The 57,671-nt window shown below is 43.7% G+C and carries 48 protein-coding genes and 1 riboswitch; of the genes, 8 read left to right on the top strand and 40 right to left on the bottom strand.

Annotation, left to right across the window (positions count from 1 at the left end; translation table 11 throughout):
• Positions 1–231: 231 nt before the first annotated feature.
• From K8L98_RS01985 to K8L98_RS01970, 4 genes are all read left to right on the top strand, one after another.
• Positions 232–1,029, top strand: a complete 798-nt coding sequence (locus K8L98_RS01985) for a cupin domain-containing protein (RefSeq protein WP_223439115.1) — start codon at positions 232–234, stop codon at positions 1,027–1,029.
• 354 nt (positions 1,030–1,383) lie between these two features.
• Positions 1,384–1,737 (top strand): hypothetical protein, encoded by a 354-nt coding sequence (locus tag K8L98_RS01980; RefSeq protein ID WP_223439112.1) that lies wholly within the window; start codon positions 1,384–1,386, stop codon positions 1,735–1,737.
• A gap of 287 nt (positions 1,738–2,024) precedes the next feature.
• Positions 2,025–2,234: a YuzF family protein gene (locus K8L98_RS01975; RefSeq protein WP_144927813.1), complete on the top strand. Its 210-nt coding sequence runs from the start codon at positions 2,025–2,027 to the stop codon at positions 2,232–2,234.
• Between the two features lie 24 nt (positions 2,235–2,258).
• Positions 2,259–3,149 (top strand): manganese catalase family protein, encoded by an 891-nt coding sequence (locus K8L98_RS01970; protein WP_223439110.1) that lies wholly within the window; start codon positions 2,259–2,261, stop codon positions 3,147–3,149.
• Positions 3,150–3,888: 739 nt separating this feature from the next.
• Here the strand turns inward: K8L98_RS01970 and rlmD are convergent.
• From rlmD to K8L98_RS01880, 18 genes are all read right to left on the bottom strand, one after another.
• Positions 3,889–5,274: a 23S rRNA (uracil(1939)-C(5))-methyltransferase RlmD gene (rlmD, locus tag K8L98_RS01965; protein ID WP_223439109.1), complete on the bottom strand. Its 1,386-nt coding sequence runs from the start codon at positions 5,272–5,274 to the stop codon at positions 3,889–3,891.
• Positions 5,275–5,356: 82 nt separating this feature from the next.
• The gene (locus tag K8L98_RS01960) at positions 5,357–6,268 is read right to left on the bottom strand and encodes a diacylglycerol kinase (protein WP_223439106.1); all 912 of its coding nucleotides are present in this window, start codon (positions 6,266–6,268) and stop codon (positions 5,357–5,359) included.
• 172 nt (positions 6,269–6,440) lie between these two features.
• Positions 6,441–7,871: an Asp-tRNA(Asn)/Glu-tRNA(Gln) amidotransferase subunit GatB gene (gatB, locus tag K8L98_RS01955; protein WP_223439104.1), complete on the bottom strand. Its 1,431-nt coding sequence runs from the start codon at positions 7,869–7,871 to the stop codon at positions 6,441–6,443.
• Positions 7,872–7,882: 11 nt separating this feature from the next.
• A complete protein-coding gene (gatA, locus tag K8L98_RS01950) occupies positions 7,883–9,340 on the bottom strand; it encodes an Asp-tRNA(Asn)/Glu-tRNA(Gln) amidotransferase subunit GatA (protein WP_223439102.1) in 1,458 nt (485 codons plus the stop codon).
• Between the two features lie 16 nt (positions 9,341–9,356).
• Positions 9,357–9,647: an Asp-tRNA(Asn)/Glu-tRNA(Gln) amidotransferase subunit GatC gene (gatC, locus tag K8L98_RS01945; protein ID WP_223439100.1), complete on the bottom strand. Its 291-nt coding sequence runs from the start codon at positions 9,645–9,647 to the stop codon at positions 9,357–9,359.
• Between the two features lie 83 nt (positions 9,648–9,730).
• On the bottom strand, positions 9,731–10,666 hold the full coding sequence (locus K8L98_RS01940) for a glycerophosphodiester phosphodiesterase family protein (RefSeq protein WP_223439098.1): 936 nt from the start codon (positions 10,664–10,666) through the stop codon (positions 9,731–9,733).
• A 304-nt stretch (positions 10,667–10,970) separates the two neighbouring features.
• Positions 10,971–11,963: a LacI family DNA-binding transcriptional regulator gene (locus K8L98_RS01935; RefSeq protein WP_223439096.1), complete on the bottom strand. Its 993-nt coding sequence runs from the start codon at positions 11,961–11,963 to the stop codon at positions 10,971–10,973.
• Positions 11,964–12,080: 117 nt separating this feature from the next.
• Positions 12,081–13,124, bottom strand: coding sequence for an aldose epimerase family protein (locus tag K8L98_RS01930; RefSeq protein WP_223439094.1), 1,044 nt, complete (start codon positions 13,122–13,124; stop codon positions 12,081–12,083).
• Complete coding sequence (gene galT, locus K8L98_RS01925) at positions 13,069–14,622, bottom strand: UDP-glucose--hexose-1-phosphate uridylyltransferase (RefSeq protein ID WP_223439093.1); 1,554 nt, start codon at positions 14,620–14,622, stop codon at positions 13,069–13,071. The genes K8L98_RS01930 and galT overlap by 56 nt, the downstream gene beginning before the upstream one ends.
• Complete coding sequence (gene galE, locus K8L98_RS01920) at positions 14,619–15,617, bottom strand: UDP-glucose 4-epimerase GalE (RefSeq protein WP_223439092.1); 999 nt, start codon at positions 15,615–15,617, stop codon at positions 14,619–14,621. The genes galT and galE overlap by 4 nt, the downstream gene beginning before the upstream one ends.
• Positions 15,614–16,795 (bottom strand): galactokinase, encoded by a 1,182-nt coding sequence (locus K8L98_RS01915; RefSeq protein WP_223439091.1) that lies wholly within the window; start codon positions 16,793–16,795, stop codon positions 15,614–15,616. Before K8L98_RS01915 ends, galE begins: the two co-directional genes overlap by 4 nt.
• Positions 16,792–18,738, bottom strand: a complete 1,947-nt coding sequence (locus tag K8L98_RS01910) for a beta-galactosidase (RefSeq protein WP_223439090.1) — start codon at positions 18,736–18,738, stop codon at positions 16,792–16,794. Before K8L98_RS01910 ends, K8L98_RS01915 begins: the two co-directional genes overlap by 4 nt.
• A gap of 3 nt (positions 18,739–18,741) precedes the next feature.
• Positions 18,742–20,973 (bottom strand): alpha-galactosidase, encoded by a 2,232-nt coding sequence (locus K8L98_RS01905; protein ID WP_223439089.1) that lies wholly within the window; start codon positions 20,971–20,973, stop codon positions 18,742–18,744.
• Positions 20,974–20,987: 14 nt separating this feature from the next.
• Complete coding sequence (locus K8L98_RS01900; RefSeq protein WP_223439088.1) at positions 20,988–22,709, bottom strand: glycoside hydrolase family 35 protein; 1,722 nt, start codon at positions 22,707–22,709, stop codon at positions 20,988–20,990.
• Positions 22,710–22,720: 11 nt separating this feature from the next.
• Positions 22,721–23,512, bottom strand: a complete 792-nt coding sequence (locus tag K8L98_RS01895; RefSeq protein ID WP_223443076.1) for a carbohydrate ABC transporter permease — start codon at positions 23,510–23,512, stop codon at positions 22,721–22,723.
• Positions 23,513–23,601: 89 nt separating this feature from the next.
• Positions 23,602–24,453, bottom strand: coding sequence for a carbohydrate ABC transporter permease (locus K8L98_RS01890; RefSeq protein ID WP_223439087.1), 852 nt, complete (start codon positions 24,451–24,453; stop codon positions 23,602–23,604).
• Between the two features lie 67 nt (positions 24,454–24,520).
• The gene (locus K8L98_RS01885) at positions 24,521–25,792 is read right to left on the bottom strand and encodes an ABC transporter substrate-binding protein (protein ID WP_223439086.1); all 1,272 of its coding nucleotides are present in this window, start codon (positions 25,790–25,792) and stop codon (positions 24,521–24,523) included.
• Positions 25,793–26,084: 292 nt separating this feature from the next.
• Positions 26,085–26,468, bottom strand: a complete 384-nt coding sequence (locus tag K8L98_RS01880; protein WP_223439085.1) for an Hsp20/alpha crystallin family protein — start codon at positions 26,466–26,468, stop codon at positions 26,085–26,087.
• Positions 26,469–26,820: 352 nt separating this feature from the next.
• Between K8L98_RS01880 and putP the strand changes: the two genes are divergently transcribed.
• On the top strand, positions 26,821–28,302 hold the full coding sequence (putP, locus tag K8L98_RS01875; RefSeq protein WP_223439084.1) for a sodium/proline symporter PutP: 1,482 nt from the start codon (positions 26,821–26,823) through the stop codon (positions 28,300–28,302).
• A 254-nt stretch (positions 28,303–28,556) separates the two neighbouring features.
• On the opposite strand, the gene pruA is transcribed toward putP, so the two are convergent.
• The 5 genes from pruA to pcrB all read right to left on the bottom strand — a co-directional run bounded on the left by pruA (position 28,557) and on the right by pcrB (position 37,975).
• Positions 28,557–30,104: an L-glutamate gamma-semialdehyde dehydrogenase gene (gene pruA, locus K8L98_RS01870; protein WP_223443073.1), complete on the bottom strand. Its 1,548-nt coding sequence runs from the start codon at positions 30,102–30,104 to the stop codon at positions 28,557–28,559.
• 1,516 nt (positions 30,105–31,620) lie between these two features.
• Complete coding sequence (locus K8L98_RS01865; protein ID WP_420828815.1) at positions 31,621–32,811, bottom strand: CamS family sex pheromone protein; 1,191 nt, start codon at positions 32,809–32,811, stop codon at positions 31,621–31,623.
• A gap of 15 nt (positions 32,812–32,826) precedes the next feature.
• The gene (gene ligA, locus K8L98_RS01860; protein ID WP_223439083.1) at positions 32,827–34,836 is read right to left on the bottom strand and encodes an NAD-dependent DNA ligase LigA; all 2,010 of its coding nucleotides are present in this window, start codon (positions 34,834–34,836) and stop codon (positions 32,827–32,829) included.
• A gap of 27 nt (positions 34,837–34,863) precedes the next feature.
• Positions 34,864–37,032, bottom strand: coding sequence for a DNA helicase PcrA (gene pcrA / locus K8L98_RS01855; protein ID WP_420828851.1), 2,169 nt, complete (start codon positions 37,030–37,032; stop codon positions 34,864–34,866).
• Between the two features lie 256 nt (positions 37,033–37,288).
• Positions 37,289–37,975 (bottom strand): heptaprenylglyceryl phosphate synthase, encoded by a 687-nt coding sequence (gene pcrB, locus K8L98_RS01850; RefSeq protein ID WP_223439081.1) that lies wholly within the window; start codon positions 37,973–37,975, stop codon positions 37,289–37,291.
• A gap of 182 nt (positions 37,976–38,157) precedes the next feature.
• Between pcrB and K8L98_RS01845 the strand changes: the two genes are divergently transcribed.
• Positions 38,158–39,147, top strand: coding sequence for a DUF3231 family protein (locus K8L98_RS01845; RefSeq protein ID WP_223439080.1), 990 nt, complete (start codon positions 38,158–38,160; stop codon positions 39,145–39,147).
• A gap of 371 nt (positions 39,148–39,518) precedes the next feature.
• On the opposite strand, the gene K8L98_RS01840 is transcribed toward K8L98_RS01845, so the two are convergent.
• The 3 genes from K8L98_RS01840 to K8L98_RS01830 are packed head-to-tail and all read right to left on the bottom strand — an operon-like array spanning position 39,519 to position 42,654.
• Complete coding sequence (locus tag K8L98_RS01840; RefSeq protein ID WP_070879478.1) at positions 39,519–39,827, bottom strand: YerC/YecD family TrpR-related protein; 309 nt, start codon at positions 39,825–39,827, stop codon at positions 39,519–39,521.
• Positions 39,828–39,850: 23 nt separating this feature from the next.
• The gene (locus K8L98_RS01835; protein WP_223439079.1) at positions 39,851–40,885 is read right to left on the bottom strand and encodes a DUF3048 domain-containing protein; all 1,035 of its coding nucleotides are present in this window, start codon (positions 40,883–40,885) and stop codon (positions 39,851–39,853) included.
• Between the two features lie 29 nt (positions 40,886–40,914).
• On the bottom strand, positions 40,915–42,654 hold the full coding sequence (locus K8L98_RS01830) for an adenine deaminase C-terminal domain-containing protein (RefSeq protein WP_223439078.1): 1,740 nt from the start codon (positions 42,652–42,654) through the stop codon (positions 40,915–40,917).
• Positions 42,655–42,755: 101 nt separating this feature from the next.
• Between K8L98_RS01830 and K8L98_RS01825 the strand changes: the two genes are divergently transcribed.
• Together K8L98_RS01825 and K8L98_RS26665 are read left to right on the top strand one after the other, a co-directional pair.
• The gene (locus tag K8L98_RS01825; RefSeq protein ID WP_223439077.1) at positions 42,756–42,998 is read left to right on the top strand and encodes a YgaP family membrane protein; all 243 of its coding nucleotides are present in this window, start codon (positions 42,756–42,758) and stop codon (positions 42,996–42,998) included.
• Between the two features lie 415 nt (positions 42,999–43,413).
• A complete protein-coding gene (locus K8L98_RS26665; protein WP_338037007.1) occupies positions 43,414–43,515 on the top strand; it encodes an EYxxD motif small membrane protein in 102 nt (33 codons plus the stop codon).
• Here K8L98_RS26665 and purD read toward each other — a convergent pair.
• From purD to K8L98_RS01755, 14 genes are all read right to left on the bottom strand, one after another.
• Positions 43,496–44,764: a phosphoribosylamine--glycine ligase gene (gene purD, locus K8L98_RS01820; protein ID WP_223439076.1), complete on the bottom strand. Its 1,269-nt coding sequence runs from the start codon at positions 44,762–44,764 to the stop codon at positions 43,496–43,498. The genes K8L98_RS26665 and purD overlap by 20 nt on opposite strands.
• Before the next feature lie 21 nt (positions 44,765–44,785).
• Positions 44,786–46,324, bottom strand: coding sequence for a bifunctional phosphoribosylaminoimidazolecarboxamide formyltransferase/IMP cyclohydrolase (gene purH, locus K8L98_RS01815; RefSeq protein WP_223439075.1), 1,539 nt, complete (start codon positions 46,322–46,324; stop codon positions 44,786–44,788).
• Positions 46,325–46,327: 3 nt separating this feature from the next.
• Positions 46,328–46,909 (bottom strand): phosphoribosylglycinamide formyltransferase, encoded by a 582-nt coding sequence (gene purN / locus K8L98_RS01810; RefSeq protein WP_223439074.1) that lies wholly within the window; start codon positions 46,907–46,909, stop codon positions 46,328–46,330.
• A complete protein-coding gene (purM, locus tag K8L98_RS01805; protein WP_223439073.1) occupies positions 46,906–47,946 on the bottom strand; it encodes a phosphoribosylformylglycinamidine cyclo-ligase in 1,041 nt (346 codons plus the stop codon). The genes purN and purM overlap by 4 nt, the downstream gene beginning before the upstream one ends.
• A gap of 18 nt (positions 47,947–47,964) precedes the next feature.
• On the bottom strand, positions 47,965–49,392 hold the full coding sequence (gene purF, locus K8L98_RS01800; protein ID WP_223439072.1) for an amidophosphoribosyltransferase: 1,428 nt from the start codon (positions 49,390–49,392) through the stop codon (positions 47,965–47,967).
• Positions 49,368–51,596, bottom strand: a complete 2,229-nt coding sequence (gene purL / locus K8L98_RS01795) for a phosphoribosylformylglycinamidine synthase subunit PurL (RefSeq protein WP_223439071.1) — start codon at positions 51,594–51,596, stop codon at positions 49,368–49,370. The genes purF and purL overlap by 25 nt, the downstream gene beginning before the upstream one ends.
• Positions 51,580–52,263 carry a phosphoribosylformylglycinamidine synthase subunit PurQ gene (gene purQ / locus K8L98_RS01790; protein ID WP_223439070.1) on the bottom strand — a complete coding sequence of 228 codons (684 nt, stop codon included), beginning with the start codon at positions 52,261–52,263 and terminating at the stop codon, positions 51,580–51,582. The genes purL and purQ overlap by 17 nt, the downstream gene beginning before the upstream one ends.
• Positions 52,260–52,514, bottom strand: coding sequence for a phosphoribosylformylglycinamidine synthase subunit PurS (purS, locus tag K8L98_RS01785; protein ID WP_223439069.1), 255 nt, complete (start codon positions 52,512–52,514; stop codon positions 52,260–52,262). Before purS ends, purQ begins: the two co-directional genes overlap by 4 nt.
• Positions 52,502–53,227 carry a phosphoribosylaminoimidazolesuccinocarboxamide synthase gene (purC, locus tag K8L98_RS01780; RefSeq protein ID WP_223443066.1) on the bottom strand — a complete coding sequence of 242 codons (726 nt, stop codon included), beginning with the start codon at positions 53,225–53,227 and terminating at the stop codon, positions 52,502–52,504. Before purC ends, purS begins: the two co-directional genes overlap by 13 nt.
• A 244-nt stretch (positions 53,228–53,471) precedes the next feature.
• Positions 53,472–54,764: an adenylosuccinate lyase gene (gene purB / locus K8L98_RS01775; RefSeq protein ID WP_223439068.1), complete on the bottom strand. Its 1,293-nt coding sequence runs from the start codon at positions 54,762–54,764 to the stop codon at positions 53,472–53,474.
• A gap of 16 nt (positions 54,765–54,780) precedes the next feature.
• On the bottom strand, positions 54,781–55,911 hold the full coding sequence (purK, locus tag K8L98_RS01770) for a 5-(carboxyamino)imidazole ribonucleotide synthase (RefSeq protein WP_240549808.1): 1,131 nt from the start codon (positions 55,909–55,911) through the stop codon (positions 54,781–54,783).
• Entirely contained in the window at positions 55,898–56,386 is a 489-nt protein-coding gene (gene purE, locus K8L98_RS01765; RefSeq protein ID WP_223439067.1) for a 5-(carboxyamino)imidazole ribonucleotide mutase, read from the bottom strand. Before purE ends, purK begins: the two co-directional genes overlap by 14 nt.
• Before the next feature lie 117 nt (positions 56,387–56,503).
• Positions 56,504–56,605: riboswitch (purine riboswitch) on the bottom strand.
• An 87-nt stretch (positions 56,606–56,692) separates the two neighbouring features.
• The gene (locus K8L98_RS01760) at positions 56,693–56,896 is read right to left on the bottom strand and encodes an NETI motif-containing protein (protein ID WP_223439066.1); all 204 of its coding nucleotides are present in this window, start codon (positions 56,894–56,896) and stop codon (positions 56,693–56,695) included.
• Positions 56,893–57,435, bottom strand: a complete 543-nt coding sequence (locus K8L98_RS01755; protein WP_240549807.1) for a DUF2179 domain-containing protein — start codon at positions 57,433–57,435, stop codon at positions 56,893–56,895. The genes K8L98_RS01760 and K8L98_RS01755 overlap by 4 nt, the downstream gene beginning before the upstream one ends.
• Positions 57,436–57,671 lie beyond the last annotated feature (236 nt).

Below are 57,671 nucleotides of genomic sequence, written 5' to 3'. Positions count from 1 at the left end.
AAATTATTCTCTTAATAGTGTATAAAAAAGGAATCAAAATGTACCTTGGATACACAAAGATGTCATTCAGAAGTAAAAACACAATGGATGTAAGAACTTTAAAATAGGTTAAAATCGATAAAGAAGATGTTTCTTTAATTTAAAGATACATTCGGTCAAGTACACTCCTCTCCTACAGTACATAGGATAATTTGTAAATAATAATTAATTAATGTGAAGGGATTGAGGAAAATGTACTGTGCAGCCTATATGTATCCATATCCTTATTATGTGAATGTACCAATGCATACTTACAGGAACCCTACAGATTATTGGGCTGATCCTAATAAGACATTTGGTTCGTATCGGTCATCTTATGGTCATAATAGGATTATGGTAAAAGATTATGGAGCAAACCCATTTGTTATAAATATCAATGAAGCCACCAAGCAAAACAATACGTATCGTACAGCAATATGGACCGGTAATCATTTGCAAGTTACACTAATGAGTCTCAATATTGGTGAAGATATTGGTTTGGAAATGCATCCTAACGTTGATCAATTCTTAAGAGTTGAACAAGGTCAGGGAATTGTACAAATGGGCAAAGGTAGAGATAATTTAAGTTTTCAAAGGAGAATTTTTGATGACTCTGCCATTATTATCCCGGCTGGAATGTGGCACAATGTCACAAATACAGGAAATGTCCCTTTAAAACTATACTCGATATATGCCCCACCAAACCATCCATTTGGTACTGTTCATAGGACTAAAGCAGATGCAATGGCTGCAGAAGAAGGCTATAGTAAAGGAAATACAGTAGTTTTTGGAAGGACTCCAGATGAATGGATAAGATATACGGAATTTTTGGTAAAAGAAGGCTTGGAAGACGTTAAAAGAGGAATTAATATGACACACATTCTTCAAGAATTTATTCTAATGGGAGTTCTTGTTGGAAAAGGATATTTTCCTGAAAAAGCATATGAAACAGTAGAAGAATGGGAACGTACAGGAGAATCCAAACTTCTACAGCAAAGCAAAAAAATGTAGAGCATTCAGATTTCACCAATCGGTTGCTATTCTTTTATAATAATTTTTTGTAACTGGAGCAACACATTTAAGGGATGTATTCAACAATCGTGGGCTTTTGTTGAAGAGTTAAATAACAATAAGCCAATCAAATCAAATTCAAAAAACTCGTCAAATTTGACGAGTTTTTCTGTGTTGTAATGCTAAATAGACTCCTGTTTTAAGTTTTGCACTCCAAAACGGAATCTGTTATTTGAGGCTGTTGTATTAATCGGACAGACACCTCCACCAGCTGCTTACTTCGGTTTTCGGAGCTACCTTGGGTTTGTTGAAAATAAAGCTGGAAAGGACTGTAACGGCAGGAGATGCCGAAAAATGTTTTATCACGCTATTTTTGCAAGCCTCGGTGATCAATTAAATAATTTCAATATCTGGACTGAAAATACTCAAGGAGGAACAGCCGGCAATCCTTTTAACAGTTCTATAATTATTATCAGCACGGCTGACCAGAGTGTAAATAAACAAATGCGCGATGCGTTGGCGGGAGCAGGCTTTGATCCGGATATCATGAATGATGACAATATTCCTATAGGTTTGGTTAACATGGGGCTTGAAAAGGGAAAGGATACCTTTTCCTTTATCATGAGAGCTGCAATATGGGCAGAAAAATTTATTGGTGATCAATTTCTTAAACATTCATGCTCAAAGCCAGGCTCATCTTGCAAATAATAAAAATCAACCAGAAGACCGATTGAGTTTGCACTGGGGGGATTGTCCAATCCCATATCGAGCGTAAATTCGTACATAAAAGGATTAGATTAGTCATGCCTAGGTCCATTTTTTAAAATTGGGTATTGCTAGGTCTAGTTTCGTATGCCAAAAATGTGCTATTGCCGTTTATTATTTTCAGGATAGTATTTAACAAAAAGAGTCAAATTGAACTGTTATTTTTCAGTCTTTTTTCATATCGAGAAACATATACTCAGTAAGAATGACTTTAGAATAGGAGGATCTAAATGACAAACAACAACCTGTTAAGCTTTTATGATCCCTATGTTTATCAGACATTAACAACCATTGTTGGTAAAATGGTTACTGTTCAAACCATAAGAGGTAGCGTTCGTGGCTCCTTGAAAAATGTATTGCCAGATCACATTGTTGTCGAATCTAACGGAACTCCCTTTTTTATTCGTACCCAGCAAATTATTTGGGTTTTTCCTGGTTAACAAAAAGGAAGTGGAGGGGAAATAATGTTTAAAAGAATAAATAAATTGGCAATTGAACTTCCTATACCCGCACACGGCGATATGAATGCTGCAGCAGCAGTACAAGAGCTCTTGGGTGGCAAGTTTGGGGAGATGTCTACCTTAAATAACTATATGTTTCAGTCTTTTAACTTCAGAAATAAAAAAAAGCTAAAACCATTCTATGAGTTAGTGGCAAGCATTACGGCAGAAGAATTTGGTCATGTAGAACTTGTTTCTAATACGATTAATTTGTTATCGGTAGGTAATACTTTTCCAGGGAATCCGGATATCACTCCACTTCAAAATGGGAAGGATGCGAGAAACACCCACCATTTTATTTCTACAGCTCAAACGGCTATACCAGGTGATTCAATGGGAAGACCTTGGACTGGTGATAATGTTTTTAATAGCGGAAATCTGGTTTTAGATTTAACACATAACTTTTTTCTAGAGATTGGTGCACGTACACATAAAATGAGAGTTTATGAGATGACTGATAACCCAGTTGCTAGAACCATGATTGGGTATTTACTTGTTCGTGGAGGAACACATATTCTCGCCTATGCGAAAGCAATCGAAATTGCTACAGGGGTAGACTTGACGAAAATGCTTCCAGTTCCAAATCTTGATAACTCAAAATTTGATTATGCCAGACCGTTCATAGAAAAAGGCTTAAGCAATGTGCTATTCACATGGAGCGAAACAGAATACAGGGATATCGGAATGATTTGGAAAGGAACAAATCCGGAAAATGGGCAACCGCTTGAAGTGAAAATTGGTACTCCTGAAGGCGGACCAATTCCAGACTTAGAGGAATTACCTGAAGAATTTGCTCCTGGTATTACTAGGGATGATTATGAATTAATCAAAAAACGTCTAATGGATAATTTATAATGGTTTTTTTTAGGAAAAATATTAATAAAATTTTGATTTGTTCAGCGAACGGCAACAGCCACTGTTCGGTATTTTCATTCATACTTCAACAATCCAAGTTGACACTTAAATAGAATCAGTTTGAAGTCGTCGAAAATTTTCCTTGTTTTTTTATTGTTCTTAGAAACTTAAGGAATTTCTCTTGTACATGCGGATGATTAATTAACCTCTTAACAACTTAAACTCCTAATTTGTGTTTGTTAATTAATGATTAAACTCTTATTTTAACTTTTGCTGAAACTCCCTTGTGATTTAAGTCACTAAAATATCGAGAGTTTGTGAACATTTTTGTGAAATAGTAAGCAAATGAATTCAGCACATGAAGCACAGGTGAAGCACGTGCATCTCATGGCCCTATCTCAACAAAAACAGAAAAAAGCAAGAGAACCGTTATCTTGCCTCTTTCGGTTTTTATGATAGACACTCATGCCGCGTTGCGGCATTGGAGAAGATCGCTTTTCCGGTTTGTTGCAGCTGATCATACTCTGGCTTCCCTAAGTTTTTTATTATTCGTAATCTCAAATCTTATATACCCCTTAAAACCTAGATATAAAGCCATTTTAGGACACACTAGAAAACTATAGAAAATTTCACTTTCCACGCTGGCAGCGAAGAGGTCAGTTATATTAGTCTCCGTAGTTCATGACAATAAATAGGAGCCTCCCCACTCAGGAAAGGCCCCCTACTCACTGTTACATCTTTATTTTTCTTTACTTACAAGTAGTGAACAGCACTCCACATGAGTAGTATGGGGAAACATATCAACAGGCTGAACTTCCACCGTAGCGTATCCGCCATCCTCCAACACACGCAAATCTCTTGCTAGCGTCGCTGGATTACAGCTCACATATACAACTTTCTTTGGCTTCATATCCAAAATCGTCTGCAGCAAGGCTTCGTCGCATCCTTTTCGAGGCGGATCGACTACAATAACATCTGCTGTATTCCCTTCTTCATACCACTTTGGAATGACTACTTCAGCTTCACCTACTGCAAACTCAGCATTTTCAATTCCGTTCAATGCTGCATTGCGTTTGGCATCTTCAATTGCCTCAGGAACAATTTCCACACCGAAAACTTTCTTAGCCTTCTGTGCTAAGAACAATGAAATCGTTCCGATACCACAATATGCATCGATAACTGATTCCTCACCACTTAAATCTGCATACTCCAGCGCTTTATCATAAAGAACCCTAGTCTGCTCAGGATTCACCTGATAGAAAGATCTTGCCGATATCGCAAACTTGATGTCCCCGATGTAATCGTAAATATATTCTTCGCCCCAGAGCACGGTTGTTTGATCGCCGAAGATGACGTTGGTGCGTTTTGGGTTGATGTTTTGGACAATGGACTTGACGGCCGGGAATTGGGATGTGATGTCGTCGATGATGGCTTTTTTGTTTGGGAAATCGGGTGTTCTTGTAATGAATACGACCATCATTTCTTTTGTAACGATGCCGTAGCGGACCATGATGTGGCGGAGCCAGCCTTTGTTTTTCTTTTCGTCGTAGGCGCGGATGCCGTGACGGGTGGCGATGGCTTTGATGGCTGCGACGACTTCATCGTTTTCGCTTTGCTGGATGAGGCATTGCTCCATGTCGATGATTTCGTGAGAGCGCTGCTGGTAGAAGCCGGCTATTAGTCCGCCTTCGCGTTCTCCGACTGGAACTTGGGCCTTATTACGGTAGTTCCACGGATTTTCCATGCCTAATGTCGGGTGAACGGTAACGTTGTCCAGGTTGAGCTTGCCGATTCTTGTGAGCACTTCTTTAACTTGCTTTTGTTTGAAGTCAAGCTGGCCCTGGTAGCTTAGGTGCTGAAGCTGGCAGCCGCCGCATTGTTTATAGATCGGGCACGGGGCATCGGTGCGTTCTGAGCTTTCATTGTGCAGCTCGACAAGGCGTCCGAAGGCATAGCCTTTATTTATTTTCGTGACTTTGATTTGGCCTTTTTCGTTTGGAAGGGCGTTAGGAACGAAAATTGGGTAGCCTTCGATCTTGGCAACGCCTGATCCGTCGTGTGTCAGGTCTTCAAAGGTCACGTCGTAATATTCATTTTTTTGTACAGGCGCTATTGCCTTTGTCATGATTATCTTCCTTTTCAGTTTGCTGATTGTCTCATTTTATCACAGTCCAGACATAAGAAAAACTTGGCGCAGGGCCAAGTTTTTATTCGTCCATAGACTGGGCTTTTGAAAGCGGCATGAGGACGTCAATGTGACGGTACAGGTTGACGAATTCTCCCGGGAGGTCTCCGCCGTATTCACCGTCTAGGTTTAATTGCATTTTTTGAGCGGATGTTACTTTCACTCGGTTTGCGGTTGTATAGATGATGTTGCCATCACTTATATGCTCACCGCGCAGGGCGAGACTTGCGACTCTGATGAACTCGGCAAGGTTTGTTTTTTTCAAGATAAGAAGGTCGAACATGCCGTCATTCAGTTTGGAGTCTGGCGCAAGTTTTTCAAAGCCGCCGACAGAGTTTGTGAGCGATACGAGGAAGAGCATGATTTCGCCTTTGAACAGCTTTCCATCGTATTCGATTTCTACTTCAGCCGGACGGATGGAAGGCAGCATTTCCATGCCTTTTAAATAATAAGCGAGCTGACCCAATACCGTTTTCAGCTTGCTTGGCACTTCATATGTGAGTTCAGTCAGACGTCCGCCGCCTGCGATGTTGACGAAGTAGTGGCCGTTGACCCGTCCGATGTCGATCGCTCTTGCTTCGCCTGCAAGCAGGGCGTCTACCGCTGTTAAGATATTATCCCGCGGGATGCTGATGGCGCGGGCAAAGTCGTTTGTCGTCCCGACAGGTATCACGCCAAGCTGCGGTCTAACATCCAGCTCTGCAAGTCCATTTACTACTTCGTTTACGGTGCCGTCTCCGCCTGCTGCAATGACAAGGTCAAAGCCGCGTTCGCCTGCGACTCTTGCTGCCTGGATGGCATCGCCTTCGCAGGTTGTCGCGTGGCATGATGTTTCATAACCGGCTATTTCAAATTTCTGAAGAACTTCAGGTAATTGTTTTTTAAAGGCTTCGCGCCCTGATGTTGGATTATAGATTATTCTTGCTCTTTTCATTTTCCCCATCATCCTAAGTTAGAATGTATTTCCATGATTTGTTGTATCTAACAAGCCATCAATTATACTACACCTTTTTTGTTAGATACGCAATCCATAGAACTAGTATAGCCAAAGCCGGATAAAAACAACGGCGCCCTCCATGATGTTCACGCGGCGCCGTCTCTTTGTTTTATCGTTTCTGAATTTCTTCAAGCAAAAGCTTGTTGACCATTGGCGGGTTTGCCTGGCCTTTTGTTGCTTTCATAATTTGACCGACCAGGAAGCCGATCGCTTTTTGTTTACCGCTTTTGAAGTCCTCGATGGATTGCGGATTCGCTTCAAGTGATTCGTTTACGATTTTGCGGAGCGTGCCTTCGTCAGAGATTTGGACAAGTCCCTGATCCTTAACGATTTGCTCGGCATCGCCGCCTTTTTCGATCAGCTCTTTGAACACTTTTTTCGCGATTTTCGTTGAAATCGTGCCGTTTTCAATCAGCTTGATCATGCCCGCAAGTCCTTCTGGCGTAAGGGCTACATCCTGAAGTTCTTTGCCTTCAGCGTTTAAATATCCGCTCACTTCACCCATCAGCCAGTTAGATGCTTGCTTAGCGTCTGCTTCTTTTGCAACCGTTGCTTCAAAGAAATCAGACATTTCTTTTGTCAGAGTAAGGACCTGTGCATCATAAGATGGAAGGCCAAGTTCTTCCACATAGCGCTTTTGACGCTGATCAGGAAGCTCAGGAATCGTTGAACGAATGCATTCCTTCCACTCGTCATCAATGTAGAGGGACACAAGGTCCGGCTCCGGGAAGTAGCGGTAGTCGTCAGATCCTTCTTTCACGCGCATCAGGATTGTTTTTCCCGTTGCTTCGTCAAAGCGGCGTGTTTCCTGCTCGATGATGCCGCCTGATAAAAGAACTTCTTCCTGGCGCTTCACCTCATGCTCAAGTCCTCTGCGGACAAAGTTGAAGGAGTTCAGGTTTTTCAGCTCTGCTTTTGTACCGAATTTCTCTTGGCCTACTGGACGAAGGGAAATGTTGGCGTCACAGCGGAGTGAGCCTTCTTCCATCTTGCAGTCCGATACACCTGTGTATTGAATGATCGCTTTCAGCTTTTCAAGATAAGCGTAAGCTTCTTCAGGTGTGCGGATGTCCGGCTCTGAGACGATTTCGATCAGCGGTGTGCCCTGGCGGTTGTAATCACAAAGAGAATAACCGTCGCCTGTATGTGTCAGCTTGCCTGCATCTTCTTCTAAATGAAGACGGGTAATGCCGATTCGTTTCTTGTAGCCGCTCACTTCAATATCAATCCAGCCGTGCTCGCCGATTGGCTTGTCAAATTGTGAAATCTGGTAAGCTTTCGGGTTATCCGGGTAAAAATAGTTTTTGCGGTCGAACTTTGTATCTGTCGCAACTTCACAGTTCAGCGCCATTGCAGCTTTCATGGCGAAATCAACGGCTTCTTTGTTTAATACCGGGAGAACCCCTGGATAGCCAAGTTCGATCACGCTTGTGTTTGTATTTGGATCAGCACCGAAATGGTTCGGTGCGCTTGAGAAAATTTTCGAATTTGTTTTTAATTCAACGTGGACTTCAAGTCCAATGACCGTTTCAAAGTTCATGATTTCACCCCTTACAATTCAGGTTTTGCTTTATGATGGTCGGTTGCCTGCTCAAATGCATGTGCAACGCGGTATACTGTGCTTTCGTCGAAATGCTTGCCGATGATTTGAAGACCGAGCGGCAATCCGTTTGAGAATCCGCAAGGCACAGAGATGCCAGGTACGCCTGCAAGGTTCACTGGGATTGTCAAAATATCGTTCGCATACATGGTCATCGGGTCATCTGTTTTTTCGCCTACTTTAAAGGCTGGAGTCGGAGTTGTCGGGCCAACGATGACGTCGTATTTTTCAAACACATCTTCAAAGTCTTTTTTGATGAGTGTGCGGACTTGCTGTGCTTTTTTGTAGTAAGCATCATAGTACCCTGAGCTGAGTGCAAATGTTCCAAGCATGATGCGGCGTTTTACTTCATCACCGAAGCCCTCTGAACGGGACTGCTTGTACAATTCAATCAGGTTCTTCGCATTGTCTGAACGGTAGCCGTAGCGGACGCCGTCAAAGCGTGCAAGGTTTGCTGATGCTTCTGATGAAGACAGCAGGTAGTACGTAGCAAGCGCGTATTTTGAATGAGGCAGAGATACCTCTTCCCATGTTGCACCTTGTGCTTCTAATACTTTTAAAGCATCAAGAACAGACTGCTTCACTTCTTCGCTGACGCCTTCGCCTAAGTATTCTTTTGGTACGGCGATTTTAAGGCCTTTTACATCTCCTGTCAGTGCAGAAAGAAAATCTGGAACGTCAACGTTTGCTGATGTTGAGTCCATTTTATCTACTCCTGAAATCGCTTGGAGCAAAAAGGCATTGTCTTCAACATTTGTCGTTAACGGTCCGATTTGATCAAGAGATGATGCAAATGCAATCAGTCCGAAACGTGATACACGTCCATATGTAGGTTTTAACCCAACGACACCTGTGAAAGCTGCCGGCTGGCGAATCGATCCGCCTGTATCTGATCCAAGGGCAAATGGTACCTCGCCCGCTGCAACTGCTGCAGCTGAACCGCCGCTTGATCCGCCTGGTACGGTTTCAAGATTCCATGGATTTTTCGTTACTTTGTAGCCAGAGTTCTCTGTTGAAGATCCCATTGCGAATTCATCCATGTTTAGTTTTCCGATTGTAACAGCTTCCGCTTTTTTCAAATGCTGAACAACCGTTGCGTCATAAATCGGGTCGAAGTTTTCAAGGATTTTACTTGCCGCTGTAGTACGCAGGTTTTTCGTAACGATGTTGTCCTTTACTCCAATCGGCATTCCAAACAATAGGCCTAATTCATCACGCGTTCCGATCGCTTCGTCCAGTTCTTTTGCATAGGAACGTGCTTTTTCTTCATCTAATGTAAGGAAGGCATTCACTTGATCGTCGACGGCATGAATTCGTTTGTACGATTCGTCAACAAGGTCTGTTACGGTGATTTCTTTTTTATGTAAAAGTGTTTTTAGTTCTGACAGTTTGTGGTCAAATAATGACATGCTGGCTGCTCCCTCCTTATTCTAAAATGGACGGCACGCGAATGTATCCGTCTTTATGGTCAGGAGCGTTTTTCACGACATCCTCTACTGGCAATCCTTTTTCTGCTTTGTCTTCGCGCAGAATGTTTTTCATCTCTAATACATGTGTTGTCAGCTCAACGCCTGTTGTATCAAGCTCATTCAATTGCTCTGCGAATGTGATGATCGCGTCCAATTGAGTTGTGAACATTTCCGTTTCTTCTTCCGTGATCGCTAAACGCGCTAAATTCGCAACGTGCTTCACTTCTTCTTTTGAAATGCGTGACATGTGCTCCACCTCCATTAAATCTCGTGTAAACAATACTCTGATGATAACAAAAGTCAGTGCATTAAAGCAACAAAAGCTCGTGATTATTGCGCCTTACCGTATTCCTGATCGAGTACTTTTTTCACAATGTTCGGGTGATCCGTCATGATGCCATCCGCACCGATTTCAACGAGCTTCCGGACACTGTCTTCATCGTTGATCGTCCAGTATTGCACAGCGATGTTTCGTTTATGCAGGGATTTGATGATTCGCTCGGTTGTCAGATTAAGACCACTTGCGCTCATTGGGATTTGAACCGCTGTGTATTTGTTCATTGGAATCAGCCGGTCCAGGAACAGCTTGTGGGCAAGGACGAAGTTGCGTGTTGCTTCGGATGGTGAGCTGACAGGAACTTTGCCGCCGGTTGCTTCGATGAAGTCATTCAGCGATTCGTCGTAGAATGAGGTGATGATGACGTTGTCGGTCATGTTGTGTTTTTGGATCAAGTCGGCCATTTTGTCTGTCAGTAAGGGGTCTTCGGTTTTCAGCTCAATAGTCATTGGATAGCCTGGGAAAGCGGTGAAGATTTCCTCCATGGTTGGGATGGTGACGCCTTTGTTCCGGTAAGGATGGGTTCCGTCCGGACCGACGAAGTGATAGCCTGCGTCCAGCTGTTTCAGTTGTTGGAGTGTCATATCTTTTACAGCACCTGTTCCATTTGTTGTGCGGTCTACAGTAGCGTCATGTATCACGACGACTTCTTTGTCTTTTGAGAGGTGAACGTCCATTTCGAGCATGTCGACTTCGAGTTTTTCAGAAAGGGAGAAGGCTGCCAGTGTGTTGCCGGGCGCCATTCCGTCTCCGCCTTGGTGGGCAATTATGAGCGGTCGCTTGCCTTTTTTGAGGAAAGCTTGATTTTCTAGGGGTTGAACAGGGATGTATTGAATGATGGCGATGAACAGGATCAGCGCGATGAGAATCGCAGAGGTGATTTTTATCTTGGTCCTCTTCTTTCTGACGGGCTGCGGCACGATTTCCATGGTTTGGTCCCCTTTTTTGGTTGGTAGTTTCTTTATATCATGGATCGTGTAATGGTGATGCAGGAATTTTGTCAAATTTCTTCAACGAGTTTAATAATAAACTACCCTCCCTTTCTAGCAAAACCCTCACTTACTTTCCAATCTCAGCAAAATACTTTCCATTCCGCCCCAAATACTATCCGGAATCCCTCCTTTACTTGCCAAACTCCAACAAATACTTTCTTTTTCCCAACTGTCTCCTAAAAAACAAAAAACACCAGCATCCATGCGGTGTTCTTCATTTAAACAAACGTTTGATTAAGCTCTATTTGCTGCTCTGGCGCAGTTTCAGCTTGGTTGCGATCACTACTTGCTTCGCAATTTTGCGTTCGGTGATGCGTTCAATCAGGAGATCAACAGCCGTCTCACCCATGACCTCTGTGTAGACCTTCACCGTGCTGAGCGCCGGGAAAATGTACTTTGAGACGCTGATGTCATTTACCCCGATGATGCTGACCTGCTCCGGGACACGGATGCCGTGCTCGTGCAGGGCCTGGAGGCTGCCGATGGCGATGGAGTCGTTGCCTGCAAAGAAGGCGCTTGGCAGGGAATCACCGAGCTCTGCAATGGCTTGGGACATCAAGCGATGGCCGTCCTTTACGGTGAATGATCCGATGAACATGGCGTCCTCGCGCAGCATGCCTCTTCCAGACAAGTACTTGATGAATGTCTGCTCGCGCTGATCGTCAAGTGTTGTGCTGTGCTCGCGGTAGGCTTCACGTCCGCCGATGTAGCCGATTTGCGTGTGCCCTTTTGCGATGAAATGGTCGAGGACGCGCTCTGTTGCCCGTTCGAAGTCGACGATGACGGAATCGAATTTTTCCGGATCCGGACTTGAGTCGACGAAGACGACGTTTCGCGCTGCTTTTTTGAATTCCTCTGCCTGCTGGTTGCTGAATTTGCCCACTGCGACGATGCCCTGAAGCTGATCCTGGTTGATCGCTTCAAAATCGTCGTAAAAATAGGTCGCAAGCTGAAGGTTGTGACTCTTCGCCCGCTCCTCGATGCCGAGCCTGATCGACATGTAGTAAAGATCGTTCAGCTCCTCCTGCTCTGTGTACCAGTGCACGATAGCGATCTTTGGAACGAGGTTTTTCTTTGTTTTTCTTTTTTGATAAGACAGCTCCTCAGCCACTTCGAAAATTCGCTTTTTCGTTTCGTCTCCAACGGATAGCGTTTCGTCAAAGTTCAGGACCCTCGAAACCGTCGCAATGGATACACCCGCTTTTTCAGCTATATCTTTTATCGTAGCCGCCATATACCGTAACCCCTTTGTTAAAATCAGAAAGTTTTCATATCCTTGTCCAGCTCCACCGCCTAACTCCTCGGTCAGTACGGATCTGCCTGTCGGAGCTAACCAGGCGGTTCCGCTTTTCTATATTAGTCCGAATGTAAATGATGTTCTGGATCTGTATGCCTCATGTGCCGCAAGCTTATGTGTCGGCAGGCCTGGGATCAGCAGCGATTCCGGAATGCGCTGTGTCTCAATGCAGATTGCCGCATATGGCCCGGTTGCCTGACCCGGTTTTAATGGATGATCGGTATCCATTTTATTCGCCATGTAGATGACAGCTGCTGGATCTGTTGTCTGCACTACCATCTTCCGTCCGCTTTCCTGCTCCTCTACTGACACTTGGTTGAGCTCACTTTGTTCAAATAGAAAAAGGTGGTCAAAACCGTTTCCGACCTTGTTGATCTGCTCGTGGTCAGACTCTGCTGCTTCTCTTAATAGTTTACCAGTTTTCAGGTCAAACGGGGTTTCTTTTGCAGGAATCCATCTGCCTGTTGGAATCGAATCGTCATCGAATTCAGCAATGGCATCACTTTTCATTGTAAGAGAGTGATTCAGTACGTCCCTTCCGCTGTCTGCTGATAAATTAAAATAAGCGTGGTTTGTCAGGTTGAGCCATGTATTTTTGTCCGAACGTGCTTCGTAATCAATGGTAAAGGTATTGTCACAGTCCAGACGGTATGTTACCTGTGCCTCAAGATTTCCAGGATAGCCGCCTTCCCCATCCCTGCTGAAATGCGTGAGGATCACTTCTGCTGAATCCTCATGTTCAACGGTTTTTACGTTCCAGAAAACCTGATGAAAGCCATGAGGACCACCGTGCAAATGGTGCTCTCCTTCGTTTGCCTCTAGTCTGTACGGACCAAGCTCTGCATTTGGAACCCGTCCTGCAACGCGGCCGATCAGTGCTCCTAAATAATATGGATTTTCGATATACTGCTCAGCATTTTCATAAGCTAAAACAACATTTTCAAAGTTTCCGTTTTTATCAGGCGCCATGATCGACGTGATTGTTCCGCCAAGGTTTAAGAAGCTGACCGAAAAGCCCTGATCGTTTTCAAGCGTATATTTTTCAATGTTTTGCTGCGGGTGTGTGAGAATCGTTTCGTGAAGGATTTTCATTTTCATCGTTCCTCTCTCTTTTTAAACTCTGGATAAAATGATTAAAATGATTATTCCCTTCATTCGTTCTTTTAAAAACTCCCGCATCCTCTAATACTCTGCTGAACTTTAATCCCACTTCTTTTTTCAGGATTCCATCAGCCGTTTCTTTTTCAAACGATTGATATTTCGAGATTAAGTGCTGAACCCATTCCTCATGATGCTTCGGGACTTCAGCCTCCTCACCGAGAAGGAAGGCTTCTATTTGCTGAAGCTCATGTTTAAGACGCTCTGGAAGGACCGCCAAGCCCATGACTTCAATCAGGCCGATGTTTTCTTTTTTAATATGATGCAAATCTGCATGGGGATGGAAAATTCCCATCGGATGCTCTTCGCTCGTTCGGTTGTTGCGAAGGACAAGGTCAAGCTCAAAGCGGCCGTCTCTCATTCTTGCAATCGGCGTCACCGTTTGATGAGATTCGTCTCCTGTAAAAGCAATAATCTCTGCTTCTTCATTTGAATAGGTTTTCCATGTATTCAGCACGTGTTCTGCCGCTGTAACGAGCGCCGCTTTATCTGATGATCGCAGTCTCAGCACCGACATTGGCCATTTCACCTTTGAGAAGGCTACCTCAGGAAAGCTCTCAATCTCAAACTTCTCTTCATCAGGAGCTTCCGCCATCGCAAACGTATACTTGCCTGCCTGATAGTGATCATGGGAGAGAATCGATCCGCCGACAATTGGAAGGTCAGCATTTGAGCCGATAAAATAGTGCGGAAACTGCTCAACGAAAGCAAGCAGTCTTCGGAAGGCGCTCCCATTGATTTTCATGTCTCTGTGCTCTCCGGATAACACAATGGAATGCTCATTGTAATAAATGTAAGGCGAATATTGAAAATACCACTGTTCATTCTCAAGGTTCAGCTCAATCACACGGTGATTGGATCGCGCAGGGTGTCCGATGCGGCCTGTGTAGCCTTCGTTTTCCGCGCAAAGCAGGCAATTCGGATACTTGCTTGCCGGTTTGACTGCCCGCTCCCGTGCGATATCCCGGGGGTCTTTTTCAGGCTTTGAGAGATTAATTGTAATATCAATCTCCCCGTATTCAGTCGGCGTTTTATAATGAATGTTTTTCGCGATTCGTTTTGTCTGAATGTAATTGCTGTTCTGACTCAGCTTGTAAAAGTAATCTGTCGCGATTTCAGGTGACAGGCTGTAATACTCTTCAAACGTTTGCTGAATCGCGGACGGCTTATCAAGAAACACATTCATCAGATTGGCAGACAGCTTTTCTTTTTCATCAAAGGTTCCTTCAATGATGCCGCGTTCTGCTGTCTGCTCGACTATCATATCAAGCAGATCCGGTATGGAAAGCAGCATGTTCGGCAGATCGCATTCTTCATAGGCATCAATCCCAAGCAGACCGAGAATCTGATTTCGGGCATACATCCGGTCTCTGTCAGTGATGAATTTTTTCTGGATGGCTTGCTCAACTAATTGATTGACGAATGAAGAATTGTTCATCTGGAATCCTCTCCATATCCGTTTGGTTTTGTTTGGTGCCAGTTCCATGCATCCTGCAGGATCGTTTTGATATTCGTACGGGATGGCTCCCAGCCGAGAATCACTCTTGCTTTTTCGGATGAAGCGACAAGTGTGCTCGGGTCACCTGGACGTCTAGGTGCAGCTTTTGCAGGAATCGGGTGTCCCGTCACTTCTCTTGCTTCCTTAATCATTTCATTCACCGAGAAGCCCTGGCTGCTGCCGAGGTTCAAAATGATGCTTTCGCCTTGTCTGCTTAAATAGTTCAGGGCAAGGAGATGGGCGTCAATTAAATCTTCCACGTGAACGTAATCACGGATGCATGTGCCATCAGGCGTTGCATAATCATCACCAAAAACAGAGATGTGCTCTCTTTGTCCTAATGCAACCTGGAGAATGATCGGCACTAAATGGGTTTCAGGTGTATGATCCTCTCCGATTTCAGTCGTGGCTCTTGCACCGGCAACATTGAAATAGCGCAGGGATACATAGCGGATGCCGTATGCTTGCTCGCACCAGCGCATCATTTTTTCCATCATCAGCTTTGATTCGCCGTATGGATTAGTAGGATTGGTGTGTTCGCTTTCTGTAATCGGAATGTTCTTCGGCTCACCGTATACAGCGGCTGTCGATGAAAAGACGATTTCTTTCACACCGTGCTTCTGCATCACTTCAAGCAGAACCTGTAATCCGTAGACATTATTGTGAAAATACTTGAGCGGCTGCAGGACGGATTCTCCTACTAAGGAGTTGGCTGCGAAGTGCAGCACCTGGGTGATTTCTTCTTTTTCAAACACGCTGTTTAAAAATGCCTGATCTCTCAGGTCGCCTTCGTAAAAACTTGCTCCCGGATGGATCGCTTCTTTGTGGCCGGTCTGGAGGTTATCGACCACGACAACGTCCAATCCCTGATCTGCTAATTGATAGACTGCATGGGAGCCGATGTAGCCGGCTCCGCCAAGAACTAAAACGCTCATATATGAACCCCCAATTCAATTTCGCATGCTCCGTCCCCGATGTCTGCGATGTAGAAGGATGCCTCGTAGCCGACTGCCTTTAAATAAGATTGGCCGACTTCTTCAAGAAAATCACCTACACTTCCGCGTTCAACAATCGCGATTGCGCATCCCCCAAAGCCAGCACCTGTCATACGCGCACCGATAACGCCGTTTTGCTTCCAAGCAGCCTCGACAAGTGCATCGAGCTCTGTACCTGTTACTTCATAATCGTCCCGCAGTGAGCGGTGGGAAGCATTCATTAATTCGCCGAATGTAGATAAGTCGTTCTTTTCAAGGGCTTCAAGTGCATGAATGGTCCGTTCATTTTCACTGACAGCGTGACGCGCGCGCTTTCTCACCGTTTCATCCGCAATGGAATCTGCGTATTTTTCGAATGTTTCCAGCGAGAGTTCGCCCAACGACTGCACGGGTGCCTTTTCCTGCAGGATCTTCAAGGCATCTTCACATTCCTGACGGCGTTCGTTATATTTTGAAGCGGCAAGCTCTCTGCGTTTGTTTGTGTTCATGATCACGATGACATGATGCTCTAAATGGATCGGTGCGTAGCGGTATTGGAGCGTATTGCAATCCAGCAGCATGCCGCACGCTTTTTTCCCCATGCCAATGGCGAACTGATCCATGATCCCGCTGTTGACGCCGATGTATTGATTTTCAACGATCTGACCAAGCTTGACGAGCTCAATCCGGTCTATTTTCAGATCAAAGAGAGATTCAAGCATCACGCCAGTAACCAATTCAATGGAGGCAGACGATGATAAGCCTGCGCCATTCGGAATGTTTCCATAGATTAAGAGATCAAACCCCTCTTCAATCTCATATCCGTGCTGCTTTAAAGCTGCGCTCATCCCTTTTGGATAATTCGCCCAGTCGTGTTCAGTTTGATAGTCCAAGTCATCAAGGGAGCACTCAATAATCCCCTTATCAGGAAAATTCACCGAGTACATGCGCAGCATCCGGTCTGAACGCTTTGCAGCAAGCGCGTAGGTTCCGTACGTAATCGCACATGGAAAAACGTGCCCGCCGTTGTAATCTGTGTGTTCCCCGATCAGGTTAATGCGCCCCGGCGCAAAGAAGCTGCGATAGTCCCCTTTGCCGAACTTTTCTCTGAATAAGCCTTCTAATTCCCCCGCATTCATGATGAGTGTCCCCCTCGCTCCATGATTTTCGTTTCAAACGGCTGCAGCACTTCCCCTTCGAAAGCTGCTTCCCCGTGGTTGTGGTTCATGACAATCACATGCCCCGCGCGTTCGACTACTTCAACACCAGGCTCGCTCTTGATGAACGAGATGCCTGTTTCATTTAAGACGGTTAATGTTAAATCAGAAAGAACGCCTGCTTCAGCACCTGTTCCGACGTAATATGCTTTTCCGTTTCCATACTCATTGACTGTTAAGGCTGCATAGTTTTTATAAAAACGGTCGCTGTAGGAATAGAGAACATCTGCGGTTGTTGTGCGGATGAGATCTCTCCACACCTGTCCCTGCGCCTCTTTCTGGCCGTCTTTTGAAAGGATTGAAACATGCTGGCCCTCATGAAGCGATTCGGCTTCATCGATTTCAATGCCGAGCAGTTCTTTTAATAAATAAGGCGATTTGTCGCCGAATGGAATATTGTTGTCTTTGTTTTTCATGCCGGCACGGAATGAGAAGATCACGGTGCCGCCCTTTTCTGTGAAGGCTTTTAATCTTGCAGCAAGCTCTTCATCTACGAGTGTCAGCACAGGCACAATAACAACTTTATAAACCGAGAAATCATGGTCGTATTTGAGCACGTCCACGGGTACATTCACATCATGGAACGGCTGGTACAGGCGCATTAATTCGTTTGTAAATTCAAGCTGTGAGCTTTGCTGCTGAATGCGCATCGACCAGATGTTATTAAAATCATACAGCACGGCTACATCTGACTTGAATGGTGCCTTGAACACTTCTTCATACTTGCGGACTTCTTTAAACACTTCCTGAACTTCGTAAAATTTTCTTGAACGTGTATTATCAGCATCGATAATGCCAAGGCAATACTGCTCTGCCCCTCTGTTCATGCCTCTGAAGCGGAAGTACAGCATGTTGCTGCATCCGTGCGCAAATGCGTGGTACGACCATAATTGCGCCTGACCAGGTCTTGGAAGATAGCCGATAATGTCATGACCCTGTGCCCCCATCAACTGTTCAACAATCCAGAAGTTCTCGCGTTTGATGCCGCGGATAAATCCGAGCGTGAATGATAGAAAGGCTGGTGTGACTGGCTCTGTCAGTCCGCCCCAAACCGGGTAATTGTCGTAGGACACGTAATCCAGGTCTCTTGAAAACTCGTTATGGTCGAACCATTTTCCGAAGAAGCCGCCCGGTAGATTTGTTGTAACCTCCTGATGAGCTCCCTTCAGCTTTTTTACTAGATTCAGATGCGTCTTCGCGAACTCGCTTAGAGACTTGCTTCTGAATCTTGCCCAGTCGAGCATCATCGCCGGGTTATGAACCGTGATTGTCGGCTTTGGAACAGGAACTTCATGGAAAGAGTTATACGTTTGTCCCCAGAAAATCGTTCCCCAGCGCTTGTTCAGTTCATCAACCGATTCATATTTTTTTGCAAGGAATGTGTGAAAAGCTTCTCTGCATTGACCGCAGTAGCACATATCGCTGCCTTCATGGCCAAGCTCGTTGTCGATCTGCCATGAGACGATGCCGCTCTCGTTTTGATAGTGAGTGACCAGCTTTTCAACGATTGCTAAAGAATAAGTTTGATAGTTTTTAGAGTTATAGCAGTACTGTCTCCTGCCGCCGAACGATTTGGGATGGCCGTTTTCGTCTTCGAGCAGAATATCCGGATGTTTTTTTACGAGCCAGGCAGGAAACGTTGCGGTCGGTGTTCCGAACATGACCGCAATGCCTTCTTTCTTAAACCGGTTTATGACTTCGTCAAAAAAAGAGAAATCATACTGCCCTTCTGAAGGCTCCATTAAGTGCCAGGCAAATTCGCCGATGCGCACCATGTTGACGCCCATTTCCTTCATCTTTTCAATATCTTCGCCGAACAGGGATGGATCCCAATGCTCTGGATAGTAATCAACGCCTAAATACATGTCTCATCCCCCATTTTTCGTTAAGTGGAATACGCTTGATTGAAAATCTCCGCCGCGTTCTGCATGATTCTTGTTCACACCGTTGTATTCAACCGGAAGCTGCAGTCCTCTTTGCATTAGTTCATCTCCTCCATACGCCTGATCTGACCCGTTCACATGGTAGGTGCTGTTTGCATCAAGCCCCGCTAGCTTCAGCGTCTGGATTTTCTTTGGATTTGGCGTAGCCAGTACTTGATACCATCCGATGAATGCTTCGGTCTGATCTTTAGAGACGATCATCCACGCTGTTTCGTTCGATTCAAATGGGCTGATCAATCTGTAAAAATCGCCGTTTCTAATTAGTGTGCGATGTGATTTATATGTTTCGATCTGACTTTTTACCTCTGCTTTTTCTCCATCGGTCATTTTGTTCGGATCCAGCTCATAGCCAAACGTTCCGAAGTATGCGGCATCACCGCGCGCCTTTAAGGACGTTCTGCGCAGCGTCTGATGATTTGGAATATCGGAAACATGAGAGCCGATGCTGTAGATCGGATAGATAAAGGAAGATCCATATTGAATTTTCAATCGCTCCACCGCATCCGTATCGTCACTGGCCCAAGCCTGAGGAGCATAAAAGAGCATTCCGGCATCAAAGCGGCCTCCGCCTCCTGCACATGATTCAAACAGCACGTCAGGGAATTTAAAAGTCAGTCTTTCATACAGGCTGTAAACCCCAAGAATGTATCGGTGGAAAAATTCTCCCTGGCGATCCTGTCCGAGTGCTGCGGAATACGCTTCCGTGATGTTGCGGTTCATATCCCATTTGATATAGCTGAGTTTTGCTGATTGGATAATAGAGGAGATTCTCTCAAACAGATAATCCACCACTTCTTCTCTTGTATAGTCGAGCACCCACTGATTGCGTCCATATGAAACCGGCCGCTCAGGATCATGAATGACCCAGTCCGGATGCTTTGAATAAAGATCACTTTCCTCTGAAATCATTTCAGGCTCAAACCATAGGCCGAACTTCAGCCCTTCGTTTCGGACCGACTGTGACAAAGCGTCGATTCCCTCCGGCAATTTGTTTTTGTCCACAAACCAGTCGCCGAGTGACGTCGTATCATCGTTCCGCTTTCCAAACCAGCCATCATCCAAAACGAATAATTCAACACCGAGCTCTTTGGCCTGCTTTGCAATCGCAACGATTTTTTCTGCATTGAAGTCAAAATAAGTGGCTTCCCAGTTGTTGATGAGCACAGGACGCTCTCTTTTTTGCCAGACAGGTGCAATGAGATGCTCTCTGAAAAGGTTATGAGCAGACTGTGTAAGACCATTCAGGCCCTTATCAGAGTAGGTCATGACTACCTCTGGCGTATGGAACGCTTCCCCAGGATTCAGGCGCCAGTTAAACTGAAATGGATGTATACCCATTTGAATTCTCGTTGTATCATAATGATCAACCTCAGCCTGAGCTAAAAAATTGCCGCTGTACACGAAGTGAAAGCTGTAAGCCTCTCCGCTTGTTTCTGTAGCATTTGAACGTTTCAGCGCCATAAACGGATTATGATGATGCGAGCTTGCTCCGCGAATGCTTGAGATCGATTGAATGCCGGTTTGAAGCTTTCGTTCTTTTACATGTCTCTCTCTTGACCATGTTCCGGCAAGATGAACCATTGTAAAATCATGATCGCAGAGATCGAGTGACATGCTCATCATTCTTTCGATGTCGATCGGCTGCTCTCCCTCGTTTTCCAGGCTTGCATGACGTGTAATTGAAGAGGTGTTTTCAAAAATTGTATAGGAGAGTTTGAGCTTTAAATCTCTCACTTTATCAAGTAAGGTAATGACGAGAGTGCATGCTGCTCCAGCATTGGCAAACGTAGCCGGCATGCCGGGGATGCGCTCTTTCCCATCTATCACTTCATAGGATGAATACTCAAATTTGCTGACAGAGCTTCCATTTGGATGCCGCAGGGAAATTGCCGGCTCTCTGAAATCGCTCGTTCCGTATAGCGGATATTCCTGACAAACCGTTTCAAGTGAAAAGGCAGGATCATTCTTTTCAGGATGACAGCTTGCCGCAGTCGGAATATGATAAGCTGCAAAATGAGAGAAATCAGGCTGATGGTTCAGTTTTTTTCCGTAATACAGCTGGCCAAGCTCCCCGTTTTTCATGACATGAAAAAGATAGCTGACCGTTTTGTTCGTAAGATGGAATTGATTGCGTTCTTCATTTATGAATATAGGCATCGTAGCAAGCTCCTTTACCCAAGATTTGGTTTATCCACAAGATTGATGGAATGGGCATCTGTTCCTTCAAGCTCGATAAGTAAAATCTTATTCTTTCCTTTTTTCAAAAGAGGACCCGGCAAGTAAAGACGTTTTTGAGGTCCTTCTGTTACCCAGTAGCGGCCAAGGTTAAAGCCGTTCACCCACACATTTCCTTTCATCCATCCTTCAAGATCAATAAATGTATCGGCAGGAGCTTCAATCGAAAGTTCACCTTTGTAAAAGCGCGGGAAGCGTTCATCATTTCCTTTAATGAATGAAACAGCTTCTTCATCTGGATTTAGCGAATATACGTCCCAATGAAACCAGTACTGATTGCCGATCCAGAGGTTATCAATGATGCCCTTTTTATCCTTTAAATGCTTGCCGTAATTGACGCGGCCCATATTTTCAACAAAGATCTCAAGGATGTTTTTCTTCTCGCTGAATGGCAGTGTAATTGTTTTTTCCGCATCATTGCGGTAAACTGTGCGTTCCAACCTGCCGTTAATGTAAATAAACGCTCTGTCGCGGATTGGCGTGATATCCATTTCAAGCTCGCCTTGCTTTGTGATCGTTGTTTTGTAAAGGACATAGCCGTAGTTCTGATCCAGCTCTTCCATTGATTTTGGAGCAATAAGCGTTTTCGGTGTTTTTTGTTTCAGAAAATCGAACACACTCATCTGTTCTGTAAGCTCCACAGTTCCATAGTGTTTCTTTTCAGATGGGACCGGGTTTTCTTTTGGAACATCCGTATATTTAGACAGCACCTGCTTAACAGCATGGTATTTTTCCGTCGGGTCACCCCATTCTGTCAAAAGCGCGTCGTAATCATAGCTTGTAATCGTCGGAGTGTAGAACTCGTAATGATTTGCCCCGTTCATATACCCAAAATTCGTTCCCCCGTGGAACATATAAAAGTTAACGGAAGCCCCCCGTGCCACCATTTTTTCATACTCTGCCGCAACATCGGCAGCCTCGCGGGTATGATGCTTTCCTCCCCAATGATCGAACCAGCCGATCCAGAATTCTGCACACATCTTTGGAGAATTCGGTCGAAACGTTTCGAGTGAAGCAAAGGCTTCCTCCGAGCGGGAGCCGAAGTTCAAGGTTGTCACTGCATCTTGCATGGAGCCATGCTGAATGAACTCTGGTCCGTCTGAGGTGAATAGCAGGACGTTTATTCCTGCCTGTTTAAAAAGCTCTGCAGAATCATTCAAATACTTTAGGTCATTGCCGTAAGCGCCATATTCATTCTCCACCTGAACGGCGATAACAGGCCCGCCGTTTGATGTTAAATGCGGCACGATTTTTGGAAGCAGGACGTTAAAATAAGAGCGCAGGTGCTCAAAAAAGACAGGATCCGAACTGCGGAGCGCCATTCCCGGCTCCTTCAGCAGCCACCCTGGAAATCCGCCGAACTCCCACTCTGCACAGATGTAGGGAGCCGGTCTCAGAATGACATACAGCTTCAATTCTTCTGCTTTTTTAATAAAGCTTTCCAGATCTGCCAAACCTTCAAAGTGAAATTCTCCCTTTTTCGGTTCATGGACATTCCACGGAATATACGTTTCTACCGTATTCATCCCGAGCTGCTTCAATTTGAGCAGCCGGTCTTCCCAGAACTCCGGTACAACCCTGAAGTAATGAATGCTGCCTGATAAAATTTGAAACGGCTCATTATTTAAATAAAACTGGTTTCCCTTTGTTGTCAGCATCTTTTTTCCCCCTATTTCACGGCACTTCCGAGCATGCCTGAGATAAATTGCTTCTGCAGTACTAAGAAGAAGATTATGATTGGAATGGTTGCGATGGAAACACCCATCATGACTTGACCGTAATCAATGTATGAAAGACCCATTAAGCTTGAAAGAGCAACTGGGAACGTGTACATACTTGCATCGTTCAACACTACAAGCGGCCACATAAAGCTGTTCCACTGTGTCATGAACAGGAAAATCGATGCTGCGGCGAGTGCAGGCCGCATAGATGGCGCTACTACTTTAAAGAAGATTTTCAGTTCCCCTGCTCCGTCAAGTCGTGCTGCTTCAATCAGCTCTGTCGGGAATGCCAGGAAGTTCTGTCTTAACAAGAAAATGGCAAATGGATAGCATAGCTGCGGAGCAATAACCGCAAAGTACGTATTCAGCAAATTCAGCTCAGACATCATGCGGAAAAGCGGAATCAGTGTTGCCTGATATGGAATCATCATGGACAGCAAAAACGCCGTAAAGATAAAGTTTCTTCCTTTGAATTCAAATTTTGCAAGAGCATATGCAGCTAGCGAACATACTGCGAGCGCTGCGACTACATATAGAAGGGATACAAACAGCGAGTTAAACATAACCTGCGGGATATTAATCGATGCATTCAGGTTTTGGAAATTCGTCATCAGCTGATCGCCAGGCGTCAGTGTCGGCGGATTTGTAAACATCTTTCCAGAATCATTTGTAGCGCCGATGAACATCCAGTAAAACGGGAAAATCGAGATGATCAGGAAAAGCATTAATAAACTGTACATGCCAAGCTTCTGCGGTATTTTTTTGCTTCGCTTCTTCTTTGTTTCGGTTAGGAAGTTCGATTGAATTCGGTTGCTCGTTTCTGCATTCATTATCTATCACCTGCCACTTTGAATTGAATGAACGTTAGGATGCCTACTAATACCACAACAATGTATGCAATGGCTGATGCGTAGCCGAACTGGAAGAATTCGAATCCGTTTTGGTAGATGTACAAGCCAAGTGTCATCGTGGAATCAGCCGGTCCGCCTTTTGTTAAGTTGAATGGCTCATCGAATAGTTGCAGCGTACCGATAGTTGATAATGTTCCAGCAAACAGAATAACCGGCTTCAGCTGCGGAATGGTAATGTAGAAAAACTGTCTGATCTTTCCTGCACCGTCTAAAGAAGCAGCCTCGTACATATCGTTTGGAATGTTTTGAAGAGCCGCAAGAAAGATAACCATGTTATATCCCGTCCATCTCCATGTCATCGCAAGGATGATGGATGCTTTTGCCCAGAAGCTGTCTGACAGCCACGGGATCGCTTCCATACCTAAAAATTCAATAACTGTATTAATAATTCCTTCCTCCTGAAGCATGATCGAGAAAAGGATAGAGTATGCCACAAGTGATGTGACTGCAGGAAGGAAAAATGAAACTCTGAAAAATCCTTTTAAGCGCAGCAGTCCGCTGTTCAGCACACTTGAAAGCACAAGAGCCAGAGTCAGCATGATCGGAACCTGAACGATAAAGATAATAAACGTGTTCATAAGGGCTTTATGGAAAATTTCATCCTGGAATAACGTGACGTAATTATCCAATCCAGTAAAGATGTATTCCCCTGCCTCAAAGGTTTGAAAGCTTAATAAAAGAGAAGAAAAAATCGGATAGACAGTAAAAACTATAAAGAGTATAACTGCAGGGGCGATAAACATATAAGGAAATAAACGTGTTTGACTCATGCAAGATCCCACCTTAAATTAGGAAAGGGCTGAATTAAATTCGGCCCTTTCTGTTCATTTTTCAATGTTATTTAATTCTGTTCTCTAATCGTTTTTGCGCGGCTTCGTATGCTTCTTCCATCGATACTTTGCCGCTGACTGATTCAGACTGGGCTTTGATTGATTCATCCATTGCCAGTGAATAGTTGCCTGTATAGTTAACAGATGGAATGCTCTCCATTTGCTCTGTGAACGTGCTCCAGATCGGCTGTCCAGAGAAGAACTCCTGCTCTTCAGTGAAGATCGGCTCATCATAAATCGTGTTAAGTGTCGGGAATAAGCCGCCTTTCATTGCTTCAAGCTGTGTTTCTTCATCTGTTGAGAAGTATTCCATGAAGTCATATGCCTCTTGTTTTTTGTCCGTAGATTCCATGATGACGTAGTTGCTTCCTCCAAGGTTAGAAGCACGGTTGCCGCCTTCTTCAAATGCCGGAAGAGCAATAACGCCCCACTTGCCTGATGTATCTTTACCTTGTCCTGTGATTGATCCTGAGAGCCATGCGCCGGATGGTGCTGCTGCAACCTCGCCGCTTACCATGGCACTGATCCATGCATCCCAGCCGACTGTATTTTTCACTAAGCCTTCATCTTTAAGCTTCTTGATCACTTTTGCAGCATTCATTGATTCTTCTGACGTTAAAGCAAGCTTTCCTTTATCATCAAAATAAAGGGAACCCTGCTGATTCATCATCATGCGGTAGAGTCCGTCGTCACCATTTAAATCAAGGCCAAGCATTGGTTTGCCTGTTTTTTCTTTAATGACTTTTCCCGCTTCAACAAATTGCTCCCATGTTTGAATGTCTTCTGCTTTTACGCCAGCTTCTTCAAAAATATCTGTGCGGTAAAAGACGCCTGTCGGTCCGCCGTCAAACGGGAAGCCTACCACTTTGTCATTCACAGTTAAAAGGGCTGTTTTACTTGATGGAAATTTATCTTTATGCTCCTCAAAACCGTACTTAGATAGATCTAAGAATGCTTTAGGATAAGATTCTGCATATCCCTGAATGCGGTCATCTTCAACAAGGACGATGTCAGGAAGACCTTGTCCGCCCGCCTGCAAGCCTGTTGTTAATTTCGAATAAACATCTTCTCTCCCGATTTCTACAATTTCAAGCTCAAAATCAGGATTATCTTTCTTATAGCGCTCGGCCGCTGCCTCAAGTACAGGAACGTTGATGTTCCAAGCCCAGGCCGTCAATTTTTTGTCTTCTTTACTTGTCTTTTCAGAAGATCCTCCCGAACAAGCAGAGAGCATGCCGATGATTAGAACCAGACTAATCAAACCCATTACCTTTTTCATGTTTTACCCCCTATAATCTTAATCAAAAGATACTGACCGTAAAAAAATTGAAATCGTTTACATAAACAATAATAGAATAATAGTCAGAAAACTTCAAGTAAAATTTAACTAAAAGTTTTTTATTTTTTACCTTTAATTTTACTTAAATAGTTCCCATACAAAGAAAAAAGCGCCGAGTTTGCATCCGCGCCTTTCTATTATCGTATTCTTCTAATTTATTATTTTAAAAGCTGAACTATTTTACTATATTCTTTTTACTTAAATTCTGGTTATGAGAGATAGGTGTTTTACTTCAATCAATCTCGATTTTAGTTGAAGGCTTCTTTGGAATTGTGACCTTCAACACACCGTTTCTGTAATTTGCTTTTAAATTTCTTTTTACAGCTGACGGGGGAATCAGTATTGATTGTTTGCCGTTTTTCTTCTCATTCTCTGATTTTACTGTAATAATCAGTTCTTCTCCCAGAATCTCAAGCTTTATATTCTCTTTTTCGATTCCCGGCAGTTCCGCTTTCACAATAAATGCTGCGTCTGATTCTTCGGTCACAACAGGAAATCCCCTTGGAGCAAATGAATGTTTAAAATAGTCATCGATGCTTCCGAGCAGGGTATGCTTTGGGCGCGAGACAAAAAAATCATTTATCATTTTCATTGGATCTTTTCGATTTGAATCCATGTTCAATCCTCCTGACATACGTGCATTTTTATCTCATTATCATATGTAGCATCATGACAGTTTGCCTATCCGCTGAATAAAGTTGTTTTTGTATTAAATCCGACCGGGCATAATACGCGTTAATGATAGAAAAGGTAACATCGGAAAATTCTAAATAGTTTTACTTTAATTCTTTTCAGAAAGCGCTTACTTATACATGCCCCATAGATCACAAGCGCTCAAAACCCCGCCATGCCTGTTTCATTTCCTTGAAACACGGTGAATAGTTTGTTAGGTTAGTAAACCATAGGGCTGAACGGATTGCGATATTTGGTTCTTATCACACTATCACTTATGTCAAAGGAGAGATTTGGTGGAAATCGGAACAATTTTATCACTTGGAATTTATTTTGTCGGCATGCTTCTGATTGGTTTCTATGCCTTCAAAAAATCAACAAATGATGTATCTGGCTACATGCTGGGAGGACGCGGGCTTGGACCTGCAGTTACTGCTTTGTCAGCAGGTGCATCTGATATGAGCGGCTGGATGCTGATGGGGCTTCCTGGGGCGATGTATACAACCGGATTATCAAGTATGTGGATTGCAGTAGGTTTATCCATCGGGGCTTATTTTAATTATATTCTTGTAGCTCCTCGACTGCGTACCTATACAGAGGTAGCAAACGACTCCATTACGATCCCGGATTACTTCGAAAACCGCTTTAAAGACACGTCACGCATGCTACGTTTTGTTTCTGCAATCGTTATTGTTATATTCTTCACACTTTATACTTCTGCAGGATTAGTATCAGGAGGACTTTTGTTTGAGTCAGCCTTTAAAACGGATTACCTGTTTGGTATGCTTCTTACAGCCGGTGTTGTAATGGTATACACTCTTTTTGGCGGATTTCTTGCCGTCAGCTTAACCGATTTTGTACAGGGCATCATCATGTTCCTTGCGCTGGTCCTTGTACCGATTGTCGCATTTATGGAACTTGGAGGAGTGGGGCCTGCATTTGACGTTGTCCGTGAAATAGATCCGACGTACATGAATATTTTTAAAGGAACGTCTGTTATTGGCATCCTTGGGTTTTTAGCTTGGGGACTTGGATATTTTGGACAGCCTCACATTATCGTTCGTTTTATGGCGATTTCATCAATTAAGGAACTAAAGCCTGCACGAAGAATTGGCATGGGCTGGATGATTATCTCGATTATCGGTGCGATGCTGACAGGATTTGTCGGTATTGCCTATATTAATCAAACAGGGGCTTCACTTGCAGACCCTGAAACGATCTTCATCAAATTTTCCCAAGTACTTTTCCATCCGTTCATTACAGGATTTCTGCTTGCAGCAATCCTTGCAGCGATCATGAGTACCATTTCGTCACAGCTGCTTGTTACTGCGAGTGCTCTGACAGAGGACTTTTATAAAACGTTCTTTAAGCGAAATGCTTCGGATAAAGAGCTTGTTCTCATTGGAAGACTCTCCGTCCTGCTTGTTGCAATCGTAGGTGTGCTGCTATCCTTGGAACCAAGCGACACTATCCTTTCTCTAGTCGGATATGCGTGGGCCGGATTCGGTTCTGCATTTGGACCAGCAGTCCTTTTAAGCTTATACTGGAAACGAATGACTAAGTGGGGCGCGCTTGCCGGTATGGTAGTCGGTGCTGTTACCGTACTTATTTGGGTAAACGTCCCTGCATTGAAAGAATTTATGTACGAAATGATTCCTGGATTCTTCTTAAGTTTACTTGCGGTTTACGTTGTCAGCTTAATCACAAGCAGACCTTCTAAGAGTGTTCAGAATACATTTACTGAAATGGAAGAAGTTTTAGAGAAAGAAACAAAGTAATAAACGATAAGACGCTTAGGAGATTGCATCCTAAGCGTTTTTCTTTTGTTCTTTTTTATTTTTTATCCTGAAGTAAATGTTTATGATAATCGCAATCAAAAACCGATCGAATTATAAGTCCTGGAAGGAAAAGATCATTGATGCTAGACTCAATACAAACATGATGCAGGTTAAAAGTAAATATGCAATTGCCACAGACTTACCTCATAAAAAAGAGCTTAAACAAACGTTTGTTTAAGCTCTTTTCCCTTCTATTAAAGCGTTTCTGATGTTGTTTTTGCCTGTAGATGAAGCAATAAATAATCCGGTCCGCCGCCTTTTGAATCAGTACCGGACATGTTGAAGCCGCCAAATGGCTGGTATCCAACGATTGCCCCTGTGCATCCGCGATTGAAATACAGATTTCCGACATGGAAGTCTTCGCGCGCCTTCTCAATGTGATCGCGGTTGTTGGTAAGGACTGCCCCTGTTAAACCGTAGTCTGTGTTGTTGGCAATTTCAATTGCATGGTCAAAATCTTTTGCTTTCGCAAAGCCGACAACCGGCCCGAAGATTTCCTCCTGCATCAAGCGTGCTTTCGGATCAAGATCCGCAATGATTGTAGGCTGAATGAAGAAGCCTTTCGAGCTGTCTCCTTCCCCGCCTGCAACGAGTCTTCCTTCTTCCTTGCCTATTTCGACATAGCTCATAATTTTATCAAATGCAGCCTGGTCGATGACAGGACCCATGAAATAAGATCCGTCTGCTGTATCACCGACTGTCAATTCTTTTGTTAACTCGATTGCGCGATTTAGAACCTGATCATACACATCCTCAACGATAACTGCTCGTGAACAAGCCGAGCATTTTTGTCCAGAGAATCCAAATGCTGATTTCACGATTGATTGTGCAGCTAATTCTAAATCTGCGTCTTTATCAACGACTATTGTATCTTTGCCGCCCATTTCAGCAATCACGCGCTTCAGCCAGATTTGCCCTTCATTCACTTTAGAAGCACGTTCATAAATGCGAGTTCCGACATCACGTGAACCCGTGAAGCTGATAAAACGGGTGCGTGGGTGATCAACTAAATAATCGCCAACCTCAGAGCCGCTTCCAGGCACGAAATTTAAAACACCTTTCGGAAGTCCCGCTTGCTCCATAACTTCTGCAAACTTAGCCGCCACAACTGGAGTAGTTGAAGCCGGTTTTAGTAACACAGTGTTTCCTGTTACGATTGCGGCAATTGTCGTACCTGCCATAATCGCAAACGGGAAGTTCCACGGGGAAATAATAATCCCTACACCCAGAGGAATGTAGCTGTAACGGTTATATTCACCAGGACGGCTCTCAACCGGCATGCCATCCTTTAATTTCAGCATTTGACGGGCATAGTACTCAATGAAATCTATCGCTTCTGCAGTATCAGCATCCGCTTCATTCCAAGGCTTGCCTGCTTCTTTCGTTAAAAGCGCTGAAAACTCATACTTGCGGCGGCGAATGATCGCAGCTGCTCTGAAAAGAATGTCAGCACGAATTTCCGGCTTTACTTTGCGCCACGTGTTAAATGTCTCATCTGCCACTTGCATCGCTTTTTCGGCTAACTCCTGGTTTGCCTTCGAAACGCGGCCAATCACCTCTTCTTTATTTGAAGGATTCACAGAAACAATTTTATCCTCTGTGGAAATGCACTCTCCGCCAATAACCAAGTTATAATCCTGTCCTAAATATGACTCGACAAGCTTCAAGCCTTCTAGATAGGCTTTCTTATTCTCTTCTGATGAAAAATCAGTAAATGGTTCATGTTTGTACGGTATCATGATTCTAATTCGCCTCCCTGCAAGTATGAAACGTTTCCCCCCCATTCTAACGAAAGAAGCGGAAACTTTCAAACTATGATAAATAGTCACAATATTAAGTTTATTGAGTTCTCTGTTTCATAGAGTTTCCTATTTTTTTATTTTATTGGAAGCGTTGCCGGATAGTTAGATTGAAGCGATAGATTGGTTTGGGCAGCCAGAAAGTTAGAACCTATTCTCGGTCCCTGGACTGAATTGGGAGATAACTTCTTATTAGAATGAATGCTTTTACCAATATAATTGGGATTGAATTATCGGGTTATTATACGTACTCTATGAGTATCCATATCCAGGTTTGAGACTGTTTAGGGAAATCATTCGCTCTCATTGAGTATCCAAATCCAGGATTGAGACTGTTTAGGGGAATCATTCGCTCTATATGAGTATTCAAATCCAGGATTGAGACTGTTTAGGGGAATCATTCGCTCTATATGAGTATTCAAATCCAGGATTGAGACTGTTTAGGAGAATCATTCGCTCTCATTGAGTATCCAAATCCGAGATTTAACCTGTAAAAGGGAATCATTCGCTCTCATTGAGTATCCAAATCCAGGATTGAGACTGTTTAGGGGAATCATTCGCTCTCATTGAGTATCCAAAACTAGGATTGTGCCAGTATAGAGGAATCATTCACTCTCATTGAGTATCCAAAACCAGGATTGTGCCAGTATAGAGGAATCATACGCACTCTATGAGTATCCAAATCCAGGATTTAGCATGTAAAGTGGAATCATTCGCTCCCATTGAGTATCCAAAACCAGGATTGTGCCTGTAAAGTGGAATCATTCGCTTTCTATGAGTATCCAAATTCGAGATTTAGCCTGTAAAAGGGAATTATTCGCTCTCTATGAGTATCCAAATCCGAGATTTAGCCTGTAAAAGGGAATCATTCGCTCTCTATGAGTATCCAAATCCGAGATTTAGCCTGTAAAAGGGAATCATTCGCTTTCTATGAGTATCCAAAACCACGATTAAGCCTTTAAAGAGGAATCATTCGCTCTCTATGAGTATCCAAATCTAGGATTAAGCCTGTAAAGTGGAATCATTCGCTCTCTATGAGTATCCAAATCTAGGATTAAGCCTGTAAAGTGGAATCATTCGCTCTCTATGAGTATCCAAATCCAGGATTGTGCCAGTATAGAGGAATCATACGCACTCTATGAGTATCCAAATCTGAGATTTAGCCTGTAAAAGGGAATCATTCGCTCTCATTGAGTATCCAAATCCGAGATTTAGCCTGTAAAAGGGAATCATTCGCTCTCTATGAGTATCCAAATCCAGGATTAAGCCAGTAAAGTGGAATCATTCGCTCTCTATGAGTATCCAAATCCAGGATTGAGCCAGTATAGAGGAATCATTCGCACTCTATCTGCCGGGTCCCTAGTGCAGCTAGAAAAGGGGCCATTCTTGTTTGCTTTATGATTTTTTGGAAGCACAAACTATAAAAAAGCCACCCCACACATGTGAGATGGCTAATAAATTATTGATAAATATGAACGGTCGGTTTTTCCTGTCCTGGTTTACGCACGATCAGCGCCTCTTGGCCGCTTGTTGAATTGATGTTTACTTCAACTGAAACGTAATCAGGGAAATAGTCGACCACTTTACCTGTGACGAACTGGGTAAAGGCAATGACTTCTGATTTTCCGTAGAATTGCATAGGTATATCAATCTTCAATTCTTGCATTTCTTCCCCTTTGTAAAAGGCTTTGCCGATAACGCCTGTGTAGTTAGGGAAAAATTCGTCGATGTCCTGTTTGAATCGTTCAAAAAGATTAGCATCCTCACGATAGTCTTCCGTACCTTGAGGCGATGGGAAAAAGACGTATTCCTCATCAATGCTGTCCCATTTGCCGATTTGATTGCTGCCTCCGTCTACTACTGTGCTTGCGATAAAGCTTCCAGGTACAATGGATGACTTCGGTGCTTGCTTGTATAATGCAATGACAACTGGTACATTTTCTAGGCCTTTTTGGCTTCGGACGCGTTTAATGACTTCCTCAGCCATCTTTTTCCCCTCTGCTTCAAGCTTCTGCGGATCGATTACATATTCACGCTGCGGCTCACCAACCGCTTCACGGTAGTAATGAACCGAGTTTAAAGCAAGTCCAATAACAACTCCGCCCAGCTCAACTGTATTTTCGCTTTTACGGACTAAGTAATTGTGTTCAAGCATGTGTGCTAAGTAGATTGGGCTTTTTTCATTTTGCTGAATAAAGTCGCCTTCAGTGCTTGCAATTGGGTTCAGACCCTCATTTTTGAAGGTTTCCTTATTCGCTTTTGCTTTATCTTGCGCTTCTTTCAACTTGTCCCCTTCAAGTTTGCGGCCAAGCCATTCTCGAACGGTCTTCTCATCAAGATACTGTCCCTCCTGATAAAGATGATTGTCAGGAGAAAATTCGTCCTGCGCAACTCTCATCAGTCCCGTTTCAAATTCGTCGATGTCTAAGCGGGTATTGATGTTTTCAGCGACAAGCCCTCTTGCTTTTCCTTCTTTAAAAGGCAGGATCATTTTATAGTAGGAATCTGAAATGTTGTATTTCGGAATGATCGCTTTTTCGGTTGATTTATCTTCTGATTCCCTCACGATTTCCTCTTGATCACCAAAGCTGGGTGCGCAGGCTGAAAGGAATAAACAGCCTGCGAGCAGCATTACCATTACTTTTTTCAAGTCGGAATACACCTCTTATTTTTTTAATTCCTCAAGCAGTTTCTTCTCATCCCAAATTTCGATGTTTAACTCTTGAGCCTTTGAAAGTTTGCTTCCTGCATCTTCCCCGGCAACGACTAAATCTGTTTTTTTGCTGACGCTTCCGGCTACTTTGCCGCCAAGAGCTTCGATTTGGTCTTTTGCTTCATTTCGGGAGAGCTCTTCTAGTTTTCCAGTCAAAACAACCGTTTTGCCTGCAAAGAAGGAATCTGATTCCTCTGCTCTAACAAGCTTCGGTCCTAAGTATGCCATATTGACTTCGCATGATTTCAGCTCCGAAATCAGCTCATTCATCTCAGGCTGTTCAAAATACGTCACAACGGCATCCGCCATCTTATCGCCAATTTCATTAACCGCAATAATCTCATCTCTTGATGCTGTTTGCAATCGTTCCATTGTCTCAAAATGCTGAGCAAGTGTCTTGGCCGCCTTCGCTCCGATGAAACGGATGCCAAGTCCGAACAGCAATCTCTCAAGTGAGCTTTCTTTTGAGTTTTCGATCGCCTGAAGCAGGTTGTCCACTGATTTCTCGCCCATCCGCTCAAGCTCAAGCAGCTGCTCACGGGTCAATTTGTAAAGATCGGCAACATCCTTAATCAGGTTTTCTTTGAAAAGCTGCGCAATGACACGCTCGCCAAGTCCATCAATGTTCATCGCATTTCTTGAAACAAAATGAATTAATCCCTCGCGAATCTGAGCCGGGCACTTCGGATTGATGCATCTGAGCGCAACCTCGCCTTCGATCCGGACAAGCTCGCTTTCACATTCAGGACAGTGGGTCGGCATATTGAACTCTTCCTCATCGCCTGTGCGGTGCTCAAGCAGGACATTGACAACCTCGGGAATAATGTCTCCAGCTTTTTTGATAACGACATAGTCTCCTAGACGAATGTCTTTTTCACGAATTAAATCTTCATTATGAAGCGAAGCGCGTTTCACCGTTGTACCAGCTACACGTACAGGCTCCAAAAGGGCAGTTGGAGTGATGACACCAGTGCGTCCAACTGTTAATTCGATGTCAAGCAGCTTCGTCATCACTTCTTCTGCAGGAAACTTGTAGGCAATGGCCCAGCGAGGACTTTTAGCTGTAAAACCAAGCGCTTCCTGCTGCTCAATCGAATCAACTTTTATCACGATGCCGTCAATTTCATAAGGCAGATTTGCTCTTTTTTCCTGAAATGATTCAATCAAAGTAATCACTTCGTCAATTGATTCGCATCTGCGGCGCTCTGTGTTCGTTTTAAAACCAAGCTCACAAAGAGCATCAAGTCCGGCACTTTGAGTAGCCGCTCCTGTTTCTTCACCAAGGTCTGCAATACTATAGACGAAAATATTCAGATTTCGTTTCGCCGCAATTTTAGGGTCAAGCTGGCGAAGAGAGCCAGCCGCCGCGTTGCGAGGGTTGGCAAACGGCTCTTCTTCAAGCTTAATTCTTATTTCATTTAATTTTTCAAAAGATGCTTTTGGCATGTAGGCTTCGCCGCGGACTTCAATTGAAAGGTTTTTCTTTAATTTAAGCGGAATGGACCGGATTGTTTTTAAGTTTTCGGTAATGTCTTCGCCTGTTGTGCCGTCGCCGCGGGTTGCACCTTGTATGAATGCACCGTTTTCGTAGCGGAGAGACACAGCAAGTCCATCAATTTTCAGTTCAACCATATACTGAACATCATCGCCGACTGCCTGTCTCACACGGCGGTCAAAATCTCTGATATCCTGCTCGTTGAAGGCATTTCCAAGGCTTAGCATCGGTTTCTTATGCTGCACCTTTTTAAATCCTTCAAGGATATTGCCCCCGACACGCTGCGTCGGGGAATCAGGTGTCTTCAATTCAGGAAACGATTCTTCAATCTCGATTAATTCATGAAGAAGCTGATCATATTCAGAGTCAGCCACAGTCGGTTTATCAAGAACGTGATATTCATAGTTGTATTTATTTAATAATTCATGCAGAGTTTCTGCGCGTTGTTTGGCTGCAGTCATATCCATCCGGGGTCCATTCCTTTCTTGTAACGTCTACACTTTTTGAATCGGAGCAAACTTGGCAAGCAGTCGTTTAATGCCTACCGGGCTCGGGAATGCAATATCAAGTTCTTTGCCTTCTCCTTCGCCTTTTACACTGACAACTGTGCCGATTCCCCATTTTTTATGCTCCGCTTTATTGCCGACAGACCAGGCAATTTCGTCTCCGCCTGTTGAAGCCGCAATCGGTCTGTTGACCTGTGGCCGTCTGTCAGGACGGGTTTTCGCAGCAAATGGAGCAGCGCTCTTTTTCACTTCATTTAAATTCTCCAGCAGTTCAGACGGAATCTCTGATATGAAACGGGATTCAGGATTCATGCTTGTTCGTCCGAAAAGAGTTCTCATTTTAGCATTCGTAATGTACAGCTCTTTTTCAGCGCGGGTAATACCGACATAAGCAAGACGTCTCTCCTCTTCCATTTCCGCTTCTTCCATAAGTGAACGGCTGTGGGGGAATACCCCTTCCTCGACACCCATTAAGAAGACAACCGGAAACTCTAGTCCTTTTGCAGAGTGAAGAGTCATTAGCACGACGGCTTCTTTAGAGGCTTCCTCATCTTCATCTAATTTATCAATATCCGCAACTAAAGCCAAATCGGTTAAAAAGGCTACCAGGCTTTTATCTTCACTATTTTTCTCGAAGTTTTGCGTAACAGATAAGAACTCATCAATATTCTCAAGACGGCTTTGTGCTTCAATTGTTTTTTCGGTTTTCAGCATTTCGCGATATCCTGTCTTTTCAATCACTTCTTCAGCAAGCTCAGTGACAGACAAGTAATCCTGCATGTTCGCAAGGTTGCGGACAAGCTCTCGGAAATCCACCATCGCACTGACTACACGCCCGCTTACGCCTGCAAATTCGATTTGCTCAATCGCACCGAACAGAGATAAGTCATTATCAAGCGCATACTGAGCAATCTTATCGACTGATGTGGCGCCTACACCGCGCTTAGGTGTGTTAATAACACGCGCCAAGCTGATATCATCATCCGGATTGGCAATCAATCTTAAGTATGCAAGGATATCTTTAATTTCTTTTCTGTCGTAGAACTTAATCCCGCCGACAATGGTGTAATTGATATTTGATTTGAGCAGAATTTCCTCAATAACACGGGACTGTGCATTGGTGCGGTAGAGAATCGCAAAATCAGATAGCTTTCTACCTTCTGAAGAAACAAGCTGATTGATTTTTCCCGCTACGAACTGCCCTTCGACTGATTCACTGTCAGCGCGGTAATAGTTGATTTTCTGTCCTTCATCATTTTGCGTCCAGAGATTTTTCGCTTTGCGGTTCATGTTGTTTTTAATAACTCCGTTTGCCGCTTCCAGGATACGCTGTGTGGAACGGTAATTCTGCTCAAGCAAAATCACGCTCGCAGTCGGGTAATCCTTCTCAAAGGAGAGAATGTTCGCGATATCCGCACCGCGCCAGCGATAAATAGACTGATCGGAATCACCGACAACACATAGATTTTGGAAACGTGATGCAAGCATTTTAACCAATAAGTACTGCGCTTTATTCGTATCCTGATACTCATCCACGTGGATAAACTGAAATTTGCGCTGGTAAAACTCAAGCACTTCAGGAACACGCTGAAAAAGCTGAATCGTTGTCATGATCAAATCATCAAAATCAAGCGACTGGTTTTTCAGCAGCTTCTTTTGATAATCCTTGTAAACATCGCTTGCGACCTGCTCGTACATGCCGCCTGCTGTCTTTTCGAACTCATCAGGAGTGATCAGTTCATTTTTCGCTCCGCTGATGCTGCCTAAAATGCTTCGCGGGTCAAACTTCTTCGGATCGATATTGCGTTCTTTCAGAATGGATTTTATGACAGAAAGCTGGTCTGTCGTATCAAGAATCGAGAAGTTTCTGCTGATTCCGATCCGGTCGATATCTCTTCTTAAGATACGGACACACATGGAGTGAAAGGTCGAGATCCAAATATCATCTGCACCTGGTCCAAGCAGTTTTCCGATTCTTTCTTTCATTTCACGCGCCGCTTTATTTGTAAACGTAATCGCAAGGATGTTCCATGGCGCTACGCCTTTTTCAACCATTAAGTAAGCAATTCTTCTTGTGAGCACACTCGTCTTGCCGCTTCCTGCTCCGGCCATTATTAAGAGCGGTCCATCTGTTGCCTTGACCGCTTCTTTCTGCATATCGTTTAAACCATTCAATAATTGATCTGTTAAAAATTGCACGTTCCGGGCACCACCTTATCAAACGTATGTTCTTATTTTATCTCATATCCTGAGTTAAATGCAATTACGAAAAGCGGAAGCGCCCGTTTAGCTCCGAAAGGCAGATAAGAATCCGGCAGAAAAGTCCGGGTTTGACTTTTCCTGCGGATTTGTTCTGGCCGAGGAGCTGGGCGATGGAGCTAGACATAAATGCGCTAAACTTTATTTCTTCTTCTCAAGGTTTTACTGCTTTTACTGTTTTCAAAGCGGATTGAAAATCATCATAGATAACATTGCCGACAACCACAACATCTGCAAATTCAGCCATTTCAGCTGCCTGTTCTGGCGTTTCAATGCCTCCGCCGTAAAATAGTTTGGTAGAGGATAAGACAGAGCTTGCAGCCTGTACTACATTTACGTCTCCGTAAGTTCCGCTGTATTCTAGATAAAAGATTGGCATATGGAACATTTTTTCTGCCATGCGTGCATACGCCATGACATCATCTGCTGATAACTCCGTATTCGCCTCTGTCAGTTTTGCCGCTTTGCAGTCACCATTTAAAATACAATAGCCTTCAACAATCAGCTCATCCCAGCTCATGATCTCACCGTATTCTTTCACAGCCTCGTGATGCAGTCCCATTACCCACTTCGTATTCATGCTGTTCATAACGGACGGGATAAAATACAAGTCAAATCCCGGTATGATCGACTCAATTTCTGAAACCTCAAGCACACATGGAACAAGATATCTTCTGATTCGGGACATTAAGTTTAACACATTATCCATCGTCACATTGTCGCTTCCGCCGACAATGATCGCATCTGTTCCTGATTCGCATAATATTTCTAGATTTTCATCGCTTATTTCTTTATCTGGATCGAGTTTGAACACATGTTTCCACTCGGCAACTTCATACATGGTCTTTCCTCCTAACAATCGGGTTCCACCTGAAACATTATATCAAATTAACGTCCTGCAAAAAACGCACAGGTGCTATGAAGGTTTTGACAATCTGTTCACGAGTTCGTTTTAAAAGTGGCTTAATTCATAATTCAAAACTATTTTGAAGATAATAATTTAAAAAAACGGAGGAAAAAACATTGAATGGAAAAAATCCTATTTGCTCATCTGAGCTCGGTACACTGTGGCTAACCTACCAGGAAAAAACACTGATTCTTAGAATATTAGAATATTTCATGGAAAAAGCTGATGATCAGCAAGCCTTAAATATTATGGGAGGTTTATGGCAGGAACTCAATCATTATGTAATCAAAATCGAAGACATTTTTGAACAGGAAGGTGTAGTCATTCCTAATGGATTTACTAAAGAAGATGTAAACTTAGAAGCTCCAAAGCTTTACGACAATGGATTTGATATTATGTTTCTTCGTATTTTAAAAGAAATCAGCATGGGTATGTACACCCTTAACATGAATATGGCATACCGTGAAGATGTAATGACCATTTATGAAGGATTAACGACTACTACGCAAAAGGTTTATAAACTGGCTACCCATTATTTACTTAATAATGGCATTCTTACTCTGCCGCCAAAAGTGACCATGCCGAAATCAACGGAATTTATAAAAAGTAAAAACTATTTGAACGGATTTCGTTTCTTTGGTGAAAATCGGGCTTTAAACGACATTGAAATAGGCAATCTCCATCACGGAATCGAAACAAATCATATTGGCATGCAGCTTGTAACCGGTTTTGCACAATGTGCTAAAAACAAAGAAGTTAGACAATATTTTGTAAAAGGAAAAGAACTTGCCAAGAAACAAATAAAAACTTTCGAAGAAATTCTCCTAGAAAGCAATGTTCAGTTCTCAGCTTCTTCGGGGAGTACAGTAACTGATTCGACAATCCCTCCATTTTCTGAAAAGCTAATGATGTTCTGTATTTATCTTCTTAATGGGTTTGGGCTTGTAGGAAGCAGTTTTGGTTCCATTTTCAGTTTAAGAAATGATATATCCATGAAAACAGCATTGATAGGAAAAGATATTTACGTCTACGCCAATGAAGGAATAAAAATTATGATTAAAAATGGCTGGATGGAAGAACCGCCTCAAATGGGAAACAGGACTTGAATGACGAATAAGCAGGCACCGCATCTCATCATATATGAAGAATAAGTTTTATCATCAGATAAATAATATGCAATGTGTTCGTTCATTTAACACGATCCTGCAATGTGGAGGGATTCATTTTGAATATTCTTGTAAGCTTACTCTCAATTTTCCTTGAAATCGTTATTCGGACAGCATTTCTGGTTAATGAGACTTCTTCTAGATTCAACTCATTTTTCAGAATGCCATCTTTAACATAAGCGCGGAATATTCTCAATTTCACATTGGCAACAAAAACGGTGAAGTGCCTTAACGAAATAATAAAAGGATAAAATCATTGTGATTTTATCCTTTTATTATTTCGTATTCATTTCTAATCGAATCCCGTCAAATCAAGACTCCTTTGTTTCCTGCGTTTGAATGCGTTCAAGCGCCATTGTGTAGGCGTCGTTGCCATAGTTCAGGCAGCGTTTTACGCGTGAAATGGTTGCCGTGCTGGCACCTGTTTCTGTTTCAATTTTGTGATAGGTAAAACCTTCGCGCAGCATGCGTGCCACTTCTAAACGCTGGGCAAGTGACTGGATTTCGTTCACTGTGCACAGATCATCGAAGAACCGATAGCATTCTTCAAGGTTTTTTAGTGATAAAACAGATTCAAATAGTTGGTCGAGTTCTTTTCCCCGTAATTTTTCAATTTGCATCTTAAATTCTCCTTTTATGAAAATTAGTGGAGTGAAACGTGATTTTCTAGAGCAGGCACTATGTTAATCCAGGTCTTTCCCGGTACAAATCCGATCGGTTTTCCGTTTAAGTAAGGGAGGATTCTTCCGTCAATATTGCGCCATTCCACCTGGCGGCTGACGCCTTTTTGCAGCAGGATTCCTTTGCCTCCGGATGTTAAGTCAATCGCTCTTCTTCCATAGTCGTCAATCGTTTGATGCTTCATTTCAGCGATAAATAAATTATTAACTGCAATGGCTTCTCCTGTTTCCAGGTCTTTCGTTTGTTCGTTGTTGCTATATCGTAAGTATTTCTCTGTTTGTTTGTCGTATTTATATTCTGAATTCCACACATCTGACTGATCGTAGCGGACAATAGCTTCTAAACCTGAATCACCTTTAGGAGTTTCTTTTGTGTCAGCAAATGGCAGCGGTTTTGGCTGCTTCTGCAGGTCAATTCTGTTAAGCTCTGCACCTTCTTTAATATTTTCAGCTGAAATATAAGAATTGTGCGGCGCTTTTCTGAAGTCAGCTCTCCAAAAGAGTGTGCCGTCATAAAACAAGCCATTCAAATAGTCAAGTTTTCCATTTTCAAGAGTTTCTTTAGCCTGCGGACTCCAGCCGTGGCTAATAAAGACGGCATCATAGCCGGTGCTTAAGTCAACATAATATTCTCTTGCGCTTCTGACAGGACCGATTGCTGCTGGCTGATTGCTTTGATAAATAGCCAGGAACCTGGTAATGTTCCCTTCCGATAAAACCTCGTATACAATATCAGCCTGTTGAAGTCCAGACTGCGGACGGGCTGCCGGATGATTGTTGATCATCACTGCAAAGGCACGCTGTCCTTCTTTTTCATCAGAGCGCAGACCTGTTAATGGATAGATGTTTCGCTCTTCACTAGGAGCAGATGTTTCTTCCTCTTTTACATCATCCGTTTTTTGGGGGCTGCTCTCTTCTTCTTTGTTACAAGCCGTACACATGGCGAGCAGGAGCAAGGCCATGAACAGCCGTTGTATATTCTTCATGTTGTTTTTCATGATTGACACCTTCTGCTTACTTTTATATTTTAACGCATTATCGATGGAAAGAGTATTATTTTTTTAAGCACATCATAGATGCCGACTGGAGTAATCCTTATATACGGCAAATGGGTGGATGATAGGAAAAAAAGGGAATAAACCGGATCCCCTTGTGTATATCCTCTCTCTTTCAGCAGGTGCTTAAATCTTTCCTCTTGTTGAACAACTAAACTAAACTCTTCAGCTGATGCTCCGCCGCAAAGTTCAAGGGGTATTTCATGCACAACTTTCCCCTTTTCTGCAAGGACAATTCCGCCTCCAAGCTCCTTCATCCTATTAAATGCTGTGATCATATCATGCTTGCTTTTCCCAATCAAAATAATATCGCCTGTTGTTGAATAAGAACTTGCCAGACCGCCGAGCGATGCGGCAAAGCCCTTGAGCATTGTGCTGATGCGCCATTTGCCTTTCTTATCAATCAAAGCAAGAAAGCACTCATCATGATGGCTGCCCAGCTCGTCAAATGAATTGTCGATGGTGATGCTGTACGGTTCCATAATCACATCATTCTTCATTTGAAGGCCTAGCGGCATTGAAAACTGAAGGTCATCATAGGACAAGGACCATTCGATCTTCAGTTTTCCGAACCCGGCTTTTTGCCAATTTAGATCTCCAAAGCATTCAGTCGGCAAGCCGTCTTTTCTCAGCCACTTTCCCTTTGAAAGCACAGCAACAGGGGATGGATTTTCGGCTGATTCCAAAATATTCAGGTTAGCCAAACGCCCTGAAGCTACAACGCCTGTTACATCTTCCATGCGGTAATATTTGGCAGGATTAAAGCTTGCCATATGATAAGCATCAATTGCCGGAATATCCCGCTCAATGGCCATTTTGATCATGGAATCCATCATTCCGTTTTTATAAAAATGCGGCGTTGCCCCGTCGGTAGTGAAAAAGAAATGTTCGTAGTGGCGAATCTCTTTTTCACGGATGCCATCAAGCAGCTGCGGCAAATCAGGCCGGATCGAGGAATGTCTGAGTGAAACAGTATAGCCGAGCATTAACCGCTCTAAAACATCATCTCCTGTCATCGCTTCGTGATCGCAGTCGGCCCCGAATAATTTCATTTTATTCAGAGTGTTTGCCGATGCTCCGGGAAAATGTCCTTCGATCCGCTTTCCTTTCATTTTCATCTCAACCATCCAGGACAGCATCAAATCATCATCCGAAAGCAGCTTAGGCCACCCTGTTAATTCTCCGCCTTGAATAACATATTCATTTTCCATCCATTTTTTCATAAAATCGAGAGATAAATATTCATGTTCATTGGGAACTTCAGTCTGAAGATCAAAACGGCTCCACCAATAATACTGCAAAGGAAGCTGATTTAATTCATGAATTAAAGTAAGCGCTTTCTTTTTATCGGACTGAAAAAGCAAAAATAAATTGTCGCATATAAGTGTCGTTGTACCGTACTGTGACACATACTTCCCAAAAGAATGGGGATTATAAAGTTGAAATGGGTGAGCATGAGGTTCAATATAACCCGGTACAATAAAACGATCTTCGCAATCGGCGATTTCCGATTGCCCGCCGGCAGGAAGCTTATCTCCAATATAAACAATCCGGTCATCTGAAATCCAGATGTTGGCTTTGATCCATCGTTTCAGATAAGAATTCAAGTACATCCCATTTTTTAATACAAGAGCTGGAGGCTTATGCCCTGAGGCCGCTTGTATGTGATGCCTGATCTGCCGGACTTTCCATTGTGCATGCAACTTGGGCATTTCAGACCCTCCCTATATTTCATACCTTATATGTTAACATATGTAACCGTTTAACGCAGTAAAGATTTACTGTATTTTCAAAAATGAGGAGGAACTTATTAGTGAAACCGAACATCGGCATTATAAACGGACTGATCCGAATTACAATTGGACTGTTTTTACTATCATGGGCTTCTGCAAAATATTCGAAAAAACCGTGGAAGGATTCTCTTCTGCTCATGATGCTGCTTGGTGCAATGAAAGTTGGAGAGGGCATTCTAAGATTCTGCCCGATGGTGTATATGTATAAGGAATGCAGGAAAGAGGATTTAGAGTTTGAGGATAAGACTTATAATCCGTCATGACCAGAAAAGCGGAATCGCCCGTTTAGCTCGGGGCATGGCAGAAAAGGATCCGACAGAAAAGGCGCTATTTGCCTTTACTGTCTTGATCCGTTCTGACAGCGTTGTTTAAGGTACTTAATGCCATACCCGAATCAAGAAGGTAGTCATCATTTAGCCGAAATCTTCCTATAACTAGCGAAAATCCACCTTTATTTAGCCGGTTTGCGGATTTTTCTAGCCGCTTTAGAGATTTATTTAGCCAAGTCCATTTTTGGATTTGAGCCGTATTTTAGAATCTTAAGCAATTGTTTTGTCTAATAACGAAATATCGATTTTATTAGCTAAAACAAACGCTTTTTTAGCCGAAGCCACGTGCCCGGCCGCCATAAAAAAAGACTCTCCTGCCATCAGGAGAGTCTGCTAAGGGGTGAACATCATGATCATGGAATATTTAACCGATATGACATTCCTGCTTGCTTTGCTTATCGGCAGTATTGTTGCCTTAATGTTTGTCTATGTTAAGAAAAAACGTGTTTAGTCGCTTTGGCGCCGATGTCCTTGCGGTAAAATAGAGCAGGCGATGCTACTTCAGATACATATTCATACACTTGAGTCTGTGCTTCGAGCAAATCGCTGCCGTATGCAATAACAGCTAAAACCCGTCCGCCATCCGTTACAAATTCTTCCCCGCTTTTCTTCGTCCCTGCGTGGAAAAGGGCACCTTGTTCAAAGCTTGAACGAAGCGTACCGATCGCTTCGCCTTTTTTATACTCATTCGGGTAGCCGTTTGAAGCAAGGACAACTCCCATTACAGCTTCCTTGCGCCATTTAAGCTCTGCTTTTTTGCCATCTAAAATAGCAAGCAATGTTTCAATCAAGTCTGATTCTAAGCGCGGCAGAACAACCTGTGTTTCAGGATCGCCAAAGCGCGCATTAAATTCAATCACTTTTGGACCTTGCTTCGTTAAGATCAATCCTGCATATAAAATCCCCGTAAATGGAGTTCCATTTGCAATCATGCCTTCAGCTGCCGGCTTTAACACTGTTTCAACAGCTTCCTGCACAACTGCATCTGAAATTTGAGGAACCGGAGAGTAAGCACCCATTCCGCCGGTATTAGGACCTTCATCATGATCGTATGCCCGTTTATGATCCTGCGCGATCACCATTGGATAGACAGCATCACCGTGAACAAAGGCCATTAATGAAAATTCCTCGCCATCTAAAAATTCTTCAATGACAACCGAGCTGCTTGCCTCGCCGAATTTGGCATCTTCAAGAAAATCACGCAGACAGTCGATTGCTTCCTCTACTGTCATAGCGACGGTTACCCCTTTTCCTGCAGCAAGTCCATCCGCTTTTATGACGATTGGAGCTCCTTGTTCAAGGACGTATTTCTCCGCTTCTTCAAAAGAAGTAAACGATTGATACGCTCCTGTCGGAATGTTATTTTTCATCATTAATTCCTTGGCGAACTTCTTGCTGCCTTCAATCAGGGCAGCTTCCTTTGTTGGCCCGAAAACCTTCAGTCCCGCTTCTTGAAACGCATTGACAACGCCATTCAGGAGCGGAACCTCAGGTCCTACGATTGTTAGCCCCACCTTATTTTCTTTTGCAAAAGCAACAAGCTCCTCTGTATTCTGCTCATCGATTGCAATAAGCTCGGCAACGCTGCTCATTCCATCGTTTCCTGGAGCAACAAACACTTTCTCAGCAAGCTTACTCTGTGATGCCTTCCAGGCGATTGCATGTTCACGGCCTCCGCGGCCAATGATTAGAATGTTCATCGTTACCAGCTCCTCACTAGTTTAATGTTTAAAGTGTCTAACTCCTGTAAATACCATCGTAATGCCGTATTCATCTGCTTTTTGGATGGAATCCTCATCCTTAATGGATCCGCCAGGCTGAATAATGGCTGTTACGCCTGCTTTTGCAGCTGCTTCAACTGTGTCGTTCATTGGGAAAAATGCATCAGATCCCATTGCACTTCCTTCAGCATGAGCTCCTGCCTGTTCAATCGCAATCTTCGCCGCACCGACACGGTTCATCTGACCCGCACCAACACCGACTGTCATCTGATTTTTCGTAAGAACGATTGCATTTGATTTCACATGTTTTACGACTTTCCATGCAAGCTTTAAGTCTTCCCACTCCTGTTCAGTTGGTTCACGCTTTGTAGGGATTGTGATTTTCGCATCATCAAAAGAAAGCGTATCTTCATCCTGAACAAGCAGACCGCCGTGAATCGAAGTGATTTGCTGATCCTGTTTTTCAGCACCTAACACATCTAATGTAAGAAGTCTTAAGTTTTTCTTAGAAGTCAAAATCTCTAATGCTTCTTTATCGAAAGAAGGAGCAATGACAATCTCCAGGAAGATTTCATGTAATTTATGAGCTGTTTCTTTATCCACTTCATGATTTAAAGCGATGATTCCGCCGAAAATCGAAGTTGGATCTGCTTCATATGCACGCGTGAATGCTTCAAAAATCGTTTCGCCTGTTCCGACTCCGCATGGATTCATGTGTTTTACAGCCACAGCTGCAGGCTGCTTAAATTCTCTTACGATTTGAAGAGCTGCATCTGCATCTTTAATGTTGTTGTAAGAAAGCTCTTTGCCGTGAACCTGCTCCGCTTCTGCAATCGAAACATTGCTTGCTAATGGCTTTTTGTAAAAAGTAGCTTTTTGGTGAGGGTTTTCCCCGTAGCGAAGCGATTGTTTTTTCTCAAATGTATAAGTCACTGTCTCAGGGTCTTCTTCGCCTACAGCATTCGTTAAATATTCTGCGATAAGCGCGTCATATGAAGCCGTATGGCGGAACACTTTTGCAGCAAGCTTTTGCTTCGTTGCAATTGTAACTTCCTTCTCGCTCTTGATCTGCTCCAGAACTTCAGCGTAGTCAGCAGGATCAACGACAACCGCAACATCCTGGTGATTTTTTGCCGCTGAACGAAGCATGGTCGGTCCGCCGATATCGATGTTTTCGATCGCATCATCAAACGTGACGTCCTGCTTTGAGATCGTTTCTTTAAATGGGTAAAGATTTACGACAACAAGATCGATCGGCAAAATGCTGTTTTCTTCAAGCTGTTTCATGTGATCCGGATTGCTGCGGACAGCAAGCAGACCGCCGTGAATATTCGGATGCAGGGTTTTCACTCTGCCGTCCATGATTTCAGGAAATCCAGTTACTTCTGAGATCCCTGTTACTTTGACGCCGTTTTGCTGAAGCAGGCTTTTCGTTCCGCCTGTTGAAATGACTTCGATTCCTTGTTCCACAAGCTCTGTTACAAATGGAATGATGCCATCTTTATTTGAAACACTTACAAGTGCGCGTTTGATTGTCATTCTTTACACCTCTAGCTCTCTTTTTTGGAAAAGGGTATTTAGTACGTGCGGATAGTATGTGTGCTCGAGCTTATGAATCTTTGCAGATAACGTTTCTAAAGTGTCAGACTCTTCTACTTCAAGCGCCTTTTGAGCAATAATCGGGCCAGTATCCATGCCTGCATCTACAAAGTGAATCGTAATCCCTGTTACTTTCACTCCTGCGTCAAAAGCCTGGCCGATCGCATCCTTGCCTGGAAACGACGGCAGCAAAGAAGGATGCAGATTGATGATATTCTCAGGAAAAGCAGTGAGCAGGGTATCTCCAATCAGCCTCATATATCCTGCGAGCACTACATAAGAAACGTTATACTGCTTCAATTGATTTAGGATGATGGTTTCAAATGCTTCCTTATTTTTAAATTCCTTCGGTGAAAACTGAAAGACAGGGATGTTTTCTTTTTCAGCGCGTTCAGCGACTTTTGCTCCCGGTCTGTCGCAAACAAGAAGCGCAATTTCCGCTGCCAGTCTTCCGCTCTTCACTTCATCTATGATAGCCTGAAAATTTGAGCCCGTTCCAGAAGCAAATACCGCTATTTTCATCATGTGAGAGAGCCTCCGCCAAATGTGACGCCCTGGCCATCCTTCACGCGTCCGATAATATAAGCCTTCTCTCCATGCTTTTCAATCTCATTGATGACATTGTGCATCTGCTTATAATCAACCGCTAATACAAATCCGATGCCCATGTTAAAGATGTTAAACATTTCTTCCTGGCTGAGCGTCCCTTTTTCCTGAAGCAAATCAAAGACAGGAGGAATCGGCCATGAGCCGTAATCGATTTCAGCCCCTAATCCTTCAGGGAGCATTCTCGGGATGTTTTCTATAAATCCGCCGCCCGTAATGTGGGCCATGCCATCTACCTTATACTTTTTCAAAACTTCTAATACAGGCTTCACATAAATCTTTGTCGGACGGAGCAATTCCTCTCCAAGCGAGTGCTGAAGCGGTTCAACTTTCTCTTTTAATGAAAGACCGTTATCTTCAAGCAAAATTTTGCGTACCAATGAGAAGCCATTGCTGTGCAAACCGCTTGAGGAAAGTCCGATTAATACATGACCTGCACGGATATTCTCTCCTGTGACAATCTCTTCTTTTTCAACAGCGCCAACAGCAAAGCCTGCGATATCATATTCGTCCCCGTCATATAAACCAGGCATTTCGGCTGTTTCTCCGCCAACCAAAGCACAGCCTGACTGCTCACAGCCGTCTGCGACACCTTTGACGATCTGCTCGATCTTAACAGGCTCTGCTTTTCCAAGCGCCAAATAGTCGAGGAAGAATAATGGCTCTGCTCCCTGTGCAAGAATATCATTTACACACATCGCAACTGCATCTATCCCGATCGTATCATGCTGATCCATCAGGAATGCAAGCTTAAGCTTTGTGCCTACACCATCTGTACCTGATACGAGGACCGGCTGTTTGTAATTCAGCTCTGAAAGATCGAACATGCCGCCAAATCCGCCGAGGCTTCCCATGACGCCTTTTCTCATTGTTTTAGCTACATGCTTTTTCATTCGCGAAACGGCTTCATAGCCTGCTTCTATATCAACGCCTGCCTGCTTGTATGCGTTTGACATCACACATTCCCCCCGGTCTTATTTCGTCAGCACTTCTTCCTTTTCATGCGGCAATTCTGTATCCGGATAAATTTCTGTCGGATATTTACCAGTAAAACAAGCTAAACATTGTCCGCGGCGCTCTCCTTCATAAGGGCGTCCAATTCCTTCAAGCAGCCCTTCCACACTTAAGAAAGTCAGCGTGTCAGCACCAATAATTTCGCGGATTTCTTCCACTGAATGGCTTGCTGCAATCAACTCTTCTGTTGATGATGTATCAATTCCGTAGAAGCACGGATTGCTGATCGGAGGTGACGTAATGCAGACATGCACTTCCGTTGCTCCCGCATCTCTCAGCATATTGACGATTCTGCGGCTCGTAGTACCGCGCACGATGGAGTCATCAACCATGACAACGCGTTTACCTTCAACAACGCCTCTTACTGCAGACAGCTTCATTTTTACACCTTGCTCTCTGAGAGACTGAGAAGGCTGGATGAACGTTCTGCCGACATAACGGTTTTTGATTAATCCAAGTTCATAAGGAATACCTGATGCTTCTGCATACCCAATCGCTGCTGAAATACTTGAATCCGGCACACCTGTGACAACATCTGCTTCAAATGGCGCTTCAATTGCCATGCGTTTTCCGAGGTTTTTGCGTGCTGTATGAACATTGATGCCGTCGATGTTGCTGTCAGGTCTTGAAAAATAAATGTATTCCATGCTGCAGATCGCTCGGTTAACGTTCATTGAAAAGCGCTCTGATTGAAGTCCTTCATCATTGATGATTAAAAGCTCTCCGGGCTCAACCTCACGCAGATATTCGGCACCGATAATGTCAAAAGCACATGTTTCAGATGCGACAACATAAGAGTCTCCAAGCATGCCGATAGATAATGGGCGAAGACCGTTCGGATCAAGCGCCACCATCATTTCCGTTTCCGTCATGATTAAAAAGGCATAAGCTCCTTTGATCATCGTCAGCGCATTTTTAATTTTATCCTTCATTGAGGAGTATCCGCTTCTCTTAATTAAGTGAGCAAGTACTTCTGTATCTGATGTTGACTGAAAAATACTTCCCTGATTTTCAAGCTGATGCTTAAGGCCATTTGCATTTACTAAGTTACCATTATGAGCAAGAGCCAGGCCGCCGCTTTCAGAACGGAAAAGAAGCGGCTGAACATTTTCAAATCCGCCTCCCCCAGCCGTCGCATAGCGAACGTGGCCGATGGCTCCTTTTCCTTTAATATCATTCAAACGGCCTCCGCTGAATACTTCTGTGATCAGGCCCTGGCCTTTTACACAAGTCAGCTTCTTCCCGTCAGTCGAGACAATTCCAGCACCCTCTTGCCCGCGGTGCTGCAGACTATGCAAGCCGTAATATGTGATTTGCGGAGATTCGGAGTGTCCCCAAATACCAAACACTCCGCACTCTTCATTTAATCCTCTGATTTCAGCAAGCATGGAATCGCTCCTCTCCAAGCTGTTTCAAGCTCGTTGACCTTCGATTTAATTAAAATTTCGCCTGTTTCGTTTTTCACAGTGAATGCTGCATCTTCTGTTACGCTTCCGATTAACGCACCATCTGTCAATTCTTCAAAAGCTGTTTGGTGTTCAGGCTTTACTGTCACGATAAAACGGGACTGCGTTTCACTGAACAGCGCAGCAACTGCTTCGCCATTTACTGTGATACTTGCGCCAAGTCCGTTTGTACCGAATGTGCTTTCTGCAGCTGCTACTGCCAAGCCGCCTTCAGCTACGTCATGTGCAGAGGATACTAATCCTGCGCGGATGGCTGCAGATAATTGTGCCTGACGCTCTGCTTCAACTCCAAGATCCATTTCAGGTGCTTTGCCGAATATCTTGCCGTGAACCATTTTTTGCAGCTCACTGCCGCCAAATTCATTTTTCGTTTCGCCGATCAAGTAGATCAGGTCGCCTGCAGCTTTGAAGGATTGTGTTGTGATGTATTTTGTATCTTCAATTAAACCAACCATCCCAATTACAGGTGTCGGATAAACAGCTGTACCGTTTGTTTCATTATAAAGCGATACGTTTCCGCCAATAACCGGTGAATTCAGCACACGGCACGCTTCACTCATTCCATCGGCTGCTTTTTCGATTTGCCAGAAAATCTCTGGCTTCTCAGGATTTCCAAAGTTCAGGCAGTCTGTCACAGCCAGCGGTCTTCCGCCTGAACAGACGATATTGCGTGCTGCCTCTGCAACGGCAATCATTCCGCCAACCTCAGGATCGAGGTAAAGATATCTTGAGTTGCAGTCTGTTGTCATCGCAAGTGCTTTATTTGTATCGCGAATACGAAGAACAGCTGCGTCTGAGCCAGGTGCTACAACCGTATTTGTGCGGACCATGTAGTCATATTGATCATAAACCCATTCTTTGCTGGCAATTGTAGGCTGTTTTAAAAGGTTTACTAGAGTTTCCTTCAAGTCACTTGCTTCAGGCGTGCTCGCTTCCATCTCCTGAAACTCTTTATAATAAGCCGGCTCTGCAGAAGGCTTATGGTAGACCGGTGCTTCTTCAGCAAGTGCATCTACCGGAATTTCTACAACTACCTCGCCATTATGGAGAAGTCGGAGCATTTTATCATCTGTTACAACCCCGATTGCTTTTGCTTCAAGCTCATATTTGTCAAAAATGTCGGTGATTTCTTTTTCACGGCCTCGTTCAACGACTAATACCATACGCTCCTGTGATTCAGAGAGCATCATTTCATAAGGTGTCATTCCTGCTTCTCGCTGAGGTACTAAATCTAAATTCATCTCGATGCCTGAACCCGCTTTGCTCGCCATTTCAGCAGTCGAGCTTGTAAGTCCTGCTGCTCCCATGTCCTGAATGCCAACAAGAGCATCGCATTTTATAACCTCTAGACAAGCTTCAAGCAAAAGCTTTTCCATAAACGGATCTCCTACTTGTACAGCAGGGCGTTTTTCATCTGATGCATCTGTCAGTTCCTCTGATGCAAATGTAGCGCCGTGAATGCCGTCGCGGCCTGTTTTAGCGCCAACATACATCACGGTATTGCCAATTCCTTTTGCCACACCTTTTTTAATATCTTCATGGTTGATTAACCCGACACACATCGCATTTACAAGCGGATTTCCATCATAAGAAGGATCAAACTGGATCTCTCCTCCAACAGTTGGAATACCGATGCAGTTTCCGTAGCCGGCAATACCTGCAACAACTTCTTCAAACAAATAACGGACGCGTGGAGATGTTAATTCCCCGAAGCGCAAAGAGTTTAATAGAGCGATAGGACGCGCTCCCATTGAAAAGACATCACGGATGATTCCGCCTACGCCTGTTGCTGCACCTTGATAAGGTTCTATCGCAGAAGGGTGATTGTGGCTTTCGATTTTAAACACAACTGCCTGCTCGTCTCCAATATCAACGATCCCAGCACCTTCACCAGGTCCTTGAAGAACATGCTCGCCGGTAGTCGGGAACTTCTTTAAAACAGGCTTGGAATTTTTATAGCTGCAATGCTCCGACCACATGACAGAGAAAATACCTAGCTCTGTATAATTCGGCAAGCGTCCCATAATCTTTTCAATCATTGAAAACTCATCATCACTAACGCCCATTTGACGGTAGATTTTCTCTTCTTTAATCATTTGCTGTGTTGGTTCAAGCAGTAGTGACATGAGATTCCCTCCAGTTTTTCACGATCGATTTAAATAGGTTCAGTCCATCCGCGCTTCCAAGCAGTGCATCAACTGCACGTTCAGGATGAGGCATCATTCCAAGAACATTTCCGCGCTCATTTACGATTCCTGCGATATCTTCCAAACTTCCATTTGGATTGTTTTCATATGTGAAGACGATTTGATTGTTTTCTCTTAATCTTTCTAAAGTCAGCTCATCACAATAGTAGTTTCCTTCACCATGCGCGATCGGAACAGAGATGACCTGCTCTTTTTCATAGGCAGAAGTGAACATTGTTTTCTCATTTTGAACAATAAGATTTGTCGGACGGCACATGAATTTCAAGTTTTCATTGCGCTTCATTGCACCCGGCAATAAGCCTGCTTCAAGTAAAATTTGAAACCCGTTGCATACACCAAGAACAGGCTTGCCTTCTTCAGCAGCTTTGACAACTTCCTTCATAACATTTGCAAAACGCGCGATGGCGCCAGAGCGAAGATAGTCCCCGTATGAAAATCCTCCCGGAAGAAGAATGCCGTCAAAACGGCTTAGATCTGTTTCATCATGCCAAACGTACTCTGCTTCTTCCCCAAGCTCATCCTTGATAGCGTGGAACATATCGATATCACAGTTTGATCCCGGAAAAACGATGACGGCGAATTTCACTGTGCGACAACCTCCTCCACCTCATAGCGGTAATCTTCAATGACCGTGTTTGCAAGCAGCTTTTCGCACATTTCACGAACCGTCGTGTCCAGGTCACGCTCAGTCTTTTCAATCGTAAGCTCCATGTACTTTCCGATTCGAACATCGTTAACCTCTTTGTAGTTCATGCTGTGCAATGCGTGCTGTACCGCGCTTCCCTGTGGATCAAGAACGCTTTCTCTGAGTGTAACGAATACCTTTACTTTGTACATGCTGTTTCTCCTCCTAAACGATTTAAAATTTCTGAGTATGCATCTGTTAAGCTGCCGATATCACGGCGGAAAACATCTTTATCAAACTTCTCATTCGTTTTTTCATCCCATAACCGGCACGTATCAGGCGAAATCTCATCCGCTAAAAGCAGTGTGCCATCCTTTGTTAAACCAAATTCCAATTTGAAGTCGACCAAACGGATGCCGCAGTTTTTAAAGTGGCTGATCAAGACTTGATTCACTTTTAAAGCCGCTTCCTTCAGCTGCTGCACCTGCTCTATCGTTGCAGCTTCAAGGAGTTCAATGTGATCTTCTGTAATCAGAGGATCACCTAAATCATCATTTTTATAATAGAATTCTACAATTGGAGTTTTAAGCGGTGTTCCTTCCTCTATTCCAAGTCGCTTTGAAAGACTTCCTGCCATGATGTTCCGGACAACGACCTCAAGCGGCACAATCGAAACCTCTTTTACAAGCTGCTCCGTTTGGGAAAGTCTTTTAATGAAATGACTCTCAATGCCGTTCTCGGCGAGTTTTTCAAACAGCAGCGTCGAGATTTCATTATTTAAACGGCCTTTTCCTTCGATTTCGGCTTTCTTCTCACCATTAAACGCTGTTGCAGAGTTTTTATATGAAACCAGCAAAACAGCATCTTCATTCGTGCGGTAAATTTGCTTCGCCTTGCCTTCATAAAGCAGGTTCAACTTTTGAATAGTCATGAAAATCCTCCTAGTAACGACAGAATATTGGGAACTTTAGAAGTGCGGAATCGCCCGGTTAGCTCATGCATGACAGATAAGGATCCGCCAGTAAAGGCGCTTTTTTTGCCTTTACTGGCGAAGCCATTCTGGCCGAGGAGCTGGGCGATGGAGCCGGACACCGAAGTGCAAGACCCTGCTTCGCTTCTTAAAAAAGAGGCAAATAATATATTTACCTCTTTGTTTTTTAAGATTCCGCTTAAAGACCTAAGCGTTCAAATATTGTATCTACACCTTTTAAGTGGTAGTTGTAATCAAAGCAGTCATCAATGAGTTCACTTGATAGACGGTCTGTGATCGTTCCATCCGCTTCTACAAGGCTGCGGAATGGCACTTGTTTTTCCCATGCTTCCATTGCTTTTGGCTGCACGATATCGTAAGCCTGCTCGCGGGTCATACCTGAATCAATCAGTGCAAGAAGAACGCGCTGTGAGTAGATAAGTCCAAGAGTGCGGTCCATGTTGCGCTTCATGTTTTCAGGGAAAACCGTCAAGTTCTTCACGATGTTGCTGAAGCGGTTCAGCATGTAGTTCAAAGCAATAGTTGCATCCGGCAGAATAATCCTTTCTGCAGATGAGTGTGAGATGTCGCGCTCATGCCACAGCGGCACATTTTCGTAAGCTGTCATCATATAGCCGCGGATGACTCTTGCAAGACCTGTCATGTTTTCAGAACCGATCGGGTTGCGTTTGTGAGGCATAGCAGAAGATCCTTTTTGACCTTTTGCGAAGAATTCCTCAACCTCGCGTGTTTCACTCTTTTGAAGACCGCGAACCTCTGTTGCGAATTTTTCAATTGAAGTTGCGATTAATGCAAGTGTGCTCATATAATCTGCGTGACGGTCACGCTGCAATGTCTGTGTAGAGATTGGAGCTGCCTGCAAGCCTAACTTTTCACACACATATGCTTCAACAAAAGGATCGATGTTTGCATAAGTACCCACTGCGCCGGACATTTTTCCAAATTCAATGCCTTCTGCTGAACGCTTGAAGCGCTCTAAGTTGCGTTTCATTTCTTCGTACCATAATCCAAGCTTAAGTCCAAACGTCGTAGGCTCAGCATGTACACCATGTGTGCGGCCCATCATAACGGTGTATTTGTGTTCAATCGCCTTGTTTTTTAAGATTTCAACAAAGTTTTCGATGTCTTTTAAAAGAATATCGTTAGCCTGCTTCAAAAGATAAGAAAGGGCTGTGTCAACTACATCCGTTGAAGTTAAGCCGTAATGCACCCATTTTCTTTCTTCTCCAAGCGTTTCAGAAACAGCTCTAGTAAAAGCAACAACGTCGTGGCGTGTTTCTTCTTCAATTTCCTTGATGCGGTTAATATCAAATGATGCGTTTTGGCGAAGCAGCTTTACGTCTTCCTTTGGGATATGCCCTAGCTCAGCCCATGCCTCACATGCAAGAATTTCAACCTCAAGCCAAGCTTTAAAACGGTTTTCTTCTGTCCAAATAGCACCCATTTCAGGTCTTGTGTAGCGTTCAATCATCGTTAAATCCTCCGTTCTATTGTTGACCCCATAGTTTGTTGATCTGTGTTACTGTCTGTTCGATTGCTTCTGTTAAAAAAGTGACGTGCCCCATTTTCCGTTTGTGCTTCGCCTCTTTTTTACCGTACAAGTATATCTTACCTTCGCGGAATAACGAAAGATTATTTAAAACAAGCGGCATATGTTCGCCTAAAACGTTGACCATCAGTCCAGGATGCAGCAGCGCTGGTTTCCCGAGCGGCAGATTGCATACGGCTCTGACGTGCTGCTCAAACTGATCCGTCTCGCAAAGATCAATTGTGTAATGACCGGAATTGTGCGGCCTTGGAGCAAGCTCATTTATAAATACTTCTCCATCTATCGTCACAAACATTTCAACGGCAAGGGTACCGACCAGGCTAAACGCTTTTGCAAGCTTATCTGCCTGTCTTCTTGCTTCTTCGGCAACCTCTTCCTGTATCCTTGCAGGCACAATGCTTTGATGAAGAATATTGTTTACGTGAATATTTTCTGCAATAGGGAAGAAGCTGATCTCTCCATCAGAGTTTCTGGCAGCAATCACCGAGATCTCTTTTTCAAAAGACACCCATTTTTCCAGAATACATGTACCGTTTTTTAATAGGTCTCGGGCTGCAGGTATATCGCTTTCCTGCCTGACCACAGCCTGCCCTTTACCATCGTAGCCACCTCTGCATGTTTTCAAAACACATGGATACTGAAGTTCGCTTACAGCAGAGGAAAGCTCTTCTTCCGTTTTAACAATCCTGTAGTCTGCAACTTTGCAGCCCGCGTCTGTAATCGCCTTTTTCTCTGTCTCACGATCTTGAGTTAAAGAGAGAAGCACAGAACCTTGAGGAAGGAAGGCATTCTCTTCAATCCACTTCAAAGCCTCGTAATCTATGTTTTCAAACTCGTAGGTTATCACATCACTAAGTTCAGCAAGCTTCTTTATCGCTGATAAATCATTATAAGAAGCGGTAATTTCATAGTCTGCAAGCTGTCCGCATGGTGAGTTCGGTGCAGGATCTAAAACTGCCACATCATATCCCATGCTTTTCGCAGCCACCGTCATCATTCTGCCAAGCTGTCCGCCGCCGATAATCCCAATCGTGGATCCTGGCAATATTGTTTTGTTAGACAAGCTCATCACTGCTTTCCAGAACGTTTTTTCTCGTTTGTTCGCGTCTTGTTTCCAGTGCTTCTGCGATCTCTTGGTTTGTAATCGATAAAATTTGTGCAGCAAGCAGCCCCGCGTTTACCGCACCAGCTTTTCCGATCGCAACTGTTGCAACCGGAACGCCTCCAGGCATTTGAACAATCGAAAGCAGGGAGTCCATGCCATTCAGCGCTTTTGACTGAACAGGCACTCCGATAACAGGGAGCGTTGTCTTCGCTGCTACCATGCCAGGCAAATGCGCGGCACCGCCGGCTCCTGCAATAATGACCTTTAACCCTCTATTTCTAGCATCTTCTGCGTATTCAAACATATAATCAGGTGTACGATGCGCCGAGACGACTTTTTTCTCGTAAGACACCTGCAGCTCATCTAAAATACCGCACGCATGCTTCATTGTTTCCCAATCAGACGTGCTTCCCATTATAATCCCAACCGCTGCTTCCATTCTATATCCCACCTTTTTTATCCATAAAAAAAGCCCAGCATGCATCGCTTCTCTATAAGAGAAAGCAATACAAACCGGGCATCAGAACATGTTAAAATCAAGCCGTTCCATGACAGGCTGAAAATTACTTTCCCTCATAGTCCAATAATTTACGGTTATCGGGTAGAAACTTTCGGGCCATATTCCCGACTTTATATGAGGTAAAATACATTCGTTTTTATATCCATGTTTATCATAACAGCACACTTGAGAAGTTGTCAACGCAAAATCGAACAATAATCCCTATCACGATAAAAATGTTCGTATTTAGATCAATTTCCCTTCAAAAACAATCTTTTTACCATAAGGTACCACTTCGATTGCACCATTTATCTTCTCTTCTTTAAAGATAGGCTCTTCCATTCTTCTTACAGGCATATAACCCTCTTTTTGCATACGGGAAAGACAGCTGTCAATGGTCTCGCCCTCCAGCACCTCAAACTTTCGCTTTTTAGGTTTTTTATCCGTCATACTTCAATCTTGCTCCTTCTTACAGCCTTCACCCAGAAACCGCCGTGTATGGTTTTCGGTTCAAACGCAATAATAAACGCCTTCGGATCAAGTTCCTTAATAGCTGCATATAAATTTAATTCGTATTTGCGCGGCGTGAGAATCTGCATTGCCAAACGGTCGCCCTCACGCCCATTTGCCATCCAGTCTGTCACACCATATCCGCGATCTCTTAAAATCGCAGGCAAATCCTTCTCACTTTCAGTAGAAATCACATTAACTGTAATATACCCAAGAGCAAGCTTCTCTTCAATTTTCATCCCGACGATAACACCAATCCCATACCCAATAGCATAGGCAATTAAGTTCTGAATCTCATTTAAATTATCCAACACCAGCCCAAGGCCAATGACATAAATAACAACCTCAATCGTACTGATAAAAGCAGCTAAATACCGCTGACCCTTTAACGTCAAAATCATGCGTATCGTAAAAAATGATACATAAACAATATTGATGAGCAAGATGATTAACACCATTGTTACACTATTTGAAAGCAATCGACTTCCTCCTAACCTTGTCATACCTCTTAATGAAGGTAACAGGTCATATCTTACTAAAGTTTGTGCAAAGACACAATGCCTTTTATATTGTGATTTCTTATCTATTTTTCTCATAAATCTATTAAGGAATGCAGCCAGGAAATTATATTTTTTTGCTGATGTGCGGAAAATCTGAACTTCAGCTTATTGGTCTTTTTTAGGGGAGGTACAGTTCGTGCGAAGTTTTTGTACGG

The sequence above is a fragment of the Metabacillus dongyingensis genome (assembly GCF_019933155.2).
Classification (GTDB): domain Bacteria; phylum Bacillota; class Bacilli; order Bacillales; family Bacillaceae; genus Bacillus_P; species Bacillus_P dongyingensis.
The sequence above is the reverse complement of the archived record's forward strand: the minus strand, read 5'-3'. Positions and strand labels throughout refer to the sequence as shown.

Bases quoted from the DNA above. Each gene is read 5' to 3' on its own strand.
- pcrB (WP_223439081.1), bottom strand. From the start codon at position 37,975: ATGTATGAAGTTGCCGAGTGGAAACATGTGTTCAAACTCGATCCAGAT.
- K8L98_RS01975 (WP_144927813.1), top strand. From the start codon at position 2,025: ATGACAAACAACAACCTGTTAAGCTTTTATGATCCCTATGTTTATCAG.
- rlmD (WP_223439109.1), bottom strand. From the start codon at position 5,274: ATGACAAAGGCAATAGCGCCTGTACAAAAAAATGAATATTACGACGTG.
- K8L98_RS26665 (WP_338037007.1), top strand. From the start codon at position 43,414: ATGATCATGGAATATTTAACCGATATGACATTCCTGCTTGCTTTGCTT.
- purS (WP_223439069.1), bottom strand. From the start codon at position 52,514: ATGTACAAAGTAAAGGTATTCGTTACACTCAGAGAAAGCGTTCTTGAT.
- K8L98_RS01760 (WP_223439066.1), bottom strand. From the start codon at position 56,896: ATGACGGATAAAAAACCTAAAAAGCGAAAGTTTGAGGTGCTGGAGGGC.
- gatA (WP_223439102.1), bottom strand. From the start codon at position 9,340: ATGTCATTATTTGACCACAAACTGTCAGAACTAAAAACACTTTTACAT.
- purB (WP_223439068.1), bottom strand. From the start codon at position 54,764: ATGATTGAACGCTACACAAGACCTGAAATGGGTGCTATTTGGACAGAA.
- K8L98_RS01960 (WP_223439106.1), bottom strand. From the start codon at position 6,268: ATGAAAAGAGCAAGAATAATCTATAATCCAACATCAGGGCGCGAAGCC.
- K8L98_RS01915 (WP_223439091.1), bottom strand. From the start codon at position 16,795: ATGAATGCGGGGGAATTAGAAGGCTTATTCAGAGAAAAGTTCGGCAAA.
- purL (WP_223439071.1), bottom strand. From the start codon at position 51,596: ATGTCACTACTGCTTGAACCAACACAGCAAATGATTAAAGAAGAGAAA.
- gatC (WP_223439100.1), bottom strand. From the start codon at position 9,647: ATGTCACGCATTTCAAAAGAAGAAGTGAAGCACGTTGCGAATTTAGCG.
- purD (WP_223439076.1), bottom strand. From the start codon at position 44,764: ATGAACATTCTAATCATTGGCCGCGGAGGCCGTGAACATGCAATCGCC.
- galE (WP_223439092.1), bottom strand. From the start codon at position 15,617: ATGAGCGTTTTAGTTCTTGGCGGAGCCGGCTACATCGGCTCCCATGCA.
- K8L98_RS01940 (WP_223439098.1), bottom strand. From the start codon at position 10,666: ATGGAAATCGTGCCGCAGCCCGTCAGAAAGAAGAGGACCAAGATAAAA.
- galT (WP_223439093.1), bottom strand. From the start codon at position 14,622: ATGAACAATTCTTCATTCGTCAATCAATTAGTTGAGCAAGCCATCCAG.
- K8L98_RS01980 (WP_223439112.1), top strand. From the start codon at position 1,384: ATGTTTTATCACGCTATTTTTGCAAGCCTCGGTGATCAATTAAATAAT.
- K8L98_RS01895 (WP_223443076.1), bottom strand. From the start codon at position 23,512: ATGTACAGTTTATTAATGCTTTTCCTGATCATCTCGATTTTCCCGTTT.
- gatB (WP_223439104.1), bottom strand. From the start codon at position 7,871: ATGAACTTTGAAACGGTCATTGGACTTGAAGTCCACGTTGAATTAAAA.
- purN (WP_223439074.1), bottom strand. From the start codon at position 46,909: ATGATGAAAATAGCGGTATTTGCTTCTGGAACGGGCTCAAATTTTCAG.
- purH (WP_223439075.1), bottom strand. From the start codon at position 46,324: ATGACAATCAAACGCGCACTTGTAAGTGTTTCAAATAAAGATGGCATC.
- K8L98_RS01910 (WP_223439090.1), bottom strand. From the start codon at position 18,738: ATGTATTTAGGCGTTGATTACTATCCAGAGCATTGGGATCCATCCCTG.
- K8L98_RS01880 (WP_223439085.1), bottom strand. From the start codon at position 26,468: ATGGATTCAAATCGAAAAGATCCAATGAAAATGATAAATGATTTTTTT.
- K8L98_RS01840 (WP_070879478.1), bottom strand. From the start codon at position 39,827: ATGCAAATTGAAAAATTACGGGGAAAAGAACTCGACCAACTATTTGAA.
- K8L98_RS01900 (WP_223439088.1), bottom strand. From the start codon at position 22,709: ATGCTGACAACAAAGGGAAACCAGTTTTATTTAAATAATGAGCCGTTT.
- purE (WP_223439067.1), bottom strand. From the start codon at position 56,386: ATGGAAGCAGCGGTTGGGATTATAATGGGAAGCACGTCTGATTGGGAA.
- pcrA (WP_420828851.1), bottom strand. From the start codon at position 37,032: ATGCAGAAAGAAGCGGTCAAGGCAACAGATGGACCGCTCTTAATAATG.
- K8L98_RS01970 (WP_223439110.1), top strand. From the start codon at position 2,259: ATGTTTAAAAGAATAAATAAATTGGCAATTGAACTTCCTATACCCGCA.
- K8L98_RS01835 (WP_223439079.1), bottom strand. From the start codon at position 40,885: ATGAAAAACAACATGAAGAATATACAACGGCTGTTCATGGCCTTGCTC.
- K8L98_RS01935 (WP_223439096.1), bottom strand. From the start codon at position 11,963: ATGGCGGCTACGATAAAAGATATAGCTGAAAAAGCGGGTGTATCCATT.
- K8L98_RS01985 (WP_223439115.1), top strand. From the start codon at position 232: ATGTACTGTGCAGCCTATATGTATCCATATCCTTATTATGTGAATGTA.
- K8L98_RS01930 (WP_223439094.1), bottom strand. From the start codon at position 13,124: ATGAAAATGAAAATCCTTCACGAAACGATTCTCACACACCCGCAGCAA.
- K8L98_RS01905 (WP_223439089.1), bottom strand. From the start codon at position 20,973: ATGCCTATATTCATAAATGAAGAACGCAATCAATTCCATCTTACGAAC.
- K8L98_RS01885 (WP_223439086.1), bottom strand. From the start codon at position 25,792: ATGAAAAAGGTAATGGGTTTGATTAGTCTGGTTCTAATCATCGGCATG.
- purK (WP_240549808.1), bottom strand. From the start codon at position 55,911: ATGAGCTTGTCTAACAAAACAATATTGCCAGGATCCACGATTGGGATT.
- purM (WP_223439073.1), bottom strand. From the start codon at position 47,946: ATGTCAAACGCATACAAGCAGGCAGGCGTTGATATAGAAGCAGGCTAT.
- purF (WP_223439072.1), bottom strand. From the start codon at position 49,392: ATGCTTGCTGAAATCAGAGGATTAAATGAAGAGTGCGGAGTGTTTGGT.
- K8L98_RS01890 (WP_223439087.1), bottom strand. From the start codon at position 24,453: ATGAGTCAAACACGTTTATTTCCTTATATGTTTATCGCCCCTGCAGTT.
- ligA (WP_223439083.1), bottom strand. From the start codon at position 34,836: ATGGATATGACTGCAGCCAAACAACGCGCAGAAACTCTGCATGAATTA.
- K8L98_RS01830 (WP_223439078.1), bottom strand. From the start codon at position 42,654: ATGCCCAAGTTGCATGCACAATGGAAAGTCCGGCAGATCAGGCATCAC.